This window comes from Actinocrinis sp., assembly GCF_035605935.1.
GTDB lineage: Bacteria > Actinomycetota > Actinomycetes > Streptomycetales > Catenulisporaceae > Actinocrinis.
In genome coordinates this window covers 1-57671 of the sequence record NZ_DATNGK010000153.1, presented here as the reverse complement: position 1 = coordinate 57671, position 57671 = coordinate 1, and the positions used below count along the sequence as shown (strand labels likewise).

General features: G+C 68.8%; 49 protein-coding genes (1 of these 49 running past the window's edge). 23 read left to right on the top strand and 26 right to left on the bottom strand.

The features are described from left to right. Positions 1-1352 carry the 5' portion of an iron uptake transporter permease EfeU gene (gene efeU / locus VN779_RS13160; RefSeq protein WP_325722948.1) on the bottom strand. 817 nt of this gene lie to the left of the window's left edge, so the window shows 1352 of its 2169 coding nt (coding positions 1-1352); it begins with the start codon at positions 1350-1352; its stop codon lies off the left edge, out of view. 545 nt (positions 1353-1897) lie between these two features. On the opposite strand from efeU, the gene VN779_RS13155 reads away from it, so the two are divergent. The 5 genes from VN779_RS13155 to VN779_RS13135 all read left to right on the top strand — a co-directional run bounded on the left by VN779_RS13155 (position 1898) and on the right by VN779_RS13135 (position 7259). Further along, positions 1898-3055 (top strand): S8/S53 family peptidase, encoded by a 1158-nt coding sequence (locus tag VN779_RS13155; RefSeq protein WP_325722946.1) that lies wholly within the window; start codon positions 1898-1900, stop codon positions 3053-3055. 62 nt (positions 3056-3117) lie between these two features. After that, positions 3118-3663 carry an RNA polymerase sigma factor gene (locus VN779_RS13150; RefSeq protein ID WP_325722945.1) on the top strand — a complete coding sequence of 182 codons (546 nt, stop codon included), beginning with the start codon at positions 3118-3120 and terminating at the stop codon, positions 3661-3663. A 66-nt stretch (positions 3664-3729) separates the two neighbouring features. Then, positions 3730-4209, top strand: coding sequence for a hypothetical protein (locus VN779_RS13145; protein WP_325722943.1), 480 nt, complete (start codon positions 3730-3732; stop codon positions 4207-4209). Between the two features lie 12 nt (positions 4210-4221). Continuing rightward, complete coding sequence (locus VN779_RS13140) at positions 4222-6996, top strand: CHAT domain-containing protein (RefSeq protein ID WP_325722941.1); 2775 nt, start codon at positions 4222-4224, stop codon at positions 6994-6996. 77 nt (positions 6997-7073) lie between these two features. Further along, positions 7074-7259, top strand: a complete 186-nt coding sequence (locus tag VN779_RS13135; protein ID WP_325722938.1) for a CsbD family protein — start codon at positions 7074-7076, stop codon at positions 7257-7259. Between the two features lie 125 nt (positions 7260-7384). Here the strand turns inward: VN779_RS13135 and VN779_RS13130 are convergent, their stop codons facing one another. Further along, positions 7385-8023: a M48 family metallopeptidase gene (locus tag VN779_RS13130; RefSeq protein WP_325722935.1), complete on the bottom strand. Its 639-nt coding sequence runs from the start codon at positions 8021-8023 to the stop codon at positions 7385-7387. A 629-nt stretch (positions 8024-8652) separates the two neighbouring features. Here VN779_RS13130 and VN779_RS13125 point away from each other — a divergent pair. The 3 genes from VN779_RS13125 (at position 8653) to VN779_RS13115 (ending at position 11426) form a co-directional block, all read left to right on the top strand. Next, positions 8653-8811 carry a DUF5679 domain-containing protein gene (locus tag VN779_RS13125; RefSeq protein WP_324841199.1) on the top strand — a complete coding sequence of 53 codons (159 nt, stop codon included), beginning with the start codon at positions 8653-8655 and terminating at the stop codon, positions 8809-8811. A 141-nt stretch (positions 8812-8952) separates the two neighbouring features. Then, positions 8953-10074, top strand: coding sequence for a ThiF family adenylyltransferase (locus tag VN779_RS13120; protein ID WP_325722933.1), 1122 nt, complete (start codon positions 8953-8955; stop codon positions 10072-10074). Then, a complete protein-coding gene (locus VN779_RS13115) occupies positions 10071-11426 on the top strand; it encodes an AarF/ABC1/UbiB kinase family protein (protein WP_325722931.1) in 1356 nt (451 codons plus the stop codon). The genes VN779_RS13120 and VN779_RS13115 overlap by 4 nt, the downstream gene beginning before the upstream one ends. A 43-nt stretch (positions 11427-11469) precedes the next feature. Here VN779_RS13115 and VN779_RS13110 read toward each other — a convergent pair whose 3' ends face one another. Then, a complete protein-coding gene (locus VN779_RS13110; protein ID WP_325722929.1) occupies positions 11470-11970 on the bottom strand; it encodes an FBP domain-containing protein in 501 nt (166 codons plus the stop codon). Between the two features lie 241 nt (positions 11971-12211). Between VN779_RS13110 and VN779_RS13105 the strand changes: the two genes are divergently transcribed. Further along, entirely contained in the window at positions 12212-14407 is a 2196-nt protein-coding gene (locus tag VN779_RS13105) for a hypothetical protein (RefSeq protein ID WP_325722927.1), read from the top strand. 395 nt (positions 14408-14802) lie between these two features. Here the strand turns inward: VN779_RS13105 and VN779_RS13100 are convergent, their stop codons facing one another. Both VN779_RS13100 and VN779_RS13095 read right to left on the bottom strand, forming a co-directional pair. Then, positions 14803-15192, bottom strand: a complete 390-nt coding sequence (locus VN779_RS13100; protein WP_349260769.1) for a WhiB family transcriptional regulator — start codon at positions 15190-15192, stop codon at positions 14803-14805. Positions 15193-15337: 145 nt separating this feature from the next. Continuing rightward, positions 15338-15685 (bottom strand): hypothetical protein, encoded by a 348-nt coding sequence (locus VN779_RS13095; protein WP_325722925.1) that lies wholly within the window; start codon positions 15683-15685, stop codon positions 15338-15340. Between the two features lie 383 nt (positions 15686-16068). Here VN779_RS13095 and VN779_RS13090 point away from each other — a divergent pair, with 383 nt between their 5' ends. Beyond that, positions 16069-16839 carry a hypothetical protein gene (locus VN779_RS13090; RefSeq protein ID WP_325722923.1) on the top strand — a complete coding sequence of 257 codons (771 nt, stop codon included), beginning with the start codon at positions 16069-16071 and terminating at the stop codon, positions 16837-16839. A gap of 50 nt (positions 16840-16889) precedes the next feature. After that, a complete protein-coding gene (locus VN779_RS13085) occupies positions 16890-17462 on the top strand; it encodes a hypothetical protein (protein WP_325722921.1) in 573 nt (190 codons plus the stop codon). Between the two features lie 23 nt (positions 17463-17485). On the opposite strand, the gene VN779_RS13080 is transcribed toward VN779_RS13085, so the two are convergent. After that, positions 17486-19729 carry an ATP-dependent DNA helicase UvrD2 gene (locus tag VN779_RS13080; protein ID WP_325722919.1) on the bottom strand — a complete coding sequence of 748 codons (2244 nt, stop codon included), beginning with the start codon at positions 19727-19729 and terminating at the stop codon, positions 17486-17488. 145 nt (positions 19730-19874) lie between these two features. On the opposite strand from VN779_RS13080, the gene VN779_RS13075 reads away from it, so the two are divergent. Continuing rightward, positions 19875-20114, top strand: coding sequence for a mycoredoxin (locus tag VN779_RS13075; protein ID WP_325722917.1), 240 nt, complete (start codon positions 19875-19877; stop codon positions 20112-20114). 165 nt (positions 20115-20279) lie between these two features. Continuing rightward, positions 20280-21377 carry an ABC transporter ATP-binding protein gene (locus VN779_RS13070; RefSeq protein ID WP_325722915.1) on the top strand — a complete coding sequence of 366 codons (1098 nt, stop codon included), beginning with the start codon at positions 20280-20282 and terminating at the stop codon, positions 21375-21377. Positions 21378-21416: 39 nt separating this feature from the next. Here the strand turns inward: VN779_RS13070 and nudC are convergent, their stop codons facing one another. The 7 genes from nudC to VN779_RS13035 form a co-directional block, all read right to left on the bottom strand. Continuing rightward, positions 21417-22376, bottom strand: a complete 960-nt coding sequence (nudC, locus tag VN779_RS13065; RefSeq protein WP_325722913.1) for an NAD(+) diphosphatase — start codon at positions 22374-22376, stop codon at positions 21417-21419. A gap of 64 nt (positions 22377-22440) precedes the next feature. Continuing rightward, positions 22441-23865, bottom strand: a complete 1425-nt coding sequence (locus tag VN779_RS13060) for a dipeptidase (protein ID WP_325722911.1) — start codon at positions 23863-23865, stop codon at positions 22441-22443. A gap of 29 nt (positions 23866-23894) precedes the next feature. Next, on the bottom strand, positions 23895-25106 hold the full coding sequence (locus VN779_RS13055) for a pyridoxal phosphate-dependent aminotransferase (RefSeq protein WP_325722909.1): 1212 nt from the start codon (positions 25104-25106) through the stop codon (positions 23895-23897). Between the two features lie 163 nt (positions 25107-25269). Further along, complete coding sequence (locus VN779_RS13050; RefSeq protein ID WP_325722905.1) at positions 25270-26562, bottom strand: PP2C family protein-serine/threonine phosphatase; 1293 nt, start codon at positions 26560-26562, stop codon at positions 25270-25272. Positions 26563-26816: 254 nt separating this feature from the next. Then, a complete protein-coding gene (locus VN779_RS13045; protein ID WP_325722903.1) occupies positions 26817-30317 on the bottom strand; it encodes an ATP-dependent DNA helicase in 3501 nt (1166 codons plus the stop codon). Next, positions 30314-34009, bottom strand: a complete 3696-nt coding sequence (locus VN779_RS13040) for an ATP-dependent DNA helicase (RefSeq protein ID WP_325722901.1) — start codon at positions 34007-34009, stop codon at positions 30314-30316. The genes VN779_RS13045 and VN779_RS13040 overlap by 4 nt, the downstream gene beginning before the upstream one ends. A gap of 143 nt (positions 34010-34152) precedes the next feature. After that, entirely contained in the window at positions 34153-34485 is a 333-nt protein-coding gene (locus tag VN779_RS13035) for an MGMT family protein (RefSeq protein ID WP_325722899.1), read from the bottom strand. Between the two features lie 174 nt (positions 34486-34659). Between VN779_RS13035 and VN779_RS13030 the strand changes: the two genes are divergently transcribed. Then, the gene (locus VN779_RS13030; protein WP_325722897.1) at positions 34660-37140 is read left to right on the top strand and encodes a lysylphosphatidylglycerol synthase transmembrane domain-containing protein; all 2481 of its coding nucleotides are present in this window, start codon (positions 34660-34662) and stop codon (positions 37138-37140) included. A 90-nt stretch (positions 37141-37230) separates the two neighbouring features. Here the strand turns inward: VN779_RS13030 and moeZ are convergent, their stop codons facing one another. Then, positions 37231-38409: an adenylyltransferase/sulfurtransferase MoeZ gene (moeZ, locus tag VN779_RS13025; RefSeq protein ID WP_349260773.1), complete on the bottom strand. Its 1179-nt coding sequence runs from the start codon at positions 38407-38409 to the stop codon at positions 37231-37233. Between the two features lie 160 nt (positions 38410-38569). Here moeZ and VN779_RS13020 point away from each other — a divergent pair, with 160 nt between their 5' ends. From VN779_RS13020 to VN779_RS13010, 3 genes are all read left to right on the top strand, one after another. Next, positions 38570-38767, top strand: coding sequence for a hypothetical protein (locus tag VN779_RS13020; protein ID WP_325722893.1), 198 nt, complete (start codon positions 38570-38572; stop codon positions 38765-38767). 104 nt (positions 38768-38871) lie between these two features. Continuing rightward, entirely contained in the window at positions 38872-39504 is a 633-nt protein-coding gene (locus VN779_RS13015; protein WP_325722891.1) for a TetR/AcrR family transcriptional regulator, read from the top strand. A gap of 263 nt (positions 39505-39767) precedes the next feature. Continuing rightward, positions 39768-39995 carry a DUF3107 domain-containing protein gene (locus VN779_RS13010; RefSeq protein WP_324841223.1) on the top strand — a complete coding sequence of 76 codons (228 nt, stop codon included), beginning with the start codon at positions 39768-39770 and terminating at the stop codon, positions 39993-39995. Between the two features lie 73 nt (positions 39996-40068). Here the strand turns inward: VN779_RS13010 and VN779_RS13005 are convergent, their stop codons facing one another. Together VN779_RS13005 and VN779_RS13000 are read right to left on the bottom strand one after the other, a co-directional pair. Continuing rightward, on the bottom strand, positions 40069-40680 hold the full coding sequence (locus tag VN779_RS13005; RefSeq protein ID WP_325722889.1) for a ferritin-like fold-containing protein: 612 nt from the start codon (positions 40678-40680) through the stop codon (positions 40069-40071). Between the two features lie 361 nt (positions 40681-41041). Then, positions 41042-41191 (bottom strand): hypothetical protein, encoded by a 150-nt coding sequence (locus tag VN779_RS13000; RefSeq protein WP_325722887.1) that lies wholly within the window; start codon positions 41189-41191, stop codon positions 41042-41044. A 58-nt stretch (positions 41192-41249) separates the two neighbouring features. On the opposite strand from VN779_RS13000, the gene VN779_RS12995 reads away from it, so the two are divergent. Together VN779_RS12995 and VN779_RS12990 are read left to right on the top strand one after the other, a co-directional pair. Next, a complete protein-coding gene (locus tag VN779_RS12995) occupies positions 41250-43268 on the top strand; it encodes a DEAD/DEAH box helicase (RefSeq protein ID WP_349260768.1) in 2019 nt (672 codons plus the stop codon). Between the two features lie 44 nt (positions 43269-43312). After that, positions 43313-44245, top strand: coding sequence for an alpha/beta hydrolase (locus VN779_RS12990; protein ID WP_325722885.1), 933 nt, complete (start codon positions 43313-43315; stop codon positions 44243-44245). Between the two features lie 15 nt (positions 44246-44260). Here the strand turns inward: VN779_RS12990 and VN779_RS12985 are convergent, their stop codons facing one another. From VN779_RS12985 to VN779_RS12945, 9 genes are all read right to left on the bottom strand, one after another. Beyond that, complete coding sequence (locus VN779_RS12985) at positions 44261-44863, bottom strand: MarC family protein (protein WP_325722883.1); 603 nt, start codon at positions 44861-44863, stop codon at positions 44261-44263. Further along, positions 44860-45678: a PHP domain-containing protein gene (locus tag VN779_RS12980; protein ID WP_325722881.1), complete on the bottom strand. Its 819-nt coding sequence runs from the start codon at positions 45676-45678 to the stop codon at positions 44860-44862. Before VN779_RS12980 ends, VN779_RS12985 begins: the two co-directional genes overlap by 4 nt. A gap of 102 nt (positions 45679-45780) precedes the next feature. Continuing rightward, positions 45781-46440, bottom strand: coding sequence for a DUF6758 family protein (locus VN779_RS12975; RefSeq protein WP_325722879.1), 660 nt, complete (start codon positions 46438-46440; stop codon positions 45781-45783). A gap of 216 nt (positions 46441-46656) precedes the next feature. Then, the gene (locus VN779_RS12970) at positions 46657-47160 is read right to left on the bottom strand and encodes a MaoC family dehydratase (RefSeq protein WP_349260771.1); all 504 of its coding nucleotides are present in this window, start codon (positions 47158-47160) and stop codon (positions 46657-46659) included. 165 nt (positions 47161-47325) lie between these two features. Further along, a complete protein-coding gene (locus VN779_RS12965; RefSeq protein ID WP_325722875.1) occupies positions 47326-48150 on the bottom strand; it encodes a hypothetical protein in 825 nt (274 codons plus the stop codon). 135 nt (positions 48151-48285) lie between these two features. Further along, the gene (locus tag VN779_RS12960; protein ID WP_325722873.1) at positions 48286-49263 is read right to left on the bottom strand and encodes an alpha/beta hydrolase; all 978 of its coding nucleotides are present in this window, start codon (positions 49261-49263) and stop codon (positions 48286-48288) included. Positions 49264-49339: 76 nt separating this feature from the next. Beyond that, positions 49340-50536 carry an acyl-CoA dehydrogenase family protein gene (locus VN779_RS12955; RefSeq protein WP_325722871.1) on the bottom strand — a complete coding sequence of 399 codons (1197 nt, stop codon included), beginning with the start codon at positions 50534-50536 and terminating at the stop codon, positions 49340-49342. 188 nt (positions 50537-50724) lie between these two features. Then, on the bottom strand, positions 50725-51690 hold the full coding sequence (locus tag VN779_RS12950) for a CoA ester lyase (RefSeq protein WP_325722869.1): 966 nt from the start codon (positions 51688-51690) through the stop codon (positions 50725-50727). 78 nt (positions 51691-51768) lie between these two features. Beyond that, the gene (locus VN779_RS12945) at positions 51769-52686 is read right to left on the bottom strand and encodes a DMT family transporter (protein ID WP_325722867.1); all 918 of its coding nucleotides are present in this window, start codon (positions 52684-52686) and stop codon (positions 51769-51771) included. A 204-nt stretch (positions 52687-52890) separates the two neighbouring features. On the opposite strand from VN779_RS12945, the gene VN779_RS12940 reads away from it, so the two are divergent. After that, positions 52891-53421 (top strand): hypothetical protein, encoded by a 531-nt coding sequence (locus VN779_RS12940; RefSeq protein ID WP_325722865.1) that lies wholly within the window; start codon positions 52891-52893, stop codon positions 53419-53421. Positions 53422-53508: 87 nt separating this feature from the next. On the opposite strand, the gene VN779_RS12935 is transcribed toward VN779_RS12940, so the two are convergent. Further along, entirely contained in the window at positions 53509-54480 is a 972-nt protein-coding gene (locus tag VN779_RS12935) for a hypothetical protein (protein WP_325722863.1), read from the bottom strand. Positions 54481-54722: 242 nt separating this feature from the next. Here VN779_RS12935 and VN779_RS12930 point away from each other — a divergent pair, with 242 nt between their 5' ends. The 3 genes from VN779_RS12930 to VN779_RS12920 form a co-directional block, all read left to right on the top strand. Further along, positions 54723-56030 carry a magnesium transporter MgtE N-terminal domain-containing protein gene (locus tag VN779_RS12930; RefSeq protein WP_325722861.1) on the top strand — a complete coding sequence of 436 codons (1308 nt, stop codon included), beginning with the start codon at positions 54723-54725 and terminating at the stop codon, positions 56028-56030. A gap of 19 nt (positions 56031-56049) precedes the next feature. Beyond that, positions 56050-56616: a DUF1003 domain-containing protein gene (locus VN779_RS12925; protein ID WP_349260770.1), complete on the top strand. Its 567-nt coding sequence runs from the start codon at positions 56050-56052 to the stop codon at positions 56614-56616. A gap of 89 nt (positions 56617-56705) precedes the next feature. Continuing rightward, a partial coding sequence (locus VN779_RS12920) for an Mrp/NBP35 family ATP-binding protein (protein WP_325722857.1) occupies positions 56706-57671 on the top strand: 966 nt, incomplete at its 3' end.

The window sequence follows — 57671 nt, the reverse complement described above, 5'->3', positions numbered from 1 at the left end:
GAACTGAGCGCGGTACCGTCGGTGAACGCGCAGCGGAAGGCGTATGAGCCGCCGGAAAGCGTCACGGTCAGCGGGCGCGTGGTGCCGGGAGCCAGATTCTCGATCTCGGCGAACACCGCGTTGCTGCTCGGGTCGATCAGGAAGACCTCGGCGGTGTTGTGGCCGTTGTTGGTCAGGCTGAAGCTCTGCGCGCCCGCCTGGGGATTCGTCCAGCCGGTGCCGCAACTGGACTCGCTCAGGGCGATCTCGTTCGATGCCGCACTGCTCTTTCCGGGGCCGAGCACGCAGATCACGGCCACGGCGGCCACCGCGGGCACGGCGAAGATCGAGGTGCCCACCGCCCAGCGCGGTACCCGCCGTGCGGCCTCGCGCTCCTGCTTCGCTTCCCGCTTAGCCGCAATGCGCGCGGCGAGCGCCTGTTCGTCCGCGACGCGCGCCGCGGCGCGCCGTTGTGCTCTCGTGAGCGGGATCGCGGATTCGGTCTGCGCCGACGTGCTCGCTGTCGCCGCCCCAGCCGTCGCGGTGCCTGTTGAAGCTGCCGTCGCGGAGCGGATACCGCGCACGAAAAGGTACATGGTCAACGGCAGGTACAGCAGATAGCCGATGACCTGCAGCCAGGTCATCGCGGGCGTGAGGTTGAGCGTTCCGGCGATCAGCGTCGCATACCAGGAGCCTGAGTCGATCGAGCTGAGGTTGAACGCGTATGCGCTCTGGCCCGGAATCAGGCCGCCTTCCTGCAGATCGCCGAGGCCGTAAGCCAGTACACCCGCCGCGATGACGATCAGCACGACTCCGGTGGCCGAGAAGAACTTGGTCAGGTTGATCTTCAGCACCCTGCGGTACAGACCCCAGCACGCGGCCACCGCCAGCGCGATGCCGATCCCCGCGCCGATCATCGGCCCCTGCGACTCGCCGGCTGACTTGGCCGTGGTCCACAGGAACAGCGAGGTCTCCAGGCCCTCCCGCGCGACCGCGATGAACGAAGTGACCACAAGAACCCCGGCGCTGTGCCCCAACGCCTCGGTGACGCGCGCCTTTAGATCACCGGACAGACTGCGCGCCGACTTGCGCATCCAGAACACCATCGTGGTGACGAAAGCGACGGCGATCAGCGAGAGCACCCCGCCGAAGACATCCTGTCCCCCGGCCGGCAGGTCCGCAGCGGTGAAGGTCAGCACCGCGGCGAAGGACAGGCTCAGCGCCACCGCGGCGCCCACGCCGGCCCACACCGCGCCGAGCCGGGCCCGTTGGCCGGCCCGCACCAGCGTCGCGACCAGGATCGAGACGATGAGCCCAGCCTCCAGCCCTTCGCGCAGGCCGATCAGGAAGCTGGGGAACGCGTCATTCCACATGGAGGGCAGATCCTTGGTCGTCGGTCAGGTCGAGAGTCGTCAGGCGGTGGATTGTCACAGCGCGGCCGGCTGACCGGCACGACCGCAGGTCTAGTTAGGCAAGCCTAACCATACCTGCATGCTCGGCAGCGCGCGCAAGGGGTCCCCGATGAACGGCCGGGGTGAGCTCGATGACATTTGGACCACCAGTCACCCTCTGAGCAGGTGAAATGGAAATCCGAAAAAAAGTTGAGCCGGGTGTATCAGGAACCCCTCCCCCGCGCTCTTGTTATTGACCGTTCCGGGAAGGGGAGAGCCCGGCGAAGGTCAGTGTGGGGTGGATGCTGGGGGACCGTCCCGATGCCCGTGGGGGGAAAGACACGACGGGCATCGGGACGGCTGCGCGGGGCGCGCCCTTTCAGTCAGGACGTCACGGGGGTACGTCCTGGCCACCTGGCGCGTCCCGCTCAGCCACGGCAACGGGATCCGCGAACCGCGCCGTAGAACGGGGCAGACGTGCTAAGCCTCGGGCCTAGCGCAAGACTGCCTAATGGAGGGAAACACCCATGAGCCTGAACCACGAAGCCCGTATGGAGCGCCTGCTCGCCCGTCACCGCGACGCCGTGCTGAGCGAAGGCCCGAACGGGACAACTGCGCTGCACCGCAAGGACCAGATCCTTGTCGCGACCCGGCACGCCGACCGCGCGCACCAGGCCGTCGAGCGCTACACCGAGCGCCGCGACGACCTGCTGGAGGTCGGCGTCACCCGATTGCATCTGCGTCCCGACGCCGGCGTCCATCCGATGGAGCTGATCGGCCAGCTGCGCACGCACAGCGACGGTCCGATGGCCGTTTCGCTCAACCATTTGCTGCGCGGCGAGCCGGACTACACCGGCGGGCCATTCGACCTGCCCAAAGCCTGCGCCCCGATGCCTAAGCCAGTACCGGTGGACACCTCCGCGCGCCGCGTCTTCGCCGGCGTGATCGACACCGGCATCGTGAGCCATCCATGGTTCGCGGATAGCGACTGGTTCGCCCAGGTAAGCCCGGACCAGCTGGACCCGATCCCGGCCGAGGTCGACTACGAGCTGGAGACCCAGACGGGACACGGCACGTTCGTAGCCGGAACGCTGCTGCGCCAGGCGCCCACCGCCTTCCTCATGATCGAGCGGGCACTGGGCGATGACGGCGTGGGCGACGAGCTTGAGGTCCTGCGGTCGCTCTCCCGGTTGCGCAGCCGCCTTTCCCGGTCGGGCGAAATCCTCGACGTGCTCAACCTCTCGCTCGGGGGCTACACCTTCGACGACGAGCCTTCGCCGCTGCTCGCCGAGTCGCTCGCCCGCTTCGGCAAGCAGACCGTGATCGTGGTGGCCGCGGGCAACAGCGGCTCGAACCGCCCGTTCTGGCCCGCCACGCTCAAGAGCTGTGTCGCGGTCGGCGCGCTGGAGTCGGACGGCACTCGCAGGGCCGAGTTCTCCAACCACGGCTGGTGGGTGGACGCCTGCTCGGTCGGCGCCAATGTGTGCGGCCCGTTCATCGACGACGGCCACCAGTTCTTCGGTTTCGCCCAGTGGTCGGGTACCTCGTTCGCCGCGCCGCGGGTCGCCGGGGCGATCGCCGGGTTCGCCGCGTCCAAGCACCTCAGCGCGATCGAGGCGGCCGAGACGCTGCTTGACACCGCCAGCCGCCAGTGCCACCCGGACTTCGGCGTAGTGGTCGAGTGACCACTTGGATCGATACCCTTTCCCGCGCTGTCGCTCAGGTCAGCGCGGGAAAGGGAATGGTCGTGGACGAGGACTCCAGCACGCAGGAACTGCTCACGGGAGCGGCGGACGGAGACCAGAAGGCATGGGACCTGCTCGTGAGCCGGTTCGCTCGGTTGGTCTGGTCGGTGGCGCGCGGTTTCCGGCTCTCCGACGCCGACGCCGCGGACGTGTGCCAGACCACCTGGCTGCGCCTGGTCGAGCACCTCGACGCGATCAACGATCCGACCCGGCTGGCCGGCTGGCTGGCCACTACGGCCCGGCGCGAGTCGATCGGCGTACTGCGCCGGCGCGACCGCGAGGTGCCGATCTACGACGGCCCCGATGAAGAAGACGAGGACGACGAACAGGACCCGGAACGGCGCACCATCGAGCAGGACGAGCACCGCGAGTTATGGGACGCCTTTGCCGGGCTTTCAGAGCGTTGCCGGAGCCTGTTGCGGGTACTCGCGGTCTCGCCGCTGGAGAGTTACGCACAGGTCGCCGCCGCGTTGAGCATTCCTGTGGGATCGATCGGTCCAACGAGGGCACGCTGCCTCGATCGGTTACGCGCACGTTTGGCGACGTAAGGCACAGCGCGTCGTCGCTCAGCACAACGCCACGCAACGTCCATCCGAGTCGGGGGAGCAGGAGATATGGAAAGCAACCGATCAGTAGGTGAGAGCGTTGACGACGCGAAGCTGCTTAGACGCGTCGGTGCGATGTTCGATCACCTCGACCCGGTGCCGGATGCGGTCATGGCCGCCGCGAGATCCACCTTCGCCTGGCGGGACATGGATTCCCAACTGGCCCAGCTCATCGACGACGCACAGCTCGTGGGCTCGGCGACACGCGCCCACGGTGAACACCGGCTGCTGACCTTCGAAGCGCCGGGAATGACGGTCGCGATCGAGGCCACCGAAGTCGGCGGCGCGCGCAAACTCATCGGCCAGCTGGTGCCCTCGGGCCCGAACCATGTCGACCTGGAATCGGCCGCGCAGACCGGGCAGTCGCTGACCGCACCCGTCGACCATCTCGGGCGCTTCTCGCTGAGCGCGGTGCCGGCCGGATTGCTGCGGCTTCGTTGCACGATGCCGGACGGCACTCAGGTAGTGACCGAATGGGTCGACGCCTGAGAAGCTGAGTCGGTGAGCACAGCTGCCGAGACTCCACGCGATGACGAGCGTCGGCTCGCCGAGGCGCTCACCCTTGTCGAGGACGCGCAGCGCGACCCTCGCGCGGCCTGCGAGCGGGCCGCCGTATTGCTTGGCGCAAGCCGCAGAGACGAAGTGGCCTGTGTCGTGTACCGGGCACTCGGGCTGGCCAGGCGGCAGCTCGGAGACTTGCCCGCTGCCAGGGCGGCGCTGCGCACCGCGGTGAGACTCGGGGACCGGGCCGGCTTCCCGCTGCGCGCCGCACAGGCGCGCACCTCCTTGGTCGTGATCCACGCCGACCGCGGCAACACTCAGGCCGCGCTGGCCGAAGCCGCACTGGCCGAGGCGACGCTGTCGAACCTGCCTGACGGCGCCCTGGATCTCGCGAGACTACGCGTTAACGTCGGCTTGGTACTGCAGCGAATAGGCCGGACCGCGGATGCGCTCGCAAGCTACAGCGCGGCGCAGCAGACCTTGCAGGAGCATCGAGACGCGCGCTGGGAAGGGCTGCTGCTGAGTCTGCGCGGGACGCTGTTGGCTTATCGCGGCGATCACGAGTCGGCTCGGCGGGATCTTCATCGTGCGGTGGAACTCGGCCGCGACAACGGTTACGAGGTGGTCCACCAGAGCGCGCAGCACAATCTGGGCTTCGCCGCGCTGCGCGCCGGCGACCTGCCCGAAGCGCTGCGCCAGCTGGATCGGGCCAGAGAACTCGCGCAGCAGATCGGCAGAAGGACCGAGTCGGTGCTGGCCGACCGGGCCGACGCGCTGCTGGAGGCCGGACTCGTCGAAGAGGCACGGAAGTGTGCGGAGCAGGCGGCTGATGGGCATGAGCGGGCCGGTTTCGCGTTCAACGCCGCCGAGGCGCGGTTACTGGCCGCTGATGCCGCGCTGGCTGCGGGCGACCCCTCAGCGGCCATCGAGTGCGCACGCGCGGCCCGGGTGGCATTCACCAGGCAGCGACGGCCTAACTGGGCGGCCTGGGCGTCGCACATAGAGCTCGCGGCCCGGTTCACAGCCGGCGAGCGCAGTGTGCGCATCCTGCGCGACCTGGTACGTAACTCGGAGCAGCTGGAACAGGCCGGCTGGCTGATCACTCCGCAGGAAAGCAAGCTATTCGCGGCGCGGATGGCGTTGGCGCTCGGGCGGCACGACGAGGCGACCGAACTGTTCACCCAGGTCGCGACGGCACGCAGGGGCGGTCCTGCGCGGTTGCGGATCGTCGGCTGGGAGGCACAGGCCGCGCTGAGTGAGGCCCGCGGGAATGTCGCGGAAGCTGGTCGAGCCGTGGACCAGGGGCTGCGGGTCGCGGCCGACTACGCGGGGACGCTCGGCGCGACCGACCTGCGGGCCGGCGCCGCGATGATGGGCGCGGACCTGGCCAAAACAGGACTGCGGCTGGCACTGACTGGCGGTTCGGCGCGGCAGGTGCTGCTGCGAGCCGAGCAGTGGCGGGCCGCGGCCTTGCGCCGGCGGCCGGTGCGGCCTCCAGACGACGCGGCGTTCGCGGCACGGCTCGGTCGCCTGCGCGCAGTGGTCGCGCAGATCGCCGAGGACGGTCTCGCCGGAAAGAATGTGCGCGGCCTCCAAGCCGAGCGAGTGCGGTTGGAACAGGACGTCAAAGAGCTGGCCAGGCACGCGCCCGGCAGTGCTCAAGAGCCGGAGCCGCGGCTCGACTTGGCCGCGCTCAGCGCCGGTCTCGGCGAGCGCGCGCTGGTGGAGTACGTCCGGGTCGATGACGCACTGCACGCGGTGAGCCTCGTGGACGGAGTGGCTCGGCATCACGCGCTCGGCTCGTACAAGGCGGTGCTCTCCGAGGTCGACTCGCTGCGCTTCTCGCTGGAGCGGATGGCGCGGCGTCATGGCTCCGAAGCTCTGCAACAGGCTGCCTTGGCCGCCTACGACTACGCCCGCGGCGAGCTGGACAACGCGCTGGTGCGACCGCTGGCCAAGCGGCTCGGGGATCGGCCACTGGTGCTGGTGCCGACCGGCTCGCTGCACGCGCTGGCCTGGTCCGTGCTGCCATCGCTGACGGGCCGCCAGGTGACGGTGTCTCCGTCGGCGCGCTCGTGGCTGACGGCCGTCAATGCTCAGGCCGAGGACGAGCTGGCGAAGCCTCGAACACCTAGAGACGTCGGCGACGACGCCGTGCGGAGACGTTCTGCGCGCGCTCCTGACGAGCAGGCGGCACGTGATGCGCATGCGCTGAGGACCGCGGCTCAGCAGGATCGCTTGGCCGAGCAGGTGGTGCTCGCTTACGGCCCTGGTCTGCCGCACGCCGAGGCCGAGATCGGCGACCTGGCGCACCGGTATCCGCTCGCCAAGCCGCTGGTCGGCGCGGACGCCACGGCGCAAGCGGTCGCTGAAGCGCTGGACGGCGCGCAACTGGCCCACATCGCGGCGCACGGCCGGTTCCGATCGGATAATCCGCTCTTCTCCAGCCTGGAGTTGGCGGACGGACCGCTTACCGTCTACGACTTGGAAGGCATCCGGCAGGCCCCGGCCACGCTGGTGCTCTCGGCCTGTGACGCGGCGCTATCCGGCATCCGGCCGGGTGATGAGCTGATGGGCGTGGCCAGCGCCGTGTTCGCGCTCGGCACCCGCACGTTGATCGCGTCGGTCGCGCCAGTCGGGGACGAAGAGACGCGCGAGCTGATGAACGTGTTCCATGGCGCACTTGCCGAGCGGTTCCCTCCGGCGCTGGCACTGGTCAAGGCGCAGCGGGCGGTTCCGGACGCGCGCGGCTTCGTCTGCTTCGGGGCCGGCTGACGCGAGACCGAATGCTTGGGCCGATCCCGGTTACCCGGTTGCTCGACTGAAGTCGAGCAAGAAGGGACGGACCGGAGATGACCGCCGACGACATGGCTGACAAGGCCGGCCACCAGGCGCAGAAGGTCAAGGGCAAGGTCAAGGAGAAGGTCGGCCGGGCCGCAGGAGACCGCAGCACCGAACTCGAAGGCAAGAAGGACAAGACCGCGGGTTCGCTGAAGAAGGCTGGCGACAACGTGAAGGACGCGGCGAAGGGTCGCTAAGGCTGAGGCATTGCGTGCGCCCGATCGCCGCGGGCACAAGCGGCCTAGCAACTTGGCTACCTGGCCTGTAGTTCACCGTGGGGCGGGTCCGACCGGTTCTTCACCGTCGGACCCGCCCCACGTGGCTAGTCTTCGACTTCCTCTGACGCCGAGTTCTTCGCGTCGTCGTCTTGATCGTCACTGTCTGAGTCGTCACTGTCCTGGTCGTCGCCGTCTCGGTCGGCCGACCCGTCCGAGCGGGCATAGCCCTCGAGGTAGCCGCGGGCGCGTTCGGTGCGGGGATACGCGTCCAGCAGCGCCCAGAACTTAGCGCCGTGGTTGGGGACCAGCAGATGCGCCAGTTCATGCAGCAGCACGTAGTCCAGGACGTATTCCGGCAGGCCACGGACGCGATCCGAGATCCGGATGGTGCCGTCGACCGGAGTACAGGAGCCCCAGCGGGCGGCCTGGTTGCTCACCCAGCGCACCGAGACCGGCCGGGCGCGACCGGCGAGGTACTGCGCAGACAGCGCCATCGCGCGGCGGGCAAGTTCCGGCTCATTCAGTGCGCTACGCCGCTCCCGGCGTTCGAGCCGGTCGAGCATCGCTCGAACCCAGCGCTCCTCCTCCCCGGCGGACATCTGCGCCGGGATCAGCACGACCGTTCGGTCACCTTCGCGATACGCGGAGACGGTACGGCGGCGGCGCGGCGAACGGCGCACTTCGACGGCCGGGTCGGCGGCGCCGGACCCGGCGGCCGGCCGGTCGGTGTGGTCCGCTGCCATGTCCACCAAATTAGCGGCTGAACGCCTTTTCGGCCCGTCCCGGCGGGCCCAGCGGACCGAAAACTTGTCCACAGCCCGTCGGAGACCGGGTTTTCGTCAATTCCACAAGATTTTTTGCCGCTGCTGGTCAGCGGGGGTGCGACAACCAGATCCACAGGTTTGTCCACAGGGAGACCGAGGATGTCCACAAAGGCGCGCCGGACTGTCCCCAGGTTGTCCCCAGGGTTATCCACAGCCGTCCGTGGGATCCGATTGACGGTCGGCCCCGCCAGCCCGTAGCGTCGCTCTCTGGATGCGGGGCTCTCGGAAAACAGCTCCCGCCGCGGCGGCGTAAAGCCCCGGTCGGTGGAGCGTGCGCCTGGGGGCCCCGCGGCGTGTTCTCTGCCGGATTCCGGTCGCGCGGGTGATCAATCCCCGCTGCACAATCCCGCTGCAAAACCCCATCGCGGTGTGACTAATCACCCTCAGGTGGGTACCACTTAGCGCTCCAGCCGCTCGCATGGGCCACGATGCGTGTGCGGTGTGTGCTCTCGCGTAGGGTGGCCTATCGCCCGACCGCCGAGCCCGGCGGAGCAGGGCGCACGATCGCGGTCCATCGCGAAGAGTCAGGAACAACAGGAGGGCCGACCATGGCCGAGACGTACACGGGCGAGGCTTACTGCGTGAAGTGCAAGGAGAAGCGGCACTTCACCGGCGAGATCAAGATCAGCGACTCGGGGCGCAGAATGGCGCAGGGCACTTGTCCGACCTGCGGCACCAAGGTGAACCGGATTCTCGGCAAGGCGTGATCGAGCGGCTGCCGGCGCAGAGGCGCCGGACGCTTGGGCGTCCGGCGCTGCCACGGCGAAGCCGCGTTGAACATCGCAGCCGCGTTGAACAGTTCTCGATCCACAATTCACGATCCACATTCCCGGAGGGCCCTGAGCGCGATGCGACCGGTCCTCAAGCCGGCGCTGAGCCGCATCTGGCACGACGAGCGCACCCTTCAGCTCGGCCGGGGTCCGGCCACCAGCCATCGCTACCGGATGACGGCCACGGTTCGCGCCGTGATCGACGCACTGGACGGCACTCGCGACATCGAAGCCCTGCTCGCATACGCCGAACGCATCGGCGTAGCCCGCCGCGACACGCTGGAACTGCTTGACCGACTGGCCGCGGACGGCTGCCTCGACGATGCGGCCCTCGACACCTCGGCACTGGCCGCCCTCTCGCCCGGCGAACGCGCCCGCCTCGATCCCGATCTCAGCGGCCTGGGGCTGCGCCATCGGCTGCCCGGCGGAGCCGTGCGCGCCCTGGAGCGGCGGCGCGGCTTCTCGGTGGCGGTGCACGGGCTTGGCCGAGTTGGCGCACAGACGGCGCTGCGGCTGGCAGCGGCCGGGGTCGGCACCATCGTTCCGGTCGACGGTTCGGCAGTCCGGCACGAGGACACCGGACCCGGCGCTTATCGCGACGAAGACGCCGGGACCCGCCGCCAGGACGCCGTAGCCCGCGCAATCCGCCTTCTCGCTCCGTCCGCGAACACCGTGCTCGCCTCGCGGCGCACCGCGGCGGACTTGGTCATCGTCGCCCCTGGCGAGCGGCCGCCGACCGAGTTGCTGCTCGATCTGAGCCGACGTCTGGTACCGCATCTGCTCGTCGAGGTATGCGAAGACCGTGCGGTACTCGGGCCGCTCGTCGTACCGCGGCGCACGCCGTGTAGCCGCTGTCGCGATCTCGCGGTGGCCGACCGCGATCCGCTCTGGCCACGCACTCAGGCCGGACTCGCGGTGGAGGGCGCCTCCGCACGGCCGGCCTGTGACACGACCTTGTCCGCGCTCGCCGCCAGCTACACGGTGCTGCACGCGCTCGCCTATCTCGACGGGCAACTGCCGCCGAGCGTGGGGGCAGTGTGGTCCTTTGCGTTGCCATATGCGCTTCCGGAGCGGTTCACAGTTGCCGAGCACCCGGCGTGCGCCTGTGTGGCCAGCGATCTCGGCGACGATGATCTGCGTCTCTTCGAAGCGGCCGCACCGCCTTTATCCACGATCGGCCTGGCAGAATGGACCATGTGAGTGACGTGCCGCGCAACGCAGTAGCCCGTACCGCCAAGCTGGCGACGCTGCCGCTCGGCCTGGCCGGCCGGGCCACCGTGGGCTTGGGCAAGCGGCTGGGCGGGGCACCTGCTGCCGCGGTGCTCACCGAGGTGCAGCAGCGCACCGCCGAGCAGCTCTTCCGGGTGCTGGGCGAGCTCAAGGGCGGGGCGATGAAGTTCGGCCAGGCGCTCTCGGTATTCGAGGCGGCGCTGCCGGATGAGCTGGCCAGGCCTTATCGCGCGGCGCTGACGGGGCTTCAGGAGAGCGCGCCCGCCTTGCCCGCGGCCTCGGTCCACAAGTCCCTGGCCGCGGCCTTCGGGCCGCATTGGCGGGAGAAGTTCGTCTCCTTCGATGACAAGCCGGCCGCCGCCGCCTCGATCGGCCAGGTACACCGCGCGGTGTGGCAGGACGGCCGTGACGTCGCGGTGAAGATCCAGTACCCGGGTGCGGGCAAGGCGCTGCTCGGCGACCTCAACCAGCTGGCCCGAGTCTCCCGGCTGTTCAGCCTGCTGGTGCCCGGGATCGAAGTGAAGCCGCTGATCACGGAACTGCGCGCGCGGATCGCCGAGGAACTGGACTACGCGGCGGAGGCCGAGGCCCAGTCGAACTACGCGAAGGGCTACGCCGACGACCCGGACATCACGGTGCCGGACGTGGTCGAGCAGGCGGGCACGATCCTGGTCACCGAGTGGCTGCCTGGTATCCCGCTGGCCTCTGTGATCGCCTCCGGGACGCAGGCGCAACGCGACCGCGCGGGCACGCTGCTTGTCCGGTTCCTCTATTCAGGTCCGCAACGCGTCGGTTTGCTTCACGCAGACCCGCACCCGGGCAACTTCCGGCTGCTGCCGGCCGAGCCGGGCGCGGACATCGCCGATGTGGACCCCGATGACCCGCAACAGTGGCGACTCGGCGTGCTGGACTTCGGCGCGGTCAACCGGCTGCCGAACGGGATGCCCGAGGCGATCGGGGTGGCGCTGCGGGGCGCGCTGGCCGGGAATGCCGAAGAGGTGGCGCACACGTTGCGCGCGGAGGGCTTCCTCAAGCCGGGCACCGAGCTCGATCCGCAGGCAGTGCTCGACTATCTCGCCCCGCTGATCGAGCCGCTGCGCGAACCGCAGTTCTCCTTCAGCCGCGAATGGTTGCGCGAACAGGCCGCGCATCTCGCTAACGGCAAGAACCCGGCCGCTTCGCTCGGCCGCAGGCTCAACCTGCCGCCGTCGTATCTGCTCATTCACCGGGTCACTATGGGCGGCCTCGGCATCCTGTGCCAGCTCGGCGCGACCGTCCCGGTGCGGGGCGAACTGAACGCCTGGCTGCCGGGGTTCAACTAAGGGCTCGCCCTAACTGCCCGGATCCGGCTGGCTGCTCGGCTCCTTAGGGCTTGAAGACCTGGTCGAGGAACTGCTCAAGGTTCAGCATCGTGCGGGCCACCTGCTCGTCCAGCGTCATCGATTCCTCGAAGCGCGAACCGAGATCAGACATCTTCTTGCCGCGCACGTACAGCGGGCAGGCCAGGTCAGCGCAGATATACGTACCGACCGTGTTGCCCTGCCGCCCGCTGGGGCCGGCCTTCGGGGCGGCGAAGAGCGAGACGCCCGAGCCGGGATGCGCGGTCACGCAGATCGAGCAGACCGTCGTCTTCACCAGGGCCCGGCGTACACCTGTCGGCACCCGCATGGTCAAGCCGACCAGCCGGTCGCGGTACTCGGCGACCAGGTAGCCGCGATCCGGGGCCTTCGGGTCGCGCCAGCCGAGGAAGTCGAGATCCTGCCACGGCAGCCTGGGCAGACCGGCCGGCGGGTTGATCCTGGCCGCCTCCCCCTTCGAGCAGTTCACGAAGGACTCGCGCAGTTCCTTCTCGGTGACCGGGATCATGGCTCGATGCTAGCGCCCGATGGGGCGCGCGTCGCCGAGATTTGCCGGTACCAGGCCCGCCACCAGCAGCCTTCTGCGATAAAGGTGCGATCCTCCGACCCCTGCCGCCGGAAAATCACTCGAGTTTGAGGGATTTCACCGATGACAATGCGGCCCGGCTGCGCTTAGGTCGTATCTGGCCGCGCAGCGGTCGCCTCGAGCATCAGGATGCTGAAGTCTCGACCTTGGGAGAGGGAATCGGATGGAAAGCACGGGAAAGCGGGGCCGTGTGCGCGGCCTCGTACCGCTGATCGCGGTGGCGCTGGTCGCGGGCACCTCGGCCGCGGCCGCGCAGGCGGGAACCACGGCGGGCGCGGTCAAATCGGGCAAGGCCGCGGCCAGCGCCGATCCGGGCTGCCTACTGAGCCAGCCGGGCAGCGCGACCAAGCACGTGATCTACCTTCAGTTCGACAATGTGCACCTGACCAGGGACAACCCGAACGTGCCCAGCGACCTGGAGCAGATGCCGAACCTGCTGAACTTCCTCACCGCTAACGGCACGATGGACTCGAACCACCACACGCCGCTGATCGCGCACACCGGCAACGACATCCTCACCTCGATCACCGGCCTGTACGGCTCGAACCACGGCCAGCCGGTCTCCAACTCGTTCCGGTACTACAACCCGAACGGCACCACGAACTCGGCCGCGTCCTTCGCCTACTGGACCGACGGCGTCGCCGACTCCTCCACTCCGACGCCGACCGACACGGCGCCTGAGATGGTCACCCAGAGCGGCAAGAACACCCCGGCGCCTTGGGTCGGCTACACCAGGGCCGGCTGCGACTTCGGCGCGGTGTCGACGGCGAACACCATCCTGGAGAACACGAACATCGACATCCCGAAGGTGTTCGGCGCCAACTCGGCCGAGGCCGCGGAGCTGAAGGCGAACCCCAGCCTGGCCTTCACCGACTTCGTCGGCATCGGCGTGCACTGCGCCAAGGACTCGACGCTGTGCGCCGGCTCGCCGAACGCCAAGCCCGACGTGCTGCCCGATGAGCCCGGCGGTTACACCGGCTACCAGGGCCTGTTCGGTGCGAAGTACACCAACCCGGCGATCTCGCCGAACGGACCGGTCACCCAGGTGGACGGCAGCACTCCGATCACCGATGCGAACGGCGTCAAGGGCTTCCCGGGCTTCGACGGCATGACCGCGGCCAACAGCCTCGGCTACGTCGCGCAGATGCAGGAAGCGGGCGTCCCGGTGACGTACGCGTACATCTCCGACGCGCACGACAACCACAACACCGTCAGCGCATACGGGCCCGGCGAGGCCGGTTATGTCGCGGCGCTCAAGTCGTATGACACCGCGTTCGGCCAGTTCTTCACCCGCCTGGCTAAGGACGGGATCAACAAGAGCAACACCCTGTTCGTGGTCACCTCCGACGAGAACGACCACTTCGTCGGCAGCAAGCCGAGCCCGGCGAACTGCGACGGCGTGACGATCCCGTGCACGTACTCGCAGATCGGCGAGGTCAACGCGAACATCAAGGGCCTGCTCGCGACGCAGCAGAACACGACGACGCCGTTCGGCGTGCACGCGGACTCGGCGCCGAACTACTACCTCAACGGCAACCCGGCGCAGAACGACCCGACGACCAGGTCCTTCGAGAAGGCGGTCGCCGCGGTCACCGCGACCAACCCGTACACCGGCACGACCGCCCCGATCGCCAACTACCTGGCCGATCAGACCGAGATGAATATCTTGCACATGGTCAGCGGCGATCCGCTGCGCACGCCGACGGTGACCGAGTTCGCCGATCCGGACTACTTCGTCTACGGCGCCGCGGCGAACTGCAACTCGCCGTGCGTGCAGGCGGAGGCGGCGTTCGCGTGGAACCACGGCGACTTCTCCCCCGACATCAACACCACCTGGCTCGGCCTGGTCGGACCCGGCGTTAAGCACCTCGGCGTGACCAACGCGGTGTGGTCTGACCACACGGACATCCGGCCGACGATGATGGCGCTGCTCGGGCTTAGCGACGATTACGCTTACGACGGCGTTCCGCTGATCGGCTTCCTCAAGCCGCAGGCGCTGCCGCGCTCGGTGCAGCGCGCACTGCCGCTGTACGAGGCGCTGTCCGCTGTGTATAAGCAGCTGAACGCCTCAGTGGGCGAGTTCGCCACGGCGACGCTGAAGAAGGCGACCGCGGCGATCGAGTCCAGCTCGCCGGGCGACGCGACTTATCTGCAGACCGACGCGCAGCTCGCGGCGCTCGGGCAGCAGCGTGATGCGATCGCGGCGCAGATGAACCAGCTGATCAACGGCCAGTTCTTCGACGGTGGGTTCTCACCGTACGCGCACGCCGCGCTCGCGCCGCACGGGATCCAGGGATCGGGACACAACAGCGCGCCGGCCCTGATCTCCTCGGCCAAGGCGCTGATCGGTAAGGCGTGAGCGCGTTACGCAGTGAGCATCTGACGCGCTGAGCGAAAACGAAGCGGCTTGCCCGCCCCGGGGTCCGTCCCGGGGCGGGCAAGCCGCTTCAGTTCTCTGCTACCGGTACTGCCACCTGCTCCGCGTTATCGCATGAGCTGCTGGGCGAGCGCGCGGCGCGCCCGCAGCACTGCGCGGTGGAGGCGGTGTGCCTCCGCTTGTCGTAAGCGTTCACGATGGAGTTCTTGTACCAGCTGATAGTGCGTGTGCAGCATGACGTTGCTCCTGACTCGCAGGTCGGACGGGTTGGCGTGGCCGGAGACCGGGGAAACGAACAGATCAGTGGTGGACATCGGGGTTAGTCACTTTCTTCTTCGGTGGGTGTTGCCTGTTTGCTGCTTGTGGGTCGTCTTCGCCTAAGCCGCGACGGCGACGACGTCGGTCTTGCGCGGACGTCCACGCGGCCGCTTGCGGGCCACGGTCACGCCCTGGACGAAGAGCTCGCCGCCCCAGACGCCCCACGGCTCCTTGCGCTCAAGGGCTCCGGAGAGGCAGGCCTCCCGGATCGGGCAGGCGGTGCAGATGCTCTTCGCGAGCTCGACATCGGCCGGCGACTCCGCGAAGAACAGCTCCGGGTCGGTGGAGCGGCAGGGCAGGTCGTCGGCGAGCGCGACCGGCTCGAACACGGTCAACTGCATCGTTGATTCCTTCCTCTCGGTCTCGGCGCCGCCGGCTGCGGGGCCCGGGTTCACTGCGGTGGTGCTGGGGGTCTGGCTGCGGGTTTCGACCTTCGCTGTCTCGGTCAACTCGCCGTCTTCCTCGGTCGTGATCTGAATGCGGTTCAGGTCCCGCCGCCCCTCGCACCACCGGTTTTCTGCCGGAGGAACAAGAAGGCCGCGGATCCCGGATATTCGGGTTCCGCGGCCTGGAGGTCGCTCGTCTGACTGGTAGTCAGACCGGTGGTCTCCAGGGTCGTGGGTCCCGACGGGACATCAGGTGAAGCTGGTCCTGCTGCTTGGTGCTGCCGGTGGTACCGTTCGCGATCACACGCTTGCCGCTGGCCGTCGTGCTGCCATTGACGTCACGATCGACTTCGCGTCGCTTCACGGCGACGGCCGGGGCGGCGGCATAGCCGGCACCGATGGCCTCGACGCGTCCCTGCGGTCGCACCAACGCGCCGGCCCAGACCTGGGCGGCGGCGGAGCTGAGGGAAAGGGCGGCGGGAGCGAACGTAGCGGCGACATCCGACAGCGCTGGGCAGGCCGACAGGACCGCTGCGGACGGAATCGTCGTCACCATGGATTCGTTCCTCACTGGTCTCGCCTCCTGCCTTTTCTCGGCCGTCATCGAGGGCGAGTCGATGTCGGCGGTTCCACGGTCGGGTGGTTCTGCCAGGTGGATTCGGTCGGGAAAACGGCCGAATCCGTGTGCTGGAGAGGCTAGGGTAAGCTACTCCGGCGGCGCAAACCATTTTTGAGCTGCGCTTTTATCAGGACGGAGAGCGAGGGTTGCTAAGTTCTGATGGAACAGACGCGTTGGCGTCCCCCGCGTTCCGCCCCACTATCCTGTCATGGTTGATCGGCAGTGTCACCCCTTGCGGCCGAACTTCTCGGGGAAAAGTGGCAGGGCACGACTCGATAAAGACGGGAACACCGATGCCGCGCCTCGCGTCATCTAGAACTGTGTCAACCAGCACCGAATCATCCGCGCCCGCCGCGGAAACGCCCGCCGGCGACGGCGACGATGGCGCGTCCGTGACCGGGGGCGATGGCCGCGTTGCGGCGCGCTCTCGCCTGGCCACCGCGTTCGCGGCGATCTTCGGCGCGGTATCTGGCGCGGTATCTGGCCGGGCGTCGCGTTACTTCGCGGGGCCGGGCTGGCAGCGGACGAAGCGATCCGCGGACTGGGTGATGTTGGTCGTAGTCGTCGGCGCGCTCGGGTGGACGCTGTGCAGCTCAGTGTTCTTAGGTACTCGCGCCGTGTCGAACCGAGGCATCGCGGTGGTGCATCTCGGCGGGCAGCCGGAGGTGCAGATCATGCCGGTCGGCGGCGCGGCGCCGCGTTATGAAGTGCTGCCGAGCCAAGTGCTTACCGGTAGTCAGACCGCGCAAGTCTCCATCTCGATCGCGAACGACAGCCCGGACGGCATTGTGATAACGCCGGGCACGCTGACCGGCCCGTATCTGGCCGGCGCGGTCGGGCTGCGGCCGGACAACGGGACCGGTTACATCCTCGGCAACGGGACGATCCACTTCGTCGGCACGGTGACGGTGAGCTGTGATGCGGCGGCAGCCGTGGCGCGCGCGCTGGTGCACGGCGGGAGTGCGGAGCAGCAGCAACAGCCGACGGCGATCGCCTTCGAGCTGCGAGACACGAACAAGGTCATGCACAAGGCGTATCTGGTCATCGACACCACGGCGGCCGCGCTCCAGGGAAGGGTGTGCACGCGGTGAGCGACAAGGGCGATGCGGACTTGACGCCATCGGCGGCAGCGGAGCCGAGGGTGACCGACGCCGAACCCGCTTCTGGCTCCGAAGTGTCGGATGTTGTCGCCGGTTCCGCTGATTCTGCCGTTTCCCCGGTGCACCGGCGGCGTCGCGTCGGCGTGGCCGTGCTCGTGGCAGTGGCGGCGATCGCGGGTGCGGTCGGCAGTTGGGTGTACAACCACGGGTACAAAGTCAGGGCCGCGAACAACTCGGCGGTGATCCGTTCGGGCGCGGACCTTTCGACGTACGTATCGCCGGGCGACTACACGGCCGTGACGGTGCCGATCCGCAATGACAGCCCGTACCAGGTCACGGTGATCGGCCTGACCGTGCCGAACGCGCCGAAGCTGATCTGGGATCACCAGCAGGTTGTCATTCCGCCAAACGCCACGACCAATTTGCGGATGTACACCCGCGGCGAATGCGAGGCCGCACCGCACGCGCTGAAGCAGCGCGACCCGGTGACCGTCGTGGTTCGGGTGTTGACGATCAACGGCAAGATGCACGGTTCGCTGCAGGAACTGATCAACGGCGCGATCCAGTACGCCGACGACAGGTGCGCGATTCCGTCAGCGAGCGAGACCTTCTAGCCAGACCAGGCACGGATCGGGCCCTAGAACAGTTCGGCTACGTCTTCGGCGTCGTCGGCGCCGTCCTCGTGCGCTCCATCGACACTGGCGCCATCCTCGTCCGCCGTGCCTTCTGAGGCGCCGAGCAACGTCAGCACCTCTTCCGCGTAGCGGTCCAGCTTGGTCGCGCCGACGCCCGGAATCCCGGCCAGCGCCGCTCGGTCGGCGGGGCGCGATTCGGCGATCGCGGTCAGCGTCGCGTCGGTGAAGACGCAGTACGCCGGAAGCGACTGCTCCTTCGCGCGCGCGGAACGCCACTCGCGCAGCCGCTCGAACAGCGCCTCGTCGAGATCTGACGGGCAGTCGGCGCAGCGACCGAGCTTGCGTTCCACCGCCTCGATCAGCGCGCGGCCGCACACCCGGCAGCGCACCGGCCCGGAGCGCCGCGAACGCTTGGTCTCCTCGCCGCCGCGTCCCGCGCCGCTCCCTCTGCCGCGCACGACCGAGCCGCCAGGTCCGCCGGAACGCGCCTCCTGAGCCTCGCGCAAGGCGTCGAGGAACCGGGACGGCCGGCGTGAGGCCCGTCCGCCGGGCGACCGGGCCAGCGCCCAGGACAGCCGCAGCCGCTCGCGCGCCCGGGTCACCCCGACGTATAGCAGCCGCCGCTCCTCCTCTACCTGGTCCGGGGTTTCGGCGTAGCTGATCGGCAGCAGGCCCTCGGTAAGTCCGACGAGCAAGACCGCGTCCCACTCCAGGCCCTTCGCGGAGTGCAATGAGGCCAGGGTGACCCCATCGACGACCGGGGCGTGCTGCACGGCGGCGCGGGCGTCCAGCTCACGCACGAACTCGGGCAGGCCAGCCTCGGGATGTGCGGATGCGTACTCGTCTGACAAGGCGGCTAGCGCGGCCAACGACTCCCACGCCTCGCGGCTGCGGCCGGAACCGGTTGGTGGCGTCAGACTCCAGCTGCCGGTGCTGGAAAGCACCGCGCGCACCGCACTTGGCAGCGGTTCGGCCTCCGCGCCCACGGCGGCGACCGCGGCACCCTGCAACAGCGTCTTGGCCTGGCGCACCTCGGGCCGGTCGAAGAACCGCTCGATGCCGCGCACTACGTAGGGCACGCCGAGGTCCGCGAGCGCCTGCTCATAGGCCTCGGACTGCGCGTTGATCCGGAACAGCACCGCGATCCCGGCCGGGCGGGTGCCCGCGTCGATCAGCTGCCTGATCCACTTCGCGACGCCTTCGGCCTCGACGGTCTCGTCGGAGTACTCCTCGTACTCGACGGCCGGGCCCGGCGGCCGTTGCGCGACCAGTTCGACCCTCGCCCGCGCGGTCCGGCGCTGCGCGAGAGTGTCGGTGGGCGCCTCGCTCAGCAGCGCGTTGGCCAGCGCCACGACCTGAGGCGTGGACCGGTAATCACGCACCAGCCGCACCACAGTCGCGTCCGGGTAGCGGTCCGGGAAACCGAGCAGGTACTCGGGCGTTGCCCCGGTGAACGAGTAAATGGTCTGGCTCGCGTCGCCGACCACGCACACCGAGTCGCGTTTCCCGAGCCAGCAATCGAGCAGCCGCTGTTGCAGTGGGTTGACGTCCTGGTACTCGTCCACGACGAAGTGCCGGTACTGATCACGCACCCGGTCCGCGATGTCCGGGCGGGTCTCCAGCACGCCGATGGTCAGCAGCAGCACGTCTTCGAAGTCGATCATGCCGCGATCGCGCTTCGCCGCCTCGTAGGCCGCGTATACCCGGGCGGTCTCGGCGGGCTCGCGCGGCGGCAGGCGCCCGGCCTTCGCCGCGGCCGCCGGGTAGTCGTCCGGGGTGCTCTGGGTCGCTTTGGCCCACTCGATCTCGCTGGCCAGGTCACGCAATTCGGTGCGGTCCGCGCGCATCCGGCAGGCCGCGACCGCCTCCGAGATCAGCGGCAGCTTGGTGTCTATCAGCTGCGGTGGCGGCCCGCCAACCGTGTGCGGCCAGAAGTACTGCAACTGACGCAGCGCGGCCGCATGGAAGGTTCGCGCCTGTACTGTGCCCGCCCCGAGCATGCGCAGCCGACCGCGCATCTCCCCAGCCGCGCGCGCGGTGAAGGTGACCGCGAGCACCTGGTTCGCCGGGAAGGCACCCTGCGCCACCGCGTAAGCGATACGGTGCGTGATCGCCCTGGTCTTGCCCGTCCCGGCGCCGGCCAGCACGCACACCGGGCCATGCAGTGCGGTGGCGACCGCGCGCTGTTCGGGGTCCAGTCCGGCGAGCAGGGCCTCCCCGCTGTCGGCCGCGGTCGGGTTGGTCATGGGAGCCATACTCTCAGGCGGCACCGACAGCGCGCTGAGGACTGGGCCGATTCTGTGGAGGACGGTATGCGGGGAAGACTGCGGACGGCGCGGTGGTTATTCGGATAGCCGGTGAAGCGACCGGACGAGCGGAAACGGAGTAGCAATGGCAGCGCAGATCACGATGTACTCGACACCCTGGTGTGGGTACTGCCGCCGGCTCAAGGGTCAGCTGGAGCGGGCCGGGATCCAGTACATCGAGGTCGACATCGAAAGGCAGCCGGAAGCTGCTGATTATGTGATGTCTGTGAACAACGGTAACCAGACGGTGCCTACTGTGACGTTCCCGGACGGATCGGCGCTGACAAACCCGAGTCTCGCTCAGGTCCAGGCGAAACTCGCCTGACGACTGTGTAACACCCTCGCCAAACAGCGTTCACCCGGAGTAGGTTGCGCCTACTGCCGTGTCGTGCCTTTGCGCGCGCCGCGGCAGTGGCACCAGAGCACACCGCACCAAAGGTACATCAGCACACGCACAACGCAGTGTTCGGTACTGGTCCGGGTGGAGAGCATGGCTTCCGTCGAGTTCGTCGATGCGTCCCATACATATCTGGGAACGAAGAGTCCGGCCGTCGACTGTTTGAACCTCACGGTCGAGTCCGGCGAGTTCATGGTGCTGCTCGGCGCCAGCGGCTGCGGCAAGACCACGGCGCTGCGGATGCTAGCCGGGTTGGAGACCGTGGACAGCGGTGCGGTCTTCATCGACGGCGTGGACGTCACCGAGTCTCAGCCCGGCGATCGCGACATCGCGATGGTGTTCCAGAATTACGCGCTGTATCCACAGATGACGGTCGCCGAGAACCTCGGCTTCCGGCTGTCGCTGACCGGAGCGCCACACTCGGCGGTCGCGCGGCGGGTGCGGCGGATGGCCGCACAGCTCGACCTGACCCCGACGCTCGACCGCATGCCGCGCACCCTTTCCGGTGGCGAGCAACAGCGAGTCGCGATGGGCCGCGCCATGATGCGTGAGCCGAAGGTCTTCCTGATGGACGAGCCGCTCGGTGCCCTTGACGCAAAGCTGCGCACGGACGTGCGTACCCAGATCGTGAACATGCAGCGGCGGCTTCAGGCCACCACGATCTATGTAACGCACGATCAGATCGAAGCCATGACGATGGGCGACCGCATCGCGGTGATGAAGGACGGCGTGCTGTTGCAGTGCGATACGCCGCGCGCCCTTTACGAGAACCCGCTCAACGCTTACGTCGGCGCGTTCGTCGGCTCGCCGCCGATGAACCTGATCAAGGCGCGGGTCGAGTACGACTGGGCTGTGCTCGGTGACGTGAACGTGATCGAGCTGCCACTGGATCGCAAGACCACCGCAGAGTTGCAGGTGCCCGAGGTGACCGTCGGCTTCCGCCCGGACACCGTGCAGATCACATCACCTGGCAGCGGCCTGTACGCGCACGTTGAAGCCGTCGAGAACCTCGGCTATGTCGCCTACGCGCACTGCTCGACCGGCGTCGGCGAGGGCCGCAAGACGATCGTGGTGCGCTGCGAACCGCATGCCACGCCGCGTCCGGGCTCCGCGGTGGGCCTGGAACTCTCGCTGGACTCGGTGCACTTCTTCGAGACGCGCACCGGCCGCAGGCTTACGCCGCAGCGCTGAGCTCGCTGTACACACCAAGCAAGCGATGTTCCTCGCGCGCTAGCGCGCTGCCTCAGCCAGCGGACCGCCGTACCAGTGCTCGATCAGCGAGCGCGCGATCGAGATCTGGCCGGAGAGCACGACCTCCCCCGAAGCCGCCGCCTCGGCCAGTTCACCGCGGGTGAACCAGCGCACTTCCAGCACCTCTTCGCCGTCCGCGCGCACCCGCTCCGGGTCGTCCACGGTCGCGGTGAAGCCAAGCATCAGGCTGCAGGGGAACGGCCATGGCTGGCTGCCCAGGTAGGTCACCGAGGTCACGGTCAACCCGGCCTCCTCGGCCACCTCGCGGGCGACCGCCTGTTCCAGCGACTCTCCGGGCTCGACAAAGCCGGCCAGGACGGAGAAGCGGCGTTGGTCCCAGGCGGAGCCGCGGCCGAGCAGCAGCCGTTCGTCGGCATCGGTGACCGCCATGATCACGGCCGGGTCGGTACGGGGGTAGTGCTCGGTTCCGCAGTTCGCGCAGCGGCGGATGTGCCCGGCCGCGGCGACCTCGGTCGGGTGGCCGCAGCGCGAGCAGTAGCGGTGACTGCGATGCCAGTGCTCGAGTGCGACCGCGTGCGTCAGCAGGCCGGCGTCCCGGTCCGAGAGGTGCACGCCGACCTCACGCAGCGACGCGGGCCGTGCGTCGCCATCCATGCGACCAGGCAGCGTCTCGGCGGGAACCGCGAAGTAGGTGAAGCCGCTCTCGTCCCGGCCGAGCAGAAAGCGCTCGCCTTCCGGGGCGTCGTACGAAGGCAGGGTCACCAACCGCGGCTTGGTCGAGCCGGGCACGACCGGATCCGGCTCGTCGAGCACGAACGCCCGGCCCTCGCTGACCACCAGCACCCGGGTGTCCGGATTCGACCAGGCGGCGGCGAGGGCCAGTTCGTCGAGGCGGAGCTCAGCGGTGCGATCTACGGCGCCGCGCGCCAAGGCGAGCCGTCCGAGCGGTCCGGTCGCCGCGTCGCGGTGGTCGGCCATCGCTCGTTTCCCTCCCTTGGGCGGGTACCAAGCGGTACCCCACGTCTGCAACGACGCTGCGTAATCACTTGTTCCCGGCGAGATCTTCCCATAGGTAAGCCGCGGCCTCAGCGCCCTTGAGCAGGTTCGCCACGTCCACACGCTCGTTCGGGGCGTGCCAACCGTCCTCAGGCAGCGAGACGCCGAGGAAGACCACCGGCGCGGCGAGCACGTCCTGCAAGTCAGCCTCGGGTCCGGATCCGCCTTCGCGGGTGTAGAGGATCTCGCGCCGCTCACCGTCCGGGTCATCGGCGAACGCACGGCCGAGCGCGCGGGTGATGGATTGCAGCGCGGGATGGTCGAGCGGTGTGAGGCACGGGCGCACGCCCTCGCCCTCGAAGGAGAGCTCGTACTCGATCCACTCGGGCATACGCTCGGCGAGCCACGCCTCAAGGCCCTTACGTACCTGCGCCGGGTCCTGACCCGCGACCAACCGGAAGGAAAGCTTGGCGTGCGCCTCGGACGGCACGATGGTCTTCGAGCCGTGCCCGGTGTGCCCGCCCCAGATCCCGTTGATCTCGGCGGTCGGCCGCGCCCAGATCCGCTCAAGGGTGCTGAATCCGGCCTCGCCGATGGCGGCCGGGGACTTGGCGGTGCGCAGCCAGGCGGCCTCGTCGAAGGGCAGCTTCGCGAACAGCTGGCGCTCGCGCTCGGTCAGCTCGACGATGCCGTCGTAGAAGCCGGGCAGCGTGACGTGCCGGTTCTCGTCGTGCAGGCCCGCGAGCAACCGGACCAGTTCGGTGATCGGGTTCGGGATGGCGCCGCCGAAGGAGCCGGAGTGCACATCGCCGCTCGGGCCGCGTGCGTCGATCTGCGCGGCGATCAGGCCACGCATACCGGTGACCGTCGACGGGGTGTCCCTGTCCCACATGCCGGTGTCCGAAACGACCACGACATCACAGGCCAGCCGTTCGGCGTGGTCGCGCAGCAGCGGGGCGAAGTTCGGCGAGCCGGACTCCTCCTCCCCCTCGACGATCAGCTTGAGGTTCACCGCGGGCGCAGTGCGGCCGGTAGCGGCCAGGTGCGCGCGCACGCCGAGCACGTGGAAGAAGAGCTGGCCCTTGTCGTCGGAGGCGCCGCGGGCGAAGAGCTTGCCGTCACGCACGGTCGGCTCGAAGGGCGCGGTCTCCCACAGTTCAAGAGGGGTCGCGGGCTGTACGTCGTGGTGGCCGTATACCGCCACGGTCGGCGCGTCGGGGTCGCCGGAAGGCCACTCGGCGAACACGGTGGGCAGGCCTGCGCCGGACGCGGTCTCCCAGATCTCCACGGTCGGGAAACCGGTGGCGCGCAGCTTCGCGGCAAGCCATTCGGCCGAGGCCCGCACGTCTCCGGCCCGATCGGGGTCGCCTGAAACGGAGGGGATGCGCAGCCAGTCCTTGAGGTCTTCGACGAACCCGGCCGAGTTCTGCTCGATAAAGGTCCGAACGGAAAGTGTGCTGTCGGTGGACATGATCCGACCCTACCGTCCGGTGTGACCGGTCATTGCTGGTAGGTCGCGAGGAAGCGGCCGAGGCCGGCGATTGCCTCTTCGAGGTCGCGCACTCGGGGCAGCGTGACGATCCGGAAGTGGTCCGGGTTCGGCCAGTTGAACGCGGTGCCGTGCATGACGAGCATCTTCTCCGCGTTGAGCAGGTCCATGACGAACTGCTCATCGTCGTTGATCTTGTAGACGCTGGGGTCGAGCCGCGGGAAGGCGTAGATCGCGCCCTGTGGCTTGGTGCAGGAGACGCCCGGGATCTGGTTCAGCAGCTCATGGGTGCGGTTGCGCTGCTCCCACAGGCGGCCGCCGGGCTCGGTGAGCCGGTCGATGGACTGGAAGCCGCCGAGCGCGGCCTGGATCGCGTGCTGCACCGGGACATTCGGGCCGAGTCGCAGATTGGCGAGGATGTCGAGGCCCTGGATGTAGTCCGCGGCGTGCTCCTTCGGGCCGGTGAGCACCATCCAGCCGATCCGGTAGCCCGCCGCGCGGTACGTCTTGGACAGGCCGTTGAAGGTGATGGTCAGCAGGTCGGGGCAGGAGAGCGCGGTCGGCCGGTGCACGGCGTCGTCGTAGAGGATCTTGTCGTAGATCTCGTCGGACAGCACCAGCAGCTGATGCCGCCTGGCCACCTCGACCAGCTCGGAGACGACCTGCTGCGAGTAGACCGCGCCAGTGGGGTTGTTCGGGTTGATGATCACGATCGCCTTGGTGTGCGGGGTGATCTTCGACTCGATGTCCGCGACGTCGGGGAACCAGTCGGCCTGCTCATCGCACATGTAGTGCACCGGCCGCCCGCCGGCCAGCGCGGTGGCCCCGGTCCACAGCGGATAGTCGGGCGCCGGGATCAGCACCTCGTCACCGTTGTCGAGCAGCGCGTTGAGCACCATGCCGATCAGCTCGGACACGCCGTTGCCGATGTACACGTCCTCGATGTCGATGCCGACGAGGCCGCGGGTCTGGTAGGACTGCACGACCGCGCGCCGGGCCGAGGGCAGGCCCTTGGAGTCGCCGTAGCCATTGGAGTCCGGCAGGCCGAGGATGACGTCCTGCACCAGCTCGTCCGGGGCCTCGAAGCCGAACGGGGCCGGGTTGCCGATGTTGAGCTTGAGGATCGAGTGCCCCTCGGCCTCCAGCTGCTTTGCCCTGGTGAGGACCGGACCGCGCAGGTCGTACTGGACCTCGGACAGCTTCCGGGATTGCTTGAACTCCACGTGACTCAACTCCAGGGCGCGGGCGCTCTCGCGGCGGACCGGCGGCTTTGGCGGCGTCAGCGGCTTGTGCGCTGCGTTTCGCCGTTTGTACCAGGCGTTCCGGTGCGTCCGCATGGGAGTTTCGCGATGCGACCGGAGATCTGGATGGTCCGAGCGTGACCTTTCAGGCCTCGCGGCGCAACACGAGCAGCGCGGCGTCGTCGTTCAGCTCGCCGCGCATGTGCTCGAGCAACCGGCCGCGCAGGAAATCGGCGATCGTGTCCGGCGGCAGGTCACACACCCCGCGCAGCATCGATTCGAGCGGGAAGAAGGTGCCGCAGCGGGCACGCGCGTCGGAGACGCCGTCGGTGTAGAGCACGAGCGCGTCATCGGGTCCGAAGGGCACGGTGACCGCGGTGGCGGCGTACGGCTCGGAGACGAGCGAGCCGAGCCCCAGGGGAAGGCTGCACGCGGCGGACTCGACGGGCCGCGTCTCGGTGCCGTGCACCAGGAAGGGAGAGGGATGCCCGCACAGCACGAGTGTCGCTTCGGCGGCGTCCGGGGCGCCGGGCTGGCTCGCGCCGGTACCGCCGAAGGGGATCTGCACGAGGACCGCGGTCGCGAAGTCCTCGGCCCAGGTCTCGGCGTGCGCGTCGCGGTGCGCCTGCGCTTTTCCCTTGCCCTGACCGCCGAGTTCGAGCTGCGGCTGCGTCAGCCGCGCGAGCTGCGCGCGTCGTATCTCCGAAGCGTGCCGGGCCAATGCTGCGTCAAGCCGTACGGCCACCGCTTCGAGAGCCGGTTCGACCGCGCCGGCCTCGCGGAACGCACCAAGCAGCGCGGAGGCTCCGCTCACCGCGTCGAGCCCGTTGCCACGCATGTCGCCGAGGATCGCGCGCACGCCGAACGGAGTCTCGATGATCTCGTAGAAGTCGCCGCCGATCTGCGCGCCGCTGGCCGCGGACAGGTACTCCACGGCCGTCACGACCGGGCCGACGCGCGCGGGCACCGGACGCAGCAGCACCCGCTGAGTCACCTCCGCGATCTGCCGCACCTCGTCATAGGCGCGCTGCGTGCGCAGCCTGCGTTGGGCGACGAGGTAGGTGGCGAAGGTGACGATGAGGATGGTCGGCGCGATCACGAGCCGTTCGCCGAACTCCTCGGAGCCGGGCCGGAAAGGCAGCAGGGCGAGCAGCGCGCAGGCGCAGCCGAGCGCGATGCACTGGCGGCGTCCCGTTCCGGCGCAGGCGATGGCGGGCGCGGCGGCGAGCAGCGGCGTCAGTTGGACGCCGAGTTGCAGCGCCAGGCTCAGCGCCACGACGCAGGCCACCCACAACGCTGGCGCCGCGTAGACGGCGATCCGCATGACCCGGCGCGGGACGCGCGAAACCGGCGCCCTACGCGCAGGGTGGGCGTGCGCGCGTAGCGCTTCCTCTGTGCGCTCGGGACGCCTGGGGTCCAGGTGTGTTGCGGTGGTCACGGTGAAGACAGGGTACGTCGTTTCAGCGACCTGCGGTGACGAATTCAATACTGTTCGCATCTCTTTCGCCATACCGTGATCCGCGATCACTGTGCGTATGCGAATTCGGTCCCAGGGCACGCTGTCAGGACGACGCGACGCCGGTCGGAGCCGAAGCGGCGCCGAGTCAGAGCCGGGTCAGCGCCGGATCAGCGGTCGACAGAACCGGATGGGAACCGGCGCCGCTGAATCGATGCCGCTGGACCGGCGCCGGGTCAGCTCGGTCCGGTTCGAGCCGCGAGCAGCCGTTCCAGCCCCGCGCGATCGGGAAGATCGTCAGGTCGCTGAATCAGCCCGGTGCGCACATAGAGGAAGGCGGCACTCACCTGCTCGATCGGCACCGCGGTCAGCTCGGCCCAGGCGAGCCGGTAGATGGCGAGCTGGAGCGGATCGGCGTTCGCCGCGCGGTTGGTCTTCCAGTCGACGACCTCGTATGTGCCATCCGGTTCGCGGTAGACAGCATCGATGCGGCCGCGCACTATGTGACCGCCGAGCACCAATTGGAAGGGTGCTTCGACCCGGTAGGGCTCACGGTTCGCATAGGGGGTGCGCAGGAACGCCGCTTGCAGCTCGGCCAGATCTTCGTGCCCGTCGATCTCCTCGTCCTCGGCGAGCAGGTCGAGTTCGTCCTCGCCGAAGAGGGCCTGCTGACCGAAGCGGCGCTCGACCCAGGCGTGGAACTCGGTGCCGCGACGCGCTTGTGGGGCCGGTGGGCGCGGCATCGGGCGGAACAGCTCCTCGGCGAAGGCGTCCGGGTCGGCCGCGTACGACACCAGTCGGGTCGCGGACAGAGTGCGCGGCATCGGGACGTCGAAGCGCACTTGATGTGCCCGTTCCAGCTCACCGAGCAAGGCCTCGATGTCGGCGTCCCAACTGGCGATCGTGGCGCGCGACTCCGGCGGCAGCTCGCCGGCAGACCGCTGCGATGCGTCACCGGCGTCGTGCCGCTCGCGCGACAGTTCCTGCGTCGATCGGCGCGCCAGATCGCCCGCGGCAGGCTCGGAGCCTGATTCGTGCGCGGAACCCGCATCCGCCTCCCCGCGCGCATCTGCGCCCGCCTGCGCCTCCCGCATCGCGCGCAGCTCGGCCAGCACCGCCTCAGCCGCTTGCCTCCGCCGGTCCCTCGTCTCGCCGTTCACGTCCGGCGGCCACGCCAACTCGCGCGCCGCAGCCAGCGCCGGATTACTTTCCTCCTTATCAGGCGGCGGCGCCCAAACCGCTACCTCACCGTTCGCCGGATCGCCGACGCAGTGCTCGTGCAGCGCGGTGAGCATCGCGTTCGGCTTGCGCGGCGTCGTCTGCGTCGGACCCCACCGATGACTCGAGACGATCAGGCGCGACTTGGCCCGAGTCAGCGTGACGTAGTTGAGCCGCTGACTTTCGAGCTCGGCATGCTCGCGCATCTGTGCATCGAAGTCCTCGAAGTCGGCCTTGTCGCGCTCCGGTCCGAGCAGCGGCATCGGGTCGCCGCGCAGCTCATGGGGCAGCTTTGAACGCTTTGCCGTCCACTTGTCGATCTTGGCCGGCTCCTCGTGCTGGTGCGGGACGACCACGACTTCCCACTCCAGCCCCTTGGCCTTGTGCATCGTCAAGATCTTGACGGTCTGCGCCGCGGTCGGCGGCAGGTCGATGTCCAGGCCGCGTTCATGTTCCGCGCTCGCTCGCAGAAAGGCGCGGAACGCGGTGGCGGAGTGCTCCCCCTCCAGCCCGGAGAAGGCGCCCGCGACATGAAGGAACGCGCCGACCGTGTCGGCACAGCGCTGCCGGAACGCAGCCGGTGAGGCGGCGATCTCCACCTCGAGGCCGGTCTCCTGCAAGATGCGGTGCAGCACATCGAGTACGGGTTCGGACAGGCTGCGGCGCAGCCTGCGGATTTCGGCGGCGAAACGGGCGAAGCGTTGCCGCGCCTCGGTCGAGTAGGGCAGTTCGCCGCCCGGGTCCGCGAGAGCGTCGCTGAGCGAAACGACGTCGGTCGGGTCGCTGTTCGCCGCCGCCTGGTCCAGCGCGCTCGCGCCGGGTTGCGCCGGGACCCGCACCAGCTCCCTCGCGCGCTTGCCGAGCAGCGCCAGGTCACGCGGTCCGATTCGCCAGCGCGGCCCGGCCAGCAGCCGGACCAGCGAGGCGTTGGCGATCGGGTCGTCGAGCACGTCGAGCATCGCGACGAGATCCGCGACCTCGGGCAGGTCGAGCAGACCGGAGAGGCCAACGACCTCGACCGGAACGCCGCGGCCGTGCAGCTCGGCGTAGAGCTCGGGGATGTGGTCTCCCTTTCTGACCAGCACCGCGACCTGCGACCATGGAACCTGGCCGTCCAGGTCCTGGATCTGGTCGGCCAGCCAGCGCACTTCCTCGGCGTAGGTCGGCAGCAGCGCGGCCACCGCGTATCCGAGGCCTGCTTTCTCCGCCGCTGGTTCAAGCCGGCGCACCGAGTCGTGGAACTGCCGTAGCGGCACCGACTGCTCATTGGCGAAGGCCAGCAGCCGGCCGCCGCTGCGGCGGTTCTCGGTCAGCGGGTAAACGCGCGCCGGTCGGCCGTCCGCGCGCGGGAAGTGCTCAGGGAACTGGTCGATGTTCGCCGCGGAGGCGCCGCGCCAGCCGTAGATGGACTGGCACGGATCGCCGACCGCGGTGACGGCCTGGCCAAGCCCGCGCTCCGGATCGGGGCCGCTGAACAGCGCACTGAGCATGCGGCGTTGCGCGACCGAGGTGTCCTGATACTCATCGAGCAGGATCACCCGGTATTTGCCGCGTTCGATCGCGCCGACCTCGGGCGCCTCCTCGGCCAGCCGGGTGCCGATGGCCATCTGGTCGCCGAAGTCCATCAGGTCGCGGCTCGCCTTGAGCTTGCGGTATTCCTCGACCAAGGTGAGCAGTTCGCCGCGCTCCCTGGCCTTGACCGCCGCGTCGAGATAGCGCTCGTAGATCGCGCCGCGCTTGTTGGTGCGCCGGTTGACGGCCCTGATCGACTTGCCGGTGACCGGGTCGCGGTACAGCTCGGCGGCGTCGGCGAAGGCCCGGTCGAACTCGGCCAGCCGTGCCAAGCCGACCACGTGCTCGGACAGCTCCGCGTCGAGGTCGATCAGGTCGCGAGTGATGTTGCTGATGCTGCCGCGTAGCGCGTCGAACGGTCCGGTCGCGTTGCGCACCACGCGCGCGGCGAGGGTGTATCTGCTGGCGTCGGCGAGCAGCCGGGTCGAAGGTTCGAGGCCGAGCCGCAGGCCGTGCTCCTTGATGAGCCGGTCGGCATAGGCGTGATACGTGGAGATGACCGGTTCGCCCAGCTCGTCCGGCGCCGGCTCGGGGCTCGGATCTTTGAAGTCGGATTCTTGGGCTGCGCCGAAGCCCGCGGCGGCAAGCGCCGTTCGTACCCGCTCACGCAGCTCGGCGGCGGCCTTGTTGGTGAAGGTCAGGCCGAGTACCTCGCCTGGGCCGACCCATCCGGTGGCGACGAGCCAGACCACGCGCGCGGCCATGACCGTGGTCTTTCCCGAGCCCGCGCCGGCCACGATCACGCCGGGTTCGAGTGGTGCGGTGATCGCCGAGAGCTGTTCCTCGGTGTACGGCACGCCGAGGACACGCGCGAGGTCGCGTGGCGTCTCAATGCGCTGGTTCGTGGAACGCTGCTCCTGCGCGCCCCACGTGTCGTCACCCGAGTCGTACGGGGCATGAGGGTCATACGGGTCGTCATCCCGCGACGGCGTCCACTCCCCGCTCATGTCGGCAACTCCCGGCCCTGCGGCTGCTTCGGGCAGGCCTTCTTCAGGCGGCAGATGCTGCACGCGCTGCTGTTGCCATAGGCGTGGAAGCGCTCATCAAGTACGCGCTGCGCGACCTCAGCGACCAACCTGGCCGCCCACTCCGGATCGGCCTGCGTGTTGTGGCTCGGCTGGACCAGCACAGTCGGGCCCGGCGAATCGCTGCGGTCGCGTGGATAGACGAGTTCCGCTTGGGCGACCGTCGCGGTTTCTGACTGCGCGCGCTGCGTTTCGCTGCCCTGTGATCCAACAAGCTCCGATTCCCCTAGCTCTGATTCCCCTAGCTCTGATTCGCCGAGCTCTGGATCATCGAACCCTGCTTGATCGGGCTCTGCTTCATCGGAGCGTGCAGTCGCCGTGAACGCCCCGGCCTCGACGACCAACTGGTATACGCCAAGCTGCGGGTCCTTCGCCGCCTCCGCCTTCGTCTTCGGATTGACCGAGGTCTTGAAGTCCACGAGGTAGACCCGGTTTTCCGCGTCCGTCTCGATCCGGTCGATCGCCCCGCGCAGCCGCACTGGCACGCCGCCGATGGTGAGCGATTGGTCGAACTCGTGCTCCGCCGCGGCCACGACCCGGCCGTCGGCGCGGCCGTCATGCCAGACGAGGAAGCGCTCCAGCGCTCGGCGCGCTGCGCGCTTCTCCTGCTCGGACTTCCACGGAGCATCGAAAGGCAAGGTGTCCCAGACCCGATCGAGCCGGTCCATCAGAACATCGATGTCGGCCTTCGTCTTTCCGACCGCCACCTCCTCCGCGAGTGCGTGGAAGAGCACGCCGATGCCCTGAGCATCGGTGGACGGTTCCTTCGCCGAGGCCTGGTGTTCGAGAAACCAGCGCAGGCCGCACGCATCGAGGGCGCCGACCGCGCTCGCCGAGAGCGGCACCGCGGCAGCCGGATCGGCGATCGGCGAATCGTTCTCGGTGTAGTCATAGAGACCCCACCATTGGCGCGGATGCGCGTTCGGCACCAGGCGCGCCCCGTCCGGCGCGGTCGCCGCGGCGAGCCGGGCCAGGCGGCGGATCGCCTCCGCGCGCAGCCGCGGGTGCGCGGCCGGATCGGTAGCGCAGCGGCGCAACTCGGCGATGAGGGCCGCGAGATTGAGCGGACGGCGACGCCGGATCCCCACCGACTGACGTACCTCGACACCCAGTTCGCGCAGAAACCGCGACGGCGTCTGGCCATCCTCGTCCTCGCCGTCGACGGCAGTGACGATCAGTCGCTCACGAGCGCGCGTGATCGCGACGTAGAACAGCCGGCGTTCCTCCGCGAGTATGGCGGCCGGCGAAAGCGGTTCGGCCAGTCCGCTGCGACCGATGCGGTCCGGTTCCAGTAGCGACCCGCGCCGCCGCAGGTCCGGCCACAACCCTTCTTGAACACCGGCGACCACGACGAGACGCCACTCCAAGCCCTTTGACCGGTGCGCGGTGAGCACCTGCACCGCGCCACCTCGCGACGCCTTTGCGGCGAGTGTGTCGGCCGCTATCGCCTGCGCCTGAAGACCGCTGATGAAGTCGGTCACGCCGACGTACCCGGTCCGCTCCTGGGCGCGTGCGGCTTGCGCGAACAGGGCGATGACCGCGTCAAGGTCGCGATCCGCGAGCCGACCGGCCGAACCGCCACGCTCGACGGAGCGCCGCAGCCGCTCAGGCCAGCCGGTGCGCATTGGTGGTCGGGCGCGCGCGTCACCATTCCACAGCAGCCACAGGGCGTCCTCGACGACGCCGCCTTCGGCGAGCTGGTGTTGCGCGGCTTGCAGCAGGCGAGCGACGACCAGAGCCGGGCCGGCGACCTGTGGGTCGAGCGTGACGAGCAGTCGGGGATCCGCGACGGCTTCGCGGATCAGGTGCTCGGCCGGACGCGCGGCGGGCACCAAATCTGCTGCGTCGGCAGGCTCAAGTGAGGTGGAGGGGAGCGACTCGGCATCTGCGGCCGCGACGGGATCCGCGACCTGCGCGCCGTCAGCGAGACCCGCATCAACCGGCGACGCGTCGCCGCTTGCGCTCTCGTCCACCGGACCGGACGCGGCGGCGGCTGATGCCTCGTCAGGCTCTGCGAGCGCGGCACTTTCCGCCTCGCCGGCCACGGCTTGGCTGCGTCGTCTGCGCGCCGCCGCGAGCGCGGCCTGTTCCTCCGCGCGCAGCGCCCGGCCAAGGCGCCGCAGGTCACCGCTGTCCATGCCGCCGAGCGGGCCCATCAGCAGTTCGCGGGCGGTGTCCGGCGTGAGCGCGGCGGGTTCCGCGGCGCAGCGCAGCGCGGTCAGCAGCGTGGCGACCGCGGGTTCCTGGGCCAGCGGCAGATCGTCGCCCAGCACCTCGGCCGGAACGTTCGCCGACAGCAGCGCGCGGCGCACTGGAGCCAACTGCTGGCCGTCACGCACCAGCACCGCCATGTCCTCCCACAGCACGCCATGCTCCAGGTGCGCGCGCCGCAGCAGGTCCGCGAGCGTGGCCAGTTCGGCCGCCTCGTCGGGGAAGATGATCGCCTCGACTCGGCCGACGCCGTACGGGTTGTTCCGCAGCGCAGTCGACTGCGCGGGTTCCGAAGCCGCCTCGGCTTCCACCGCGGTCAGCTCCCGGTGCTCCCGAACCTGTTCGGCCGGCAGCCGAGCGATCGGTATGCGCTTGGCGACCTGCCGGGAGGCCTTGAGCAGCGTCGGCCCGGCGCGCCGGCTGTTCTGCAGCACGACGATCTCGGCGGCGCTGCCGTCGCGGCGGCGGAACGCCTCGGGGAAGTCCAGGATGCCGCCAAGGTCCGCGCCTCGGAACGCGTAGATCGACTGGTCCGGATCGCCGACCGCGACGAGGTCGCGCCCCTCTCCGGCAAGCGCCTTGAGCAGCCGCACCTGAGCGGAGTCAGTGTCCTGGTACTCATCGACGAAGACCGCGCGATACCTGCGGCGCAGCAGCTCGCGGACCTCGTCCGTCTCGCTGAGCAGCACCGCGCGGTGCACCAGTTCGGTGTAGTCGAGCACGCCCCGGGCGTCGGCGACGTCCAGATACTCGGCATAGAAGCGCGCGGCCGCCCGCCAGTCGGCCCGATCCGCCCGCGCGGCGAAGTCGGCCAGATCCTCGGGATCCAGACCCAGGTCGCGGGCGCGCAGCAGGACCGCTCGCAGCTCCTCGGCAAAGCCACGAGTGCCCAGCGCGGCCCGCAGCGACTGCGGCCAGCCGCCGGGTCCGGGTCCCCAGCCGCCGACCTCGATCGTGCCGCGCACCAGCTCCCGGATCACCACGTCCTGCTCCGGCCCGGAGAGCAGCCGCAACGGGTCGCCGAACAGCTCCGGCTCCTGATACTGGCCGACCAGTCCGAAGCAGAACGAGTGGAAGGTGGTCGCGGTCGGCGCGCCCGCCCCGGGAATCAGGCGCGCGCCGATCCGGTCGCGCAGCTCGGCGGCGGCCGCGCGGCTGAAGGTGAGCACAAGGATCTCGTCGGCGCTCAGCGCGTCCGGCCCCCTGGTGCGATCCAGCACCGCTTCGACCAGCGTCGTCGTCTTCCCGGTGCCCGGCCCGGCCAGCACCAGCAGCGGTCCGCCGCGGTGCTCGACGACCCGGCGCTGCCGCTCATCAAGCCGCAGGCCGCCGCTCGGATAGGCCAAAGGCGGGCTCAGCAGACGGAACGGCGCGGCCGATCGCGATGCCGCGGGATTACTCATCGCTGACCGCACCTCCTTCCGTTCCCGCCAGCCGAGGCCGATCCGTTCTTCGCCAGGGACCGACATTGGCCATGACAGCACAAACCGCCGACAACAGCGGCAAACTCGGAAAGAGGTTGTGGATAACTAGTGTGACGCGGATTTCAGCGTCCATCCCAGCGAGCTGTCCGCAAATTCACCCGTTCGCGAGAGTTGTCATACGGCGTGCCTTCCTCCGCGTAGTGCTGCGCCGCCTCGCCGCGCAACTGCGGCGGCAGCACCCCCGAGGCGTTGACCACCCGCCACCACGGCACCCCGCTGCCGTGCCGGGACATCACCGCTCCGACCTGCCGCGCGCCGCCGTCCTCCAGGTATTCTGCGATGTCACCGTAAGTCATCACCTTGCCACGCGGAATGGACTGCACTACCGCGAGCACCCTGCGGACGTACGCCGGCGCGTCGGGGTCAGCCGCCGGAACGAGACCTGGCTGCGTCACAATCAACCCTCGGATGGATTCCCGCCGTCGTTGAAGCCGCCAGGATATCTGCGGTAAACGCGGGACGCTGCTCACCCGGGCTGCGTGCAAGCATCCGGATAGGTAACGATAGGGACGAGCGTGCGTACGCAGATCGGGACTGCGGTAAATCGTGAGCACGGAGACAGGGGCCCAGTGAGCGTGCACAGGGGTGGCAGTGCCACCCGTGACTCGGCCAAGCCTGTTTCCGGCGTGCCCAAGCCGATGCAGCCAGTGATGTTACCCGCTCAGATCACCGTGGACGAGCCGCCAGAGCCTCGTCGGATAAGACGACCGCCGGACCTGATGCGGTTGCTCTTCGAGACTGGGCTGATCGCGGTCGTGCTGCTGCTCGCAGTGCCCGGTGCGAGTACGACCACTGGTCTCGAAACGGATATCCACAACAGCATCACCCTCGCGCCGCAACTGTTCCTGTCCACGATCACGCTGCTGACCAATATCGCTACCGCGGTCATCCCGGTCGGGCTCGCCATCGAGCGCCTCTATCGGCACGAGGGCCGGCGGGTCGCGGATGGCGTCATCGCGGCGGCGATCGCCTACCTTGGCACGTCGCTGCTCAACCTGTGGATCGACTCCAACACGTCACCCGACTGGCTCTCCGAGGTGCTGACCCGGCATCTCGCCAGCAGCACGACGACGCCGCTGCACGTATATATCGCCACAGTCATCGCCTTCCTCACCATCATCGGGTTCGGTGACCGGCCCGCGCTCCAGACCTTCACCTGGTCATGTGTGCTTACCTACGCGGTGGCCACATTGATCAACGGGAACAGCGCGCTGGTCGGATTGATGGTGACCTTCCTGTTCGGCCGTACCGTGGCGTTCGGGTGGCGCTACGCACGCGGCGTGGTGAATGCCAGGCCGACCGGTTACGACGTGGTCACCTCGCTGTTCGACGCAGGCCTTGAGCCGGTGGCCTGCCGATGGATCGGCGAGACAGAGGACACAAGGCGCTACGAAGCCGATACGCACGATGGACGCCTGCTAGACGTCACGGTGCTCGACCGGGATAGGCAGGCGGTCGGTCTGGTCTACCGGCTGTATCGCCGGATCAGGCTGCGCGGCCCTGCCCAACGTCGCAACCTGCTGTCGCTTAGGCGCGCGGTCGACCAGGAAGCGTTGATGTCTTACGCACTGCGTGATGCGGGCATCCGGACGCCGCGTCTCGTCGCGGTGCGTGAGCTGAGCGCTGACGCCGCGGTGCTCGCGTATGAGCGCGTCGAGGGCCGGTCGCTGGAGAAGCTGACTCCCGACGAGCTGACCGACGAGTTGCTCACGCGGATCTGGCAGCTCCAGCAGCAGATGCAGCTTCACCAGGTCGCGCACCGCCGGTTCGCCCTGGACTCGTTGCTGGTGGACCGCGATGGCCAAGTGTGGCTGCTTGACCTGCGTAATGGAGAGATCGCGGCGAGCGCGTTGCAGACCCGGCTCGACACCGCGGAGTTGATGGCCACTCTGGCGCTGCGGTACGGACCGGAGCGCACGGTACGCATCGGCGCGCAGGTGCTCGGCGCGGATGCAATGGGTGCAGCGCTGCCTATGCTCCAACCCGTCGTGCTCACGCGCACGACGCGCACGGCCGTCCGTAAGTCCAAGGACCTCTTGCAGCGCATCCGCGAGCAGATCCTGGCTTACCAGCCGCAGGCGACGTGGGTGGCCGAGCCGGTCAAGCTCGAGCGGCTACGGCCACGCACTTTGCTGACCGTCGCGGCCGGTCTGGTCGCCGCGTATCTGGTGCTGTATCAGCTGGCCAGCTCGAATCTGAGCCTTTCCAAGATTCTTGCCACCGCCTCGCCGTGGTGGGCGATGGTCGCCGTGTTCGCCTCGGTGATGACCTATGTCGCGGCCGGCATGGTGCTGACCGGGTTCATCCCGGAGCGCCTGCCTGTGGTGCGCAACTTCCTGGTGCAGGTCGCGGCCGGGTTCGTCTCGATCGTGGCGCCAGCGGCGGTCGGCGGCGTCGCGCTCAACACGCGCTATCTGCAGAAGCAGGGCATCGGCACCGGCCCGGCGGTCAGCGCGGTGGGCGCTTCGCAGGCGGTCGGCTTCATCATGCACATCGCGCTGATCGCCGCGTTCAGCTTCATCGCGAATACCGGAACCGGCGGACACAGCTTCGCGCCGTCCACAGTCGTCATCGCGATCCTGCTGGCGATCGGCGTCATCGCCATGGTGACCATCGGCGTCAAGCCGCTGCGCAAATATGCGGTGGCCAGGCTCAAGCCGTTTTTCGAGGGGACGCTGCCGCGGCTGCTGGATGTGGCGCAGAACCCGCGGAAGCTGTCGATCGGACTCGGCGGCACAATCCTGCTGTCGTTGATGAACGCGCTGTGCCTGTGGGCGTCGGTCCTGACGATTTCGCCGCACGCCAACATCTCGTACGCGACCACCGCAGTGGTCTTTCTCACCGCGCAGGCAATCGGTTCGGTCATTCCAGTGCCGAGCGGCATCGGCACCGTGGAACTCGCCATGGCCGGTGCGCTCACCAGCATCGGCGGCCTTCCCGCCCTCGTCGGAACCCCGGCGGTGTTCATCTTCCGCCTGCTGCGCACCTACCTGCCGGTGATTCCGGGGTACTTCGCGTTTACGCATCTACAGCGCAAGGGTGCGCTGTAGATGCGTATACGCCGCCGTCACGTGCATAGCTGACGAGCCGTCAACCGTGAGCGTTCTGCGATCAGTCAGCCGAGGTGACTAACAGATCGGCTAGTAGATCGGCTTCTCCGGCTCGATCTGGTTAACCCAGCCGACGATGCCCGAGCCGACGTGCACCGCGTCGGAGAATCCGGCCGACTTCACGATCGCCAGCACCTCGGCCGAGCGCACACCGGTCTTGCAGTGCAGCACGATCCGCTTGTCCTGCGGCAGCTTCGCGAGCGCCTCACCCATGATGAACTCGTTCTTGGGGATCAGCGTGGCGCCGTCGATCGACACGATCTCGTACTCGGCGGGCTCGCGCACGTCGATGATCTGGATGTTCTCGCCGTCGTCAATCCACTGCTTGAGGGTGCGCGGGGTGATGGTCGAGTCCTTGGCGGCCTCGATGGCCTCGTCGGAGACCGCGCCGCAGAACGCCTCGTAGTCGATCAGCTCAGTGACCGTCGGGTTCTTACCGCAGACCGCGCACTCCGGGTCCTTACGCACCTTGACCGAGCGGTACGTCATCTCGAGAGCGTCGTAGATCATCAGGCGGCCGACCAACGGCTCGCCGACGCCTGTGAGCACCTTGATGGCCTCGGTGACCTGGATGGCACCGATCGAGCCGCACAGCACGCCGAGCACGCCGCCCTCGGCGCAGGAGGGGACCATGCCGGGGGGCGGGGGCTCCGGGTAGAGGCAGCGGTAGCAGGGGCCGTACTCGGACCAGAACACTGAGGCCTGGCCGTCGAAGCGGTAGATCGAACCCCACACGTACGGCTTGTTCAGCAGCACGCACGCGTCGTTGACCAGGTAGCGCGTGGCGAAGTTGTCCGTGCCGTCGACGATCAGGTCGTACTGCGCGAAGATCTCCATCACGTTCTCGGAGTCGAGCCGCTCCTCGTGCAGGACCACGTTCACGTACGGGTTGATCTCGCGCACCGAGTCGCGCGCGGACTCGGCCTTGGACCGCCCGATGTCTGACTGACCGTGGATGATCTGGCGCTGCAGGTTGGACTCGTCCACCGTGTCGAACTCGACGATGCCGAGAGTGCCGACTCCCGCCGCGGCCAGGTACATCAGCGCCGGTGAGCCCAGTCCGCCGGCACCGACACAGAGCACCCTCGCGTTCTTGAGGCGCTTCTGGCCGTCCATGGCGACGTCGGGAATGATCAGGTGGCGCGAGTACCGACGCACCTCGTCAACGGTCAGCTCCGCGGCCGGCTCGACCAACGGGGGCAGCTTCACAGACGCTGCGGACACAGCCGGTCCCCTCACTCGTGTTTGAAGAAGTCTTTTCAGGTAACCGTGCCACTCCCGCGGCCATTCCCGTCAATGGGGACCGCAGCGTGAGATCGGCGTAAAGTCGTCGATTAAGGTGGAAACCCACCGGATGAGGGGTCCGATCATGACCGAGCAGCAGTTCACCGACGAGTACGAGGCCCCGGAGGCCGATGCCGCCGAGCAGTCGCTGCCGGTGGACGATGAAGCGCGGGACGCGGGACTTGCAGCCAGTCCGGAGCCGGAGGTGCCGCTGGAGGCCGATCCGGCGGACGCCGCTGAGCAGGCCGTTTCCGTGCCGGTAGACGAGGACGAATACCGGTAGACGGCAGCCGGGCGAGCTGACAGCCTGGCTTGAAGAGGTTACTGGCGCGTAGGATGCGTGTGACCTGCTTCACCCGCGAACCTGACAGAGGCAACAGAGGCACCGTGAGTACAGCCGAAACGCTTTACAGCGCCGACGACCGTCCCCGGTCGGCCCGGCTTCCGCGGCTGGCTCGACGCACCCAACTGCTCGGCGCGGCGCAGGAGGTCTTCGTCGCCCAGGGCTACCACGCTGCCGCGATGGACGACATCGCGGACCGTGCGGGTGTGTCGAAGCCGGTGCTCTACCAACACTTCCCGGGCAAGCTCGAGCTCTACCTCGCGCTGCTTGACCAGCACTGCGAAACGCTGGTCGAGGCGGTGCGCAGCGCGCTTGAGTCGACCTCTGACAACAAGCAGCGGGTCGCCGCGACGATGAACGCTTATTTCCGGTTCGTCGAGCACGAGAGCGGCGCGTTCCGGCTGGTGTTCGAGTCCGACCTGGTGAACGAGCAGGCCGTGCGCGAGCGGGTGAACAAGGCGGAGTTGGACTGCGCGCACCTCATCAGCGCGGTGATCGCGGAGGACACCGGGCTCGGGCAGGACGAGGCGATGGTGCTCGCGGTGGGCCTGACCGGCATCTCGCAGGTCACCGCCCGCTACTGGCTGTCGGCCGGGATGCCGATTCCGCGCGACACCGCCGCCCAGCTGATCTCGCAGCTCGCCTGGCGCGGGATTGCTGGTTTCCCGCACCTCTGAGCTCGCGAAGAGGGTGCGGGTATGGGCACCGTCCGCACCTGTGAGCTTGCGAAGAGGGTGCGGGCATGGGCACCGTCCGCATCTGTGAGCTTGCGAAGAAGGCGCGGCAATAGGCACCGTCCGCACCTGTGATCACTCGTGCCGCTCGCTGTTCCCTGTTCGCCTAGAGCAGAACGGCGGGCGGATCGACGCAGTACCGCCCCGTCGAACACGTAGGCTTCGTTCTAGCGTCTTCTGTGTCTACGTGGAAGGAACCAACCACCGTGGAGATCAAGATCGGTGTGCAGCACGCGGCTCGCGAGCTCTCGCTGGAGTCCGAGCTGAGCGCCGAAGAGGTGGAGAAGGCGGTTTCCGCCGCGCTCACCGGGAAGACCGGCCTGCTCGTGCTCAATGACGACAAGGGCCGCAAGGTGATCGTTCCCGCCGACCGGCTGGCCTACGTCGAGATCGGCGAGCCGGCCGCGCGCCGCGTCGGCTTCGGCGCACTGTGACCAGCTGATCAGCAGACCTTCTGACAGTTCGCCTGCCGCGCTGAGTCCGTCCGGGCTCTCAACCCGGTCGCACTCAGCCGGCCAGACCGAGGTTCTCCAGCCTGCGGGCGTGGCTCACGGCCAACTTGTCGGCGAGTTCCGGATAGCGCTCGCCGCCGAACTCGCGGGCCAGCACGATCGCCTCGCCTACCAGGCGGCGACCCCACATCGCGATGCGCGCCGCTAACACCGCGTCCTCGGCGAGCGCCGCGCGCAGCCGTCGCGTCGCCCATGGTTCGTCGACGTTCGCGTCGACGCCGACTGACGCCTCGCCAGCACGCTCCGGCTCAGCCGCCACAGCTACCCCGCTCGGTCCCCCGACCAGAATCTCGAACAACTCGTCGGTGAGCGCTGCGCCGAGGAGCGTCGCGGCCAGCGCCTCCCACCAGTCCGTCGACTCGACCCGCCGACGAGCGTCGTCCAGCGCGGGCGCTGCCGCTGCCATGGCCGATTGCGGATCGCCCGCCTCACCGAAGCGCCCGAGCAATTCCCGGTAACGCTCGTGCCGCTGCGCGATCACCTCGGCGACACCCATCCGGTCCGCCAGGCCTGGCGCGAGCGGCAGGAGGGCGGCTAGGCGCTCAAGCTCGGCGAGCGCCGCGTAAATCGCCGCGCCCACGGGTGATTTTGTGAGGTCAGCCAGCACATAACGCAGCGTACTCGATCGTTGGCGAACCGCCTGGTAACATGGTGACTTGACTGTATCGGCGAGGCTCGGGCGTGACCCGGGACCCGCCGATCCGTACAGGATGCCCGGTCGGCCGAACGCACCCCGATCGGCTCCGACCGCACGGCCCGCCCCTGACGACGACGGCAGCGGCCCTGCGATTGGTCGGGTGAAGACCCGGCGGCACCGGCCCGAGCCCGCACGCTCGGCGCGGTCCTCGCCGACGCCCGGCTGAACCCCGGTCGAGCAGCCCGCGGCCCAAGTGCCGCGACCTGGCTGAACTCTCCGGGACGCCCGCCGTCACCGAGGACGAAAAGGTCAAGACCATCAGCATCCGTGATCAGATTTCCACAAGCGCGACAGACACCATCGACGACGACACCCCGGTCGCCGCGGCGACCACCGACGCCGAGACTGTCGCTCCCGCCCACACCTTCGCCGAACTCGGCGTCCTCCCGGAGACCGTCGAGGCGCTCGACGCGCTCGGCATCACCGCACCGTTCCCGATCCAGTCCGCGACCATCCCGGTCGCGCTGGGCGGCTCGGACGTGATCGGGCAGGCCAAGACCGGTACCGGCAAGACCCTCGCGTTCGGAATCCCGCTGCTGCAGCGCGTCAGCGGTCCCGGCTCCGACCCGGCCACCGAGGACATCGCGGCTCCTGGACCCGCCGCGGCCACCAACGCTTCCGCGCCTTCCGGCGGCTCGCGCCGCCGGCGCCGCGCTCGTTCCTCCGATCCCGCCGGGCAGACGCCTGCGCACGGCACCCCGCAGGCCCTCGTGGTCGTACCGACCCGTGAGCTGGCGGTGCAGGTCACCAACGACCTGCTGGACGCGGGCAAGGTTCGCGCGATCCGGGTGCACGCACTGTACGGCGGCCGCGCCTACGAGCCGCAGGTCGCCGCGCTGCGCGCGGGCATCGACATCGCGGTCGGCACCCCCGGCCGGCTGCTCGACCTGACCCGCCAGCAGCACCTGGAACTCGGCGGAGTGCGCACGCTCGTGCTCGACGAGGCCGACGAAATGCTGGACCTGGGCTTCCTGCCCGACGTCGAGCGGATCATCGCGCAGCTCCCGACCGGCCGCCAGACGATGCTGTTCTCCGCGACCATGCCCGGCCAGGTCATCTCGCTGGCTCGCCGGTACATGTCCCGGCCGACGCACATCCGCGCCGCCGACCCGGCCGACGAGGGCACCATGGTCAAGGCCATTGAGCACTTCGTGTATCGCGCGCACTCCCTCGACAAGGTGGAGATGCTCGCGCGCATCCTGCAGGCCGACGGTCGCGGGCTGGCCATGATCTTCGCGCGCACCAAGCGCACCGTGGCGAAGATCGCCGAAGAGCTGTCGGACCGTCACTTCGCGGTGGCCGCGGTCCACGGTGACCTTGGGCAGGGCGCGCGTGAGCAGGCGCTGCGCGCATTCCGAAACGGCAAGATCGACGTTCTGGTAGCCACGGACGTGGCCGCGCGCGGCATCGACGTCGAAGGCGTCACGCACGTGATCAATTTCCAGTGCCCCGAGGACGAGAAGGTTTACACGCACCGCACCGGCCGCACCGGCCGCGCCGGGGCTAAGGGCATCGCGGTGACCTTTGTCGACTGGGACGAAGTGCCGCGCTGGCAGCTGATCAACAAGGCGCTCGGTTTGTCGTTCCCCGAGCCCGCCGAGCTTTACTCGACTTCGCCGCAGCTCTACCAGGACCTCGGCATTCCCGAGAGCATCAAGGGCGTGCTGCCGCGTCAGGAGCGCGTGCGTGAGGGCCTGGAGGCCGAGGAGATCGAGGACCTGGGCGAGACCGGCCGTGGTCGCGCGCCGCGCGGCGGCGGCAGCCACCGGGGTCCGAAGGAGGCGCCGAAGCAGGAGCGCCCCGCGCGCACGCCTCGGCAGCGCAGCCGGACCCGGCGCGGCCAGGAGGTCGGGCAGTCCGCCGACGGAGCGCCAAACGAGTCCGTCGAGACCGAGGCGGTCAAGATCGAGACAGCCACGATCAAGCGCGTGACGAGCGCCGCCAATCGGGCGGCCGAGCCGGTCGCCACTACCGAAGCGGCCCTGGTCACGGAGCGGGCTCCGCGAAAGCGCTCCCGTTCCCGCAAGCCGGCTGGGACGGCAGGCGGCGGCAGCGTGAAGCTGGCTCCCGGCTCCCTCGCCGGACCGATCGAGTCGGCGGGTGAGGTGCAGCCCGCCGTTTCAGCCGAGTCGCCGATCGAGCAGGCGGTTACGGAGCAAGCCGAGCCGCGCAAGCGCACCCGGACCCGCAAGCCGGCCGCCGCGAAGGTTGAGGTCGACGCGGCCGCGGCGGGCGCTACCGCAGCCGAAGCTGCCCAGTCGGGAGGCGCCGAGCCGGAAGTGACCGAGCCGGTTGCCGCCGAGCCGCGCAAGCGCACCCGGACCCGCAAGCCGGTTGCCGAGGCTGTCGCCACGGCCGAGGCGGGAGCAGAAGCGTCCGACGAGGACGCCGGACCTGTCGCGAACCCGCGCCGCACCCGAGTGCGGGCCAGCCGCAGCCGCAAGTCGGCGGCAGCTGAGCCCGTGGTCGAGACCCCGCAGGCTGAGCAGCAGCAGTAGTACGAGTCCGGGACGACGCGGCAGATCAACCCTCGGAGCGCAACGTGTCCACGCCTCTCTCGACGGTCCTGCCGCGCTGTGCCCGGCGCGTCGATCTGCCGCTGCCGGACGGCCCGCTCGCCGCGATCGAAGCGCGACCGGACCGCCCGGCAGTGGCGGCGACGCTGATGGTGCCCGGGTTCACCGGGTCCAAGGAGGACTTCCTCCACGTCCTCGAACCGCTTACCGCGGCGGGCGTGCACGTGCTCGCCATCGATCAACGCGGCCAATGCGACTCGACCGGCCTAGCCGACCCGGCCGCGTATGCAGAGTCAGGTGCGGCGGGCCAGGGCTACGGCTCCAGCGTGTTCGCTTCCGACATCCGCGCACTGGTGCGCCGGCTCGCGGCCGAGACGCAGCAGCCGGTGCACCTGCTGGGCCACTCGTTCGGCGGACACACCGTCCGCGAGGCGGTGCTCGGCGCCCACTTCGACGCTGAGCCCGAGCCCGAGCAGGGCCCGAGCCTTGGCGCACTGCTTCCGCTCGCCTCGGTGACCTTCCTCGACTCCGGACCGGCCGCCGTACTCGGCAAAGCCTCGCGCGACCGGCTCGAACTGCTGCTTTCCGTGGCAGACCAGCTGACGCTGCGACAGATCCACGAACTGAGCCCGATGGATCAGCATCCCGATCCGCACGTGAGCGCCTTCCTGCTGCATCGCTGGCTGGCGAACGACCCCGGATCGATCTTCACCATGGCGCGGCGACTGCTGCATGAGCCCGACCGCACCGACGACCTCAAGGCCCTGCTAGACGCCTGGAACCTGCCCTGCCTGATCATGACCGGCGCCGATGAGGATGTCTGGTCGGCGCAGCTGTTGCGGGAGACGGCCGACCGGCTCGGCGCCGAGTTCGCGGTCATCCCGGGCGCCGGCCACTCCCCCAACACCGATCAGCCCGGCCTCGTCGCGGACCGCCTGCTGGAGTTCTGGCTCGGCTGACGGACTTTCAGCCGCTCAGGCGACCTTGGAGAAGGCGATCGCCGCGTCCGCGACCATCTGCACCGCGATGGCGGCCAGGAGCAGACCGGCGATCCGGGTCACCAGCGTGACCCCGGAATCCTTGATCACCCGGATGATGTGCACCGAAAACCGCATCGTCAGCCAGATGATCACATGAGTGAGCAGGATCGCGGCCGCCACGGCGAGGAAGTCTCCCGCCGTGTGGATCCGCTGCACGAACAGGATCACCGCGACGATGGCGCCAGGCCCGGCGAGCAGCGGCGTGCCGAGCGGCACCATCGCGACGTTGACGTCCGCCGCCTCGCTCGGTTCGTCTGCGCGACCGGTCAGCAGTTCCAGCGCGATGAGCAGGAGCAGCAGGCCGCCGGAGCCCTCCAGCGCGGGCACCGTGATGCCCAGGTATTTCAGGATCTGCTGGCCGAACGCGGCGAAGCAGGAGATGACCACGAGCGAGACCAGGGCAGCCTGCTGCGCCAGATGACGGCGGGCTCGCTGCGAGCGCCCAGAGGTCAGCGCGAGGAAGATCGGCACGGTACCCGGCGGGTCCATGATCACGAAAAGCGTGATGAATGAGGTGCCGAACAGGGTGAGATTCACGCGAACAACGCCTCGTACGCCTCAGGCGCCGTGGTGTTCTGCCCTATGCGCACGGTCTTGCGCTCGCCGTGGTAGTCGCTCGAACCGGTCGGTACCAGGCCAAGGTCAGCGGCCAGACCCCTGATCCGGTCGCGCGCCGCCGCGTCGTGGTCCACATGGTCGACCTCGATGCCGCGCAGCCCCGCCTTAGCCAGCTGCGCGATCTGATCATCCGTCACAATCCGGCCGCGGCGACCCGCCGCCGGGTGCGCGAAGACCGCGACACCGCCCGAAGCATGCAACAGATCCAGCGCGCGGTACGGATCAAGCGCGTACTTATCGACATAGGCGCGCCCGCCGTCCGCCAGCCAGTCGGAGGAGAACGCCGCATCCACCGAGGGGACCACTCCAGCCTCGACCAGCGCGCTGGCCACATGTGGTCGGCCGATCGAGGCGTTACCCGCGATCTCCCGTACCCGCTCCCAGGTGATCGGCGCGCCCAACTCCCGGCAGCGCTGCACGATCAACTCCGCGCGGCGCTCGCGGTCATCGCGCAGCAGGTTGCGCTCGCGGGCGAACTGCGGCTCGGCGCGGTCGAAGCGATAGCCGAGCAGGTGGATCTGAATGCCGTTCAGTCGGCAGGACAGTTCGGCACCTGGCACCACCGTCACGCCGAAACGCTCGCCGGCCGCTGCGGCCTCATCCCAGCCGGCCGTGGTGTCGTGGTCGGTGAGCGCGACGACGTCCAAGCCCGCGGCCTTGGCGGCCTCGACCAGTTCGGTCGGGGTGTCGGTGCCGTCCGAGCAAGAGCTGTGCGTATGCAGATCGATGCGCATCCTGATCCCGAGTCGTCCAACACCAAGCAGGTGATCGCCGGCCGAACGCCAATCACCTTACAGGCAGGCGCTGCGCGGTCTGGACGCGGTCGCGCGTTGCGATCAAGCGAAGAAGCGCGAGGAGAGAGAGCCTACGGGCAGGTGCGCGATCTCCGAGCCCGCGTCGCGCAGGTCGGTGAGCACCATGTCCTCGTACAGCAGCGTGCCGGCCAGCGCCGGCCACAGCACCAGCCACAGCCACATGCCGCGCGCCTCGCCGACGAAGACCGCACGATCGCCGGTGTCCGGTACTGACCACATCGGGGTCGGCCGGCCCGCCGCGTAAACCTTCGCGTGCGCCGCGGTGTCCTCGAAGATCGGGCCGGGGTCAGGTCCGGCCAAGCCGGCGAACCGCGCTCCCAGCCCTATCCCCATCTCCTCGGCGATCAGCAGCATGTCGCCCTCGCCGCCGAACGGGGACGGCCCGCTGGCCGCTATCACCGTCGCGCGCGCACCGGTGTGATGATCGCCAGCGTAGGCGACTCCGCTGAACGCCCAGCGATGCGGTAGCGGCCAAGGCAACCACAGCGGGACCTGCGAGCGCTGTACCACCGAACTGAGTACCGCAGGGCTCGGCGCGAGGATCGGCTGCACCGGATAAACCGAGCCGTGCAACTCGCACGTCCACAGTTCGGTCCCTGACGCAGGCGACTGCACCGGCAGCAAATCCACCGGAAGTTCGGCCAGATTCTCCGGGATGGTGTCCGGAATAGGTCGCGCCAAGTCATCTGGAACCACTGGCAACGGGGCCGACGGGTCGCCGGGAGCACGCACGCGGCTCCCGCACCGTGGGCAGCTTGGCTCGCCCTTCATAGGCTGAACAGTCCCCCGTTCAGGTGTCTTCAGTCAAGCGTCCGTCACTCTGACGGGGCCGTGTGGCCGTGCCCGGTGCTCCGCAGGGAGCGAGTATCAGCCGGGTGTGTCAGGCCGGTGTTGTTTTTAGGGTAGCGGTTCCGGCCTGCCCGGCTGCTCCCCGCCCCGGGTCTCGCCATAGGAGCGCTTGGGCACCATGACTTTGCGGCGGAATACGCACACTACGGTGCCATCCTGCTTATAGCCGCGAGTCTCGACATAGACGACACCGCGGTCCTCCTTGGACTTCGACTCGGTCTTGTCCAGCACCGTGGTCTCGCCGTAGATGGTGTCGCCGTGGAAGGTCGGGGCGATGTGCCGCAGCGACTCGACCTCCAGATTCGCGATGGCCTTGCCGGAGACATCGGGCACTGACATGCCCAGCAGCAGCGAGTAGATGTAGTTGCCGACCACGACGTTGCGTTTGAAGTCGGTGGTCTGCTCGGCGTAGTGCGCGTCGAGGTGCAGCGGGTGGTGGTTCATGGTGATGAGACAGAACAGATGATCGTCGTACTCGGTCACGGTCTTGCCCGGCCAGTGCTTGTAGACGGCACCGACCTCGAACTCCTCGAAGTAGCGGCCGAACTGCATCGCGGTCAGCTCCTCATGGTGGCGAACGGGTCCAGGCACATACTGTCCCGCCATCTTGCCGCAATAAGTTACCGACCGGTAGCACCCGGGCCGTGGCCTAAGTCACGCGGCGGTACTCAGTGCCTTTCGCCATATCGGATGCGCGCCGATTCAAGGTGCGCCGGGCTACTGCTCGACCGCGTCGGCCCCGTCATTCGCGCCCTCGCCCGCCTCCTGCTGCGCCAACTGGGCACCGTAGTCAGGGCCCTCTCCCGCCGGGTGCAATTCGTTGAGTTGTGGCTTGAGCCACGAGGTAAGGGCATCGATGGTCTGGGTCGGCACAAGGTCACCAACGCTCATCACGTACGCGACGTCACCCGCGAGCGAGGCGGCGTGCCCAAGGGCCGAGTCGCGATCCCAGGTGCCATACGTGGCAGCGCGCGCGTAGCCACGAGCGAGCCGGGCCGCCCCGGTACGCCCGGATTCGGCGATCGCCCGGTCGGCCACGCCCAGCGCATCGAACTTGACCTTGGCGAATTCCAGGCCGGCGCTGTCGATGCGCCGCCCGATTGCGTCCAGCTCCTCGCGCTTGAGGCCGCTCAGTGCGTAGATCAGGCCGAGTACGTTGCGGCCGTGCGGCCCGTATGCCCACCATGCCGGAGCCTCGGCTATCGCCAGGAACTCGCGGGTGACGATGGCCTGTGAGCCGACCGCGGAGCTGGGGGTGAAGTGGTCGGGTGCGGGCACCGCCTGGAGTTGGAAAAGCCGGAACGACCCATCGACGCCCAGGGTCAGCGTCATGTCGTCGGCGATGCCGAGGCCGCTCTGCGCGGGCTCCGGATGCACCAGCAGTCCGTACGGGTCGGCCGAGCGCTCGTCCTCATCCAGCTCGGGGACCTGGATAAAGTGGGTGATACCGCGCTCGAGAGCGTCGGCAAGATCCACGCTCTGCCGGTCCGGTCCCACTTGTCGGGTGCCGTCCACGCGTGCGATCACGTAATAGGTTGCCATTGGAGCTTCGAGCCCTCCCAGTCGCGTTCCGCGCCCTATCCTGCCTCACCACACCGGCTCACGTCAGCGTGAGTCGGGTAATCAGCCACGCGGACTACTCGGAGCGGCCGTACGTACGCCGTACGCGTCGGCGCGTTACCGCCGAGCGCGCTGCCCGTCGCCATGCTCGATGTCCATCGCATCGATCACATCGAGTACCGCATCCGCGACCGCGTCAGGACGATCGAACGGAATGTAGTGCCCGCTGTCCTTGAGCTCCACCAGTTCGCCGCGCGGAGAAAGTTCCGCTAGAGCGCGCTGCCTGCGCCACCATCGATCGGCGAACTGCGCCGCGGCGCCGCGCGGCATGATCGCGCGCTCGATGCGCGAGCGGCCGAACGCGGCGAGGACTTGAAGCGGGACCGGCGGGAATTCGCGTTCGCAGCGCAGCTCCAGCAGTTCCGCGGCGACGTCGTAGTACAGCGTGTTCTCGACCATCGCCGCGACCCCGGGGCGTCCGGCCGCGAAGGTGGCGCGCACCTGCTCCAGGTCGGCGACCGCCGGACCACCGAGGGTCGTCCCGGCGACGATGATACGCCAAGCCGCCGGTCCGACGATTCCGCCTATGCCGCTCACCCGCCCGATACCGCCGATCCTGCGCCACCGCCGTACCCGCTCCGAATAAGCGGGCTGCGGTACCGCGTCGGGCTCGGTCGAGCCGTCGACGAGTACGACACCTGCGGTCAGCTCCGGGAACATGCGCGCGAAAGCCTCGACGTGAAACCCGGCCAGCGAATGACCGACCAGCACGGCCGGGCGTTCGAGTTCGAGCACGCGCAGCAGTTCCCTGATACGTCCGGCCTCCGCGGCCAGCGTCGGCGGCACCGCGACAGGCTGCGACCAGCCGAGTCCCGGCCGATCGAAGCGGACCAGGGCGGCCCGTCCCGCCAGCAGCGGGACGACGGCGTCCCAGTCGTACCAGGCCCCGCCGAGCCCGGAGGTGAAGACCACCGGCGGGACATCATCCGGACCCTCATCCACCACGACGTGGTGCGCGCTGCCGGCTACCTGCACCAGTCGGCCGGGCACAAGACGCCGCAACTCCCGCGACGTCGGCTTCGCTACCGCTCGCATGGTCTAACTCTAAAACGGAGGTGCTACCAATTTTTAAACGGACCCGCATCAAGCGGGCGCCATATGGAGGTTCGCCTCAGCCTTTCAGCTTGTACTCCTCCAGCAGCCGCCGCCCGACGATCATCTTCTGGATCTCGGCGGTGCCCTCGCCGATCAGCAGCATCGGGGCCTCGCGGTAGAGGCGTTCGATCTCGTATTCCTTCGAGTAGCCGTAGCCGCCGTGGATGCGGAAGGAGTCCTCGACGACCTCCTTGCAGTATTCGGCGGCCAGGTACTTCGCCATCCCCGCCTCGAGGTCGTTGCGCTGCCCGGCGTCCTTCACCCGCGCGGCCCGCACCATCATCTGGTGCGCGGCCTCCACCTTCACCGCCATCTCGGCGAGCTTGAACTGGATCGCCTGGTGCTGCGCGATCGGCTTGCCGAAGGTGGAACGCTGCTGCGCGTAGGCGATGCCGAGCTCGAAGGCCCGCAGCGCGATCCCGCACGCGCGGGCGGCGACGTTGACCCGGCCGACCTCGACACCGTCCATCATGTGCGCGAAGCCGCGGCCGGTGACCCCGCCGAGCACCCGGTTGGCCGGGATGCGCACGTTGTCGAGCACCAGCTCGGTGGTGTCGACGCCTTTGTAGCCCATCTTGGCGATCTTGCCGGGCACGGTCAGGCCGGGTTGCACCTCGCCGAATCCGGGCTCCTTCTCGACCAGGAAGGTGGTCATGTTCTTGTGCGGGGCTTCGTGCCCCTCGTCGGTGCGGGCGAGCAGCGCGACAAGACTGGAGGTGCCGCCGTTGGTCAGCCACATCTTCTGACCGGTGATCAGATAATCGTCGCCGTCCCGCACGGCCTTCGTCTTGATCGCGGCCACGTCCGAGCCGAGCGCGGGCTCGGACATCGAGAACGCCGCGCGCACGGTGCCTTCAGCCATCCGCGGCAGGAAGTACGCCTGCTGCTCGTCGGTACCGTGCTGCTTGATCATGTACGCGACGATGAAGTGCGTGTTGAGGATGCCGGACACGGACATCCAGCCGCGCGCGATCTCCTCGACGACCAGGGCGTAGGTCAGCAGCGACTCGCCGATGCCGCCGTGCTCCTCCGGGATCATCAGGCCGAACAGGCCCATCTCGGCCATGCCCTTGACGATCTCGGCCGGGTACTCGTCGGCGTGCTCCAGCTCGTTGGCCACCGGGATGATCTCCTTGTCCACGAAGGTGTGGACGGCGGCCAGGATCTCCTGCTGGACCTCGCTGAGGCCCTCGGTGCGGGCGAGACGTGCCATGTGACTGGGCTCCCGGATCACTCGTGCTCCCGCCCCCGTGGCCGGGGTGCGGGGCGGCTTAGTTACTGGTGAGTATCCCCGGGAGCCGCAGCCTTGTGAAGTGTGGCACCGACCACTACTCGCGACGCCGAGGTCAGCGCGGGACACATGGCGGCGGACCGGTTGGACTGTGCTTCACGGGTCTGGGCTCAGGCGGCCGGCGGCTCGAACTTCGAGGTGCGCGAGTATCCGGCCACGCGGCCCTTGCCCGCGATCACCAGCGCCATCTTGCGCGAGGCCTCGTCGATCATCTCGTCGCCGAGCATCGCCGAGCCCTTCTTACCGCCGGCTTCCGAGGTGTAGAACTCGTACGCGTCGAGGATCAGTTCGGCGTGGTCGTAGTCCTCCTGGCTCGGCGCGTAGAGCTCGTTCGCGATGGCGATCTGGTCCGGGTGCAGCACCCACTTGCCGTCGAAGCCGAGGGCGGCGCTGCGGCCGGCTACCCGGCGGAAACCCTCGGGGTTGCGGACCTGGAGGTACGGGCCGTCGATGGCCTGCACGTCGTTGGCGCGCGCGGCCATCAGGATACGCATGAGGATGTAGTGGTATGCGTCGCCGACGTCGTATCCGGGCGGCTGCTCCCCGACGACCAGCGACTTCATGTTGATCGAGGCCATGAAGTCGGCCGGGCCGAAGATGATCGTCTCGACCCGCGGCGAGGCGGCCGCGATGGCGTCGACGTTGACCAGGCCCTTGGCGTTCTCGATTTGCGCCTCGATGCCGATGCGGCCGACCTCGAAGCCCATGGTCTTCTCAATCTGCGTGAGCAGCAGATCGAGCCAGACCACCTGCCCGGCGTCCTGCACCTTGGGCAGCATGATGCAGTCCAGGTTGGCTCCGGCGCCCTCGACGACCGTGACGACGTCGCGATAGGTCCAGTGCGTGGTCAGGTCGTTAACCCGGACGGTGCGGGTCTTGCCGGTCCAGTCGCCGTTGTTGAGCGCGTCGACGATCTTGAGCCGGGCGCCCTCCTTCTCCAGCGGGGCGCAGGCGTCCTCGAGGTCGAGGAAGACCTGGTCGGCGGGCAGCGTCTGGGCCTTCTCCAGGAAGCGCGGGTTCGAGCCGGGTACGGCGAGACAGGAGCGGCGCGGGCGGTTGACGTTGGCGTTGGCCATGGGGCGGGTTCCCTCCCGAAGCGGGTACGGACCGGTGACATAGCTGAATCGGGGCACAACTAGTCGGACACCGCCAGGTTACTGGCCAGTCACATCCGCCGTCTCGGGCGCACCGGAGTGATCCGTGCCACGCGCCGCGACCGCGGGTCCCGCCTTACCTCCGCCGAGGGTCACCACCGCGAGACCAGCCAGGATCAGCGCCGCGCCCGGGAGCATTGACCAGGAGGGCACCTGTCCGAGCCACAGGGCCGCGATCAGCGCGGCCGAGGGCACTTCCAGCAGGATGCACAGCGAGACCACGGTCGGGCTGGTGGTCTTCAGCACGCGGTTGAACAGGGTGTGCCCGAGCAACTGGGCTCCGGCGGTCAGCCCGAGGATCTTGATCCAGGCGTTCCCTGACATGCCGGTGAGGTGCTCACCGGTCGCCAGCGCCAGCCCGGCCAGCACGAATGCGGCCGTCGTGTAACAGACCACCGCGTATGGAGCGAGCGAGACGGTTTTGCGGACGTTCGCGCCGACCGTCATATATACCGCGGCCAGCGCCCCGGCCAGCAGCGCGAGCAGGTCGCCGGAGAACGCCCGCACCGACAGGTGCAGGTCTACGCCCGACAGTGCGACCACCCCGGCGACCGCGATCAGAATGCCGGACCACGCCTGGCGGGAGATGTGCTCGCCGCGAAACAGCGCGATGAGGGCGGCGAAGATCGGCTGCGCGGCGGCGAAGGCGGTCGCGGAGGCGACGGACGTCATCGTCAGGCTCGGGGTCCACGTGGAGAAGTGCAGGCCGAGAGCCACGCCCGCAGCCAGGCTGGAGAGCCACTGCACACCGTTCATCGCGCGCAGCTCGCCGAGGTGGCGCGTCAGCGCGAAGGGCGTGAGCGCGGCGGCGCCGAACACGTTGCGCCAGAAGGCGATCGCCAGCGCGGGAGCGGCGGTGGCGGCGATCAGCGGACCGGAGGTGCCGACCGCGCAAACCGCCACCGCGAGTATCGCCATATCAGCCCGCGGAGGCCGGTGTACTGCGGAGACCGGGAGCGAGGTGGGAGCGGGGGCGGTCTGGGCAGTCAGGGGTGCTCCTCGGTCGCGACTGTGACACGGCCTAGCCAGCGTACCGCGCGACCGTCGCGGCCCCGGCGGCGAACTTCTACAGGCTGTCCCCGCTGAGGGACGCTCTAGTGCCTTGTGGGAAAGTTCTGAGCCATGAGCAGCCCGTCAGTGTCCGCCCCGTCAACCGCCGCCGGCCGTTCCGCGCTGACCATCCCCGATGCAGCGCTCATCGAGGAGGCATGCAAGAAGTCGGGCCTGATCTGGGTAGCGGTATCGGGGCTGCGTGACCGGGCAGCCTGGCACGTGTGGCATGAGCAGGACGAGCAAGGCGCGGTGTACATCGTGGTCGGCGGGGGCGAGCAGTCGCTGCCCGGACTGGCCGACGGGATCACCGTGCGCGTTACCGTACGGTCCAAGGACAAAGGCGGCCGACTGGTCAGCTGGCCGGGCGTGGTGGCGCGGATCGTGCCAGGCACCGAGGAATGGGCCACGGTCGTGCCCGTATTGCACGGGAAGCGACTTAACGCACACGACGGCGAAGCACAGCCGGAGCGGTGGGCAGCGAACTCCGCGATCTTCCGCATCCGCCCGCAGGGAGCATTGCTCGAAGGCCCCGGCCATTACGCCACCGCCTCGGGTGCCGCTCCCGTGCCGCCTTCCCCGGCGACGACGCGCTCGCGCTAACACCCCGCGCCCGCGCTCCCTTCAACGCGCTCCTTCTAGGCGCGTACCTTCACCGACCTCCGTTCGGTCCGCCTCCGTTCACCCGCCTCAGCCATGTCCGTGCCCGGGACCTGACGGCGTCGCAGACGGCGATGCCGACGGCGACGGCGGGTTCAATCCGGACGCTGTGGAGCTGGGCGTGGCGGACGGCGACGTCGGCGGCTTCGTCGGTCCGGTGCTGCGACTGCTCGCCGTGGGACTCGCCGAGCCACTGGAGCCGTACGCGTTCGACGAAGCGCTCGGACTCGACGTCGGCGGCAGCACAATCAGCGCGTTGTCGAGTACCTCGCCGGGCAGCGGAGCCTGGATGGCGACGCGGTCCTCGTAGTCGGTGAAGTCGATCCGACCTTGGTAGCTGCCTGCTGTGGGCGCGATCCGCAGGATGTAGGGCACTCCGTCGGTGGCTACCCAGATCGATGCCTTATGCCCATCGCGACCCGTACCGTCGAGTTCGAGTGCGTTTTCGCCGTTGACCGTGCCAACCTTGCCCTTCGCCCACGTCGCAGAGGTCAGCAACAACCGATCGAGCAGGTACCCGATGCGCGTGTCGTTGGTGAAACCGGCATAGCGCGGATCTGCAATCGGAATGCGTACGTACAGGCCGCCGTACGCCTTGCCGTTGTCGATCGCGCCGATCTCCTTCCAGAACGAGGACGGTTCGGCGGTCCACACCTCGTCCTCGACCCGCAGCAGCCGACTGGTCGCGCTGCCGCTGGTCACGTCGCCGACCGCGCCGAACTGGGTGAAGACCATGTCGACGGTGAACGTCCCGCCGGAGACCGGTACGCCGCTGAGCGTTCCGGTCACGTGCGCGGTCGGTGCGGAGGAGGTCGCCTTCACCGTCTTAGTCACGATCGCCTGCGGGTCCAGTGCCGCGATCCCGTTGCCGGTGTAGGGAATGCCGGACGCGGTGATCTCCTGCGGACGGAAGGAGCGGTGCGCCGGATCGTCGGCTGAACACGCGGTCAGCGCGCTGGCCAGAGCGACTGCGACTACCGGGCCGAGGACAGCGGTGGCCATGGATATACGCGCCATTCGACTAGCCGTCACTTCCCTGTTCGCACCGGTGTCTCCGAGTCCGGCAGTGTAGCGAAGCGGCGCGTCGGACCGTGGTCCGCAGATCGGACGGTTCGAACTGTCCGACAGTCAATCCGGCGACATAGTCTAAAGCTGAAAGCGCTGGACACAGTGCTTAACGAAGAGACAGTGGTGAACGCAGCGCCCGCCCGACCGGCGGCCAGGACAGAGCAGGAGGGCCACGCGTGGCGGCGACCAGGGCTCCGTCCCGGATCTTCATCTCGCATCTTGCCGGAAAGCCGGTGTTCGACCAGGACGGCGACCAGGTCGGGCGGATCCGGGACGTCGTGGTCACCATGCATACCGACTCCGCGCGCCCGCGGGTGCTCGGGATGGTCTCGGAGGTGACCGGCAAGCGCCGGGTCTTCCTGCCCATGACCAGGGTGACCGCGATCGAGGGCGGTCAGGTCATCTCCTCCGGCCTGATCAATATGCGCCGGTTCCAGCAGCGGCCCGGCGAGGCGCTGCTGCTCGCCGAGCTGACCGATCGGCGGGTGCGGCTGGTCTCGGACGGCACCGAGGTGCAGGTCGTGGATCTGGCCATCGAGCTGAACCCCGGCCGAGACTGGGAGGTCACCAAGGTCTTCGTGCGGCGCCCGGGGCGCGGCTTCCGGCGGCACGGCGAGAGCCAGACGGTCGACTGGGAAGCGCTGACCGGTTTCGCGGCCGACGAGCCGGGCCAGGCCGCGGCGACGCTGATTCGCACTTTCGAGAAGATGCGCCCGGCCGACCTGGCGCGGGCCGTGCACGACCTGAACCCGAAGCGGCGCACCGAGGTGGTCGCGGCCCTCGACGACGACCGGCTCGCCGACGTGCTCGAGGAGTTGCCCGCGGACGAGCAGGTGGAGATCCTGACCAAGCTGGAGGTGGAGCGGGCCGCGGACGTGCTGGAGGCGATGGACCCTGACGACGCCGCCGACCTGCTCGGGGACCTGCCGGCCGAGGAGTCCGAACGGCTGCTCGAGCTGATGGAGCCGGGTGAGGCGGCCCCGGTGCGCCGGCTGCTGATCTACTCCGACGACACCGCTGGCGGCCTGATGACCAGCGAACCGATCGTGCTGCCTCCAGATGCCACGGTGGCCGAGGCGCTGGCGCGGATCCGGGTTCAGGAGCTCTCCCCCGCGCACGCGAGCCAGGTTTACGTGTGCCGGCCGCCGCTGGAGACGCCGACCGGGCGTTTCCTCGGCGTCGTGCACTTCCAGCGGCTGCTGCGCGAGCCGCCGGCGACCCTGGTGAGCGCGGCCGTGGACAACGGGATCGAGCCGCTGCGGCCGGAGCAGCCACTGAACGCGGTCACCTCGTTCATGGCCACCTATAACCTCGTCGCCGCGCCGGTCGTGGACGACTCCGGGCACCTTCTCGGCGCGATCACCGTCGACGACGTGCTTGACCACGTACTTCCGGGCAACTGGAGACTACGCGACCTTCACGCGCACGACCTGAGCACCGGTGCACACGCAGACGATTCGGGAGGGGGCGGCCATGGCGCATGACACGGAGACGCGCAGGGCTATGCGTCAGGCGGCGCGGCGCGAACAGCCCCGCCTGGACCAGCCTCGCGATATCCATCGCGCGCGTTCGCTGAGGCCGAAGATCGACGCGGACAAGTTCGGACAGGCCTCGGAGAACCTGGCGCGATACTTCGGCACGGCGCGGTACCTCGTCATCCAGACGGCATTCGTCTTCGTGTGGATCGTCCTGAACATCCTTCAGCTGACCAAGGAAGTCCACTGGGACCCTTACCCCTTCATCCTGTTGAACCTGGCCTTCTCCACACAGGCCGCGTACGCCGCGCCGCTGATCCTTCTGGCGCAGAACCGGCAAGCTGACCGGGACCGAGTGCAGATCGAGCAGGACCGGGATCGGGACGAGCGGTCGATCGCGAACACCGAGTACCTGCTGCGCGAAGTCGCCGCGCTGCGGCTGGCCGTGAACGAGGTGGCCACCCGCGATTACGTACGCTCCGAGCTTCAGTCGTTGCTCAAGGAGATAGACGATCTGCGCACGTCTGGCCAGACGAGCACGCTCCAGGCTCGGACCAAAGACGTCACGCCGCCCAACGCGAACACCGGTTCCTAGCGCGCGCCAGTCGACGGCCCGTGCGCCGCTGCGTGGCGGTCGAGGTGGCCGCGAGCAGAGCAGTCCGGGGCGGCGCATAGCATTAGGTCATGGCTGACACGACAACGAGAACGACGACGCCCACCGAGGATCAGGTGCGCGCGGCGCTGGCCCGGGTTCAGGACCCGGAGATCCGCCGCCCGATCACCGAGCTCGACATGGTGAAATCCGTCGTGATCGGCCAAGACGGCACGGTGGACGTGGAGATTTACCTGACCGTCGCCGCTTGCCCGCTCAAGGACAAGCTTTCCGCGGACATCACGGCTCAGGTCGGTGCGCTGGACGGAGTTCGCTCGGTGCGCGTCGGGCTCGACGTGATGAGCACCGAGCAGCGCCAGGCGCTCCAGTCGAAGCTGCGCGGCGACCGGCCGGAGCGGGAGATCCCGTTCGCCAAGCCCGGCTCGCTCACGCGGGTCTTCGCGGTCGCCTCGGGCAAGGGCGGGGTCGGCAAGTCGTCGGTGACCGTGAACCTGGCGGCGGCGATGGCCGCCAAGGGGCTGAAGGTCGGCATCGTGGACGCCGACATCTACGGCCACTCGGTGCCGCGGATGCTCGGCGTGACCGATCGGCCCACGCAGGTCCAGGACATGATCATGGCGCCGATCGCGCACGGCGTCCGGGTTATCTCGATCGGTATGTTCACGCCGGGCAACGAGCCGGTGGTCTGGCGCGGCCCGATGCTGCACCGCGCGCTCCAGCAGTTCCTCGCGGACGTCTACTGGGGCGATCTGGACGTGCTGCTGCTCGACCTGCCGCCCGGCACCGGTGACATCGCGATCTCGGTGGCGCAACTGGTCCCGAACGCCGAGATCCTGGTGGTGACGACGCCGCAGCAGGCGGCCGCCGAGGTAGCCGAGCGGGCCGGCACGATCGCGCTGCAGACCCGCCAGCGCATCGCGGGCGTGGTGGAGAACATGTCCGGGCTGCCCTGCCCGCACTGCGACGAGATGGTCGACGTCTTCGGCACCGGCGGCGGGCAGAAGGTCGCCGAGGGGCTGTCCCGGACCACCGGGACG

Coding starts and splice junctions, on each gene's coding strand:
- VN779_RS13155 (WP_325722946.1), top strand. CDS start 1,898: ATGAGCCTGAACCACGAAGCCCGTATGGAGCGCCTGCTCGCCCGTCAC.
- VN779_RS13145 (WP_325722943.1), top strand. CDS start 3,730: ATGGAAAGCAACCGATCAGTAGGTGAGAGCGTTGACGACGCGAAGCTG.
- VN779_RS13135 (WP_325722938.1), top strand. CDS start 7,074: ATGACCGCCGACGACATGGCTGACAAGGCCGGCCACCAGGCGCAGAAG.
- VN779_RS13130 (WP_325722935.1), bottom strand. CDS start 8,023: ATGGCAGCGGACCACACCGACCGGCCGGCCGCCGGGTCCGGCGCCGCC.
- VN779_RS13125 (WP_324841199.1), top strand. CDS start 8,653: ATGGCCGAGACGTACACGGGCGAGGCTTACTGCGTGAAGTGCAAGGAG.
- VN779_RS13120 (WP_325722933.1), top strand. CDS start 8,953: ATGCGACCGGTCCTCAAGCCGGCGCTGAGCCGCATCTGGCACGACGAG.
- VN779_RS13110 (WP_325722929.1), bottom strand. CDS start 11,970: ATGATCCCGGTCACCGAGAAGGAACTGCGCGAGTCCTTCGTGAACTGC.
- VN779_RS13105 (WP_325722927.1), top strand. CDS start 12,212: ATGGAAAGCACGGGAAAGCGGGGCCGTGTGCGCGGCCTCGTACCGCTG.
- VN779_RS13095 (WP_325722925.1), bottom strand. CDS start 15,685: ATGGTGACGACGATTCCGTCCGCAGCGGTCCTGTCGGCCTGCCCAGCG.
- VN779_RS13080 (WP_325722919.1), bottom strand. CDS start 19,729: ATGACCAACCCGACCGCGGCCGACAGCGGGGAGGCCCTGCTCGCCGGA.
- VN779_RS13075 (WP_325722917.1), top strand. CDS start 19,875: ATGGCAGCGCAGATCACGATGTACTCGACACCCTGGTGTGGGTACTGC.
- VN779_RS13070 (WP_325722915.1), top strand. CDS start 20,280: ATGGCTTCCGTCGAGTTCGTCGATGCGTCCCATACATATCTGGGAACG.
- nudC (WP_325722913.1), bottom strand. CDS start 22,376: ATGGCCGACCACCGCGACGCGGCGACCGGACCGCTCGGACGGCTCGCC.
- VN779_RS13060 (WP_325722911.1), bottom strand. CDS start 23,865: ATGTCCACCGACAGCACACTTTCCGTTCGGACCTTTATCGAGCAGAAC.
- VN779_RS13045 (WP_325722903.1), bottom strand. CDS start 30,317: ATGAGCGGGGAGTGGACGCCGTCGCGGGATGACGACCCGTATGACCCT.
- VN779_RS13040 (WP_325722901.1), bottom strand. CDS start 34,009: ATGAGTAATCCCGCGGCATCGCGATCGGCCGCGCCGTTCCGTCTGCTG.
- VN779_RS13020 (WP_325722893.1), top strand. CDS start 38,570: ATGACCGAGCAGCAGTTCACCGACGAGTACGAGGCCCCGGAGGCCGAT.
- VN779_RS13000 (WP_325722887.1), bottom strand. CDS start 41,191: ATGCCGAGCGCGTCGAGCGCCTCGACGGTCTCCGGGAGGACGCCGAGT.
- VN779_RS12980 (WP_325722881.1), bottom strand. CDS start 45,678: ATGCGCATCGATCTGCATACGCACAGCTCTTGCTCGGACGGCACCGAC.
- VN779_RS12970 (WP_349260771.1), bottom strand. CDS start 47,160: ATGCAGTTCGGCCGCTACTTCGAGGAGTTCGAGGTCGGTGCCGTCTAC.
- VN779_RS12965 (WP_325722875.1), bottom strand. CDS start 48,150: ATGGCAACCTATTACGTGATCGCACGCGTGGACGGCACCCGACAAGTG.
- VN779_RS12960 (WP_325722873.1), bottom strand. CDS start 49,263: ATGCGAGCGGTAGCGAAGCCGACGTCGCGGGAGTTGCGGCGTCTTGTG.
- VN779_RS12955 (WP_325722871.1), bottom strand. CDS start 50,536: ATGGCACGTCTCGCCCGCACCGAGGGCCTCAGCGAGGTCCAGCAGGAG.
- VN779_RS12950 (WP_325722869.1), bottom strand. CDS start 51,690: ATGGCCAACGCCAACGTCAACCGCCCGCGCCGCTCCTGTCTCGCCGTA.
- VN779_RS12945 (WP_325722867.1), bottom strand. CDS start 52,686: ATGGCGATACTCGCGGTGGCGGTTTGCGCGGTCGGCACCTCCGGTCCG.
- VN779_RS12940 (WP_325722865.1), top strand. CDS start 52,891: ATGAGCAGCCCGTCAGTGTCCGCCCCGTCAACCGCCGCCGGCCGTTCC.
- VN779_RS12935 (WP_325722863.1), bottom strand. CDS start 54,480: ATGGCCACCGCTGTCCTCGGCCCGGTAGTCGCAGTCGCTCTGGCCAGC.
- VN779_RS12925 (WP_349260770.1), top strand. CDS start 56,050: ATGCGTCAGGCGGCGCGGCGCGAACAGCCCCGCCTGGACCAGCCTCGC.